We start from the raw sequence: 42,184 nt of genomic DNA on the forward strand, positions 1-42,184 counted from the left end.
TATATAATCGCTGATATAATTATTGAAGGGCCTGTAGTTCTCAACATAGAGCTAACATGATCCCTAACATCTACACCTGCACCCATAGCAGCCATAATAGTTGTATCTGATATTGGTGACTGTTTATCTCCAAAATAACAACCACTTATTATTGCTGAAGCTAGTATGGCTTGATTGGCATTTATAGCACTTCCGATTGCTATCAAAACTATTCCTATTGTTCCAGCAGAGCCCCATGAGGTTCCTGTCAGTATAGAGAATAACGCACATAGGAATAAAGCAATAACATAAATTAAATTTGGATTTATTATTTTCAATCCATAATAAACTAACATAGGTATTGTTCCAGAAAACACCCAAGCGCCAACTAATAAACCGATAGCTAAAAGCATGTGTATAGCAGGTAATGCTTCTAGAGTTTTTTCTCCTACACTTTTTTGAATCTCCTCCCAACTAATACCATTTATAAGCATAAAAAATATGGTTATAATGGAAGCAAATACGAATATCAATTCTAATGGCATAGAGGACTTATCTAGTGCTTGAGGTCTAATCACCATACCATAAAGTATTAGTAACATTAATACAAAAAAAGGAAAAAGCGATTTAGATTTACTATTTTTTGTCATTTTCTACCTCCAATTTTAATACATACGTTTCAAAATCTATATTTTTTAGTAACAAGTTTTTATAAACATCTTCGGATGGAATATCTATACCTAACTCTTTTCCATGTTGTTCGAATTTAATTTCTTTATCTAACCCTAAAATTTTAATGCTTTTAACTTTATAATCTTCTCCTAGTTTCACATTTATATGGTTATCAACATCAAATACGAACACATATATATTATTCTCTTTTACAGTTGAATCATAGTTTTTCACATAATCAAGACCTGATTTTGTTGAATATATACTCTCAGAATTTATATCCATCCATTTTCCAATTTGTTGTAATCTCTCTTCTTGAATCTCAGGAATACGCCCATCTGCAGTAGGTCCAACATTCAAAAGAAAATTTCCACCTTTACTTATAACATCTACTAATATCTTTATTAAAGATTCAAAAGTGTTGTAACTGCTAGCATCTTCAGCCCTATTGTAGCCATAAGATTGACCTATACCCCTACTTTCCTCCCATGGATGATTAATAAATCCATCTACATCGTTATACTCAGTAGAATAATAGTCCCCATGGTTGCCAGGCATACCTTTAAAAAATCTGTCGTTTACAACAACTTCATCTTTGACTGGACTTTCATTATAAAGCCACGCTAAAAAATCTTTTGTCTGTGTATATTCCTCACTTAAATCCCATTCTCCTCCATCAGAAAAAATTAAAGTCGGGTGATAATTGTTTACTAATTCTTTTAATTGAGGTATAAGAATTTCATTCGGATAATCACCTTCATTAATGCCGTATTTATCAACATCTTTCTGAGGTATGAAATGTTCTCCATTTACCCTATGACTTCTATTTGTTTCCCATTCAATTATTGAATAATAAAGACCCATCTTGAGATTCTCTTTATCAAAAGAATTTTTCAAACTACCTAATAAATCAATTTTAGGGCCAATGTCTGTTACTCTCCAATTTTTCTTATGTTGATTTTCTGTAGGCCACAAACAATAACCATCATGATGTTTACTAGTTACTACAACATATCTGGCTCCTGCTGAGCGGAATAACTTAGCCCATTTGTCTGAATCAAATAGTTCAGCATTGAAACTTTTAGCAAAATCTCTATACTCGAAGTCTTCACCATAATGCTCTTTATGGAAATTTTTGTCATGATTTCTATATTTCCCATATACACTTGCATAATACCATTCGGCATATGATCCAAACAACGCATTCTCTAATCCCCTCCAACTAGGCACAGAATACACGCCCCAGTGAATAAAGATACCAAACTTATCATCACCAAACCATTTGGGTATTGGCCTTGAATCTAAGCTTTTCCATGAATTTTCATACATAATTATTAACCTTTCTAATCATTTAGTTATACAACATTATTTAAAGTAAATGGATTTTATTTAAATAAAATCTCTCAATTATTAAAACTTTTATCAATCTCCTATAAAATATCCCTCCTTTATCTAGATATCGATTTCCTTGTATTTAAAATGATAACATACAAATGTAGATTTGTGAACATTGAATCCAATTTTGGTAATCATTCGTAAAAACCATTCAATTATTTCATTTGTGTTTAATATCGTTCATGTGTTATAATAAATTATACTTAAAAGGAGAAATTATGATTCCAGACGAAAGAATGTATGAAATTCTTGGGATACTTAAAAAAAAGAATTTGTTAGTATACAAGAAATCTCAGAAAAATTATTTATTTCAATATCTACAGTTAGAAGAGATTTAATAAACTTAGAAAAATCCGGTGCCATATGTAGAGTCAGAGGCGGGGCATCTATTGTTAAAGAAAAAACCAAATTCAACCCAGCCATGTCAGGAGTAAGATTAACACTGTTGAAAAAAGAATCATAGCTGATTTGGCTGTTGATTTTATCAAAGAAGACATGTCGATTTTTATGGATGCTTCGTCCACAGTTCAATCTTTGTGCCCAAAATTAGATAGGTTTAATAGACTTATAATCATTACAAACTCAGCCTTAATACCTTACACACTCAAGGATAACAAGAACATTAACTTATATTGTTCAGGTGGGTTTTTAAACCCTAATTCACTTTATTTTATAGGCAGTGCTTCATCTAGGTTTATATCAGAGTTTTCCACTGACCTTTATTTCCTATCATGTAAGTCTATTGATTTTGACAATATCTATGATGCTGACTATGAACAAATCCAGATAAAGAAAATTATGATAAAGAATTCAAAGAAGACTATTCTTTTGGTTGATTCTTCTAAGTTTGATGAAAGCTCGTTCATAAAGCTCTCTAGTTTGGGGGAAATTGATCATATTATTACCGATAAAAAACCTAATAATTTTGAAAAGTTTGATATGTATATTAGAGAAAAATTTATTTGGCCTGAAAATTAAAAATTGACAAAAACGATATCCTAAATTATAATGAACTAAAATAAACTATTTTAAAGGAGAAAATTATGGGTTACAAATTTGTTTTGAACGAAACTAGCTATCATGGATACGGAGCTCTTGATGGCATAATAGAAGTTATTAATGACAAGGGATTTAAAAAAATAGCAATTTTTGTTGATTCTTTCTTAAAAGAAAACAATATCGCTAAAAAAGTTACCGACAAAATTGATGCACTTGATGTAGAATATACTTTCTACACAGACATCAAACCAAATCCAACAATCAAAAATGTTCTTGGCGGACTTAAAGTTTTAAAAGATTTTGGTGCTGATGCAGTTATAGCTATTGGTGGCGGTTCTGTAATTGATTGTTCAAAAGCTGCTGCGATTATAAATACAAATCCTGAATTTGAAGATGTTAAAAGCCTTGAAGGTCTTGCTGAAACTAAAAATTCTGCAACTCCAATAATCGCTGTTCCTACTACAGCTGGTACAGCTGCTGAGGTTACAATTAATTATGTAATAACTGATGAAGAACTTGAAAGAAAAATGGTTTGCGTTGATCCTCATGACATTCCAATAGTTGCAGTAGTTGCTCCTGAAATGATGGAATCAATGCCAAAATCTCTTACAGCAGCAACAGGAATGGATGCATTAACTCACGCTATCGAAGGTTATATTACAAAAGGCGCAAATGATCTTTCAGATATGTTCCATATCAAAGCCATTGAATTAATAGCAAAATATCTTCCATTAGCTGTTAACAATGATAAAGAAGGAAGAGAAAAAATGGCTCTTGGTCAATACGTTGCTGGAATGGGATTCTCAAATGTTGGACTAGGTTTAGTTCACTCTATGGCTCACCCTCTTGGAGCAGTTTATGATACACCTCACGGAGTTGCAAATGCAATTATTCTTCCAAAAGTTATGGAATTTAATGCTGAAGCAACTGGAGAAAGATACAAAGAAATTGCAAAAGCTATGGGTGTTAATGATGTTGACTCAATGAGCCAAGATGAATATAGAAAAGCTGCTGTAAAAGCTGTAAAAGATCTTGCAAAAGAAGTTGGTATACCTGAAAATCTAAAAGAAATCGTTGATGAAAAAGATTTAGATTTCTTAGCAAAATCTGCTTTTGAAGATGCTTGCTTGCCAGGAAATCCAAGAGATACAAATCAAGAAGAAATCAAAAACCTTTATAAAGAATTATTATAAATCCACATTTAAATAGTGCAAAAAATACCAAATTTACGAAACTAAATTTGGTATTTTTATTACTTATTAAATTTCTATTAACATAACATATAAAATTTTTACAAAATTCCTTAAATCAAAAATCAAACTAAAAAACACCAAAAATTATTTTGGTGTTTTTAAATTTATTTTTCCCAAATATTATCTGGGTATAATCCTTGGTCGAACATTTTTTGGAAGGATTTTTGTGCTGGGACCAGGTCTTCTTTGTAAGTTATTCCTATCCACTTGTCATTTGTTGGAAGAATTGTTACATCTGCTTTATTTTCTTTTATTAGCTCTCCTATCATTTCTGGAAGAACGTATTCGCATGAATCTAAATTTTCTTTATTTTTTTCTAGATATTTTATAAAATAATCTTCACTCATATCAATAAATTCTGGGAATGATGCCCAAAGGTTCATTGATACTGTTGTTTCTAGATTAAGTATATCGCTATCTAAATTCTCTTTACTTGATATTTTTCCATCTTTTTCTAATTTTATTTCGTGAGTTTCTATTATGTCTACTAGTTTATTTTCTTCGTTTCCTATAGATACTCCTCTTGTAACAGCTCCCTTATCTGATAGGGTGTTTTTTAATTTATATCCTGCCATAGCTATTTGTAACTTGTCGTCGATTTTTTTATCGCTTGTTACAAGAAATTCGTGTAGGGAATCAAACACGCCTTTTCCATAATAATCGTCTGCGTTTATTATTAAAAATGGTTCTTTTACTATATTTTTTGTAGATAGTAAAGCATCAACTGTTCCCCATGGTTTTTTTCTGTCTTTTGGACTTTCAAATCCTTTTGGCAAATCCATATCTTGGTAAGCGTATTCTACTTCTACTATTTTTTCAATTCTATTTCCAATTATTTCTTTAAAGTCTTCTTCTATATCTTTTCTAATTATAAAAACAACCTTATTAAATCCAGCTTTTATTGCATCATAAATTGAATAATCTATTATGGTATAACCGTTGTCATCCATTTTTGCAAGCTGTTTTATTCCTTGTCCATATCTTGAGCCAATTCCTGCAGCAAGAACTACTAATGTTGTATTCATTATTACTCCTTTTCTTCGTAACCGTTTGGATTTTGTGATTGCCATCTCCATGAATCCTCGCACATCTCATCAATGCCTTTTTCTGCTTTCCATCCTAATACTTCGTAAGCTTTGCTTGCATCTGCAAAACATTTTGCTATATCTCCTTCTCGTCTTTCTACAATTTTATAGGAAATTTTCTTGCCACAGGCTTTTTCAAATGCTTTTAAAACTTCAAGTACAGAATAACCATTGCCTGTTGCAAGATTTATAATTGAAACTCCTTCTAGCTTATCAATTTTATCTACAGAAAGCACATGGCCTTTTGCAAGATCTACTACATGAATGTAATCTCTAACTCCTGTTCCATCAACTGTATCATAATCATCTCCAAAAACTCTCAAATAGTCAAGTTTTCCTACAGCAACTTGGGCGATGTATGGTAAAAGATTGTTTGGAATTCCTTGTGGATCTTCTCCAATTTTTCCTGATTCATGTGCTCCTATCGGATTAAAATATCTCAAAAGAACAACTTTCCATTCGGGATCTGATTTTTGTAAATCTGTCATAATTTGTTCCATCATGGATTTTGTCCAACCATACGGATTTGTGCAAATTCCTTTTGGAAAATCTTCAGTAATTGGAACTTTTTCTGGATCTCCATAAACTGTTGCAGATGATGAAAAAATTATATTTTTGCAAGAATATTTTCTCATAATCTTTAATAAGGATAAGGTTCCACTTATATTGTTATGATAATATTCTAGAGGTTTTTTCACTGATTCTCCTACAGCTTTCAAAGCTGCGCAGTGGATTACTACATCTATATTTTCTTTTTCAAAAACTTCGCTTAATTTTTTTTCATCAAGTATATCAGCTTCATAAAAAATTATATTTTTGCCAGTAATTTCCTCTACTCTTTTTACAGAAATTTTTGATGAGTTTGTTAAATTATCATATACTATAACCTTGTAATTTTTATTTAATAATTCAACTGCTACATGGCTTCCAATATAACCTGCTCCACCGGTTATCAATACATTTTTCATTTAAAATCTCCTTATAGAAGAATATTTTTTTGACTTTCTTTATCAAAGAAATGCATTTTTTCTTCGTCTAGGTATATTTTTATTTCCTTATTCTTTTCCAATAAATTTTCAACGCTCAAAGCGCAAGTAATTTTTTCTTCTTTGCACTTAATATAAGCATATTGTTGAGCTCCTAATAATTCTACAAAATCAACTTGTCCTATTAATGTTGAATTAGTTTTTCTAAATCCATCATATATATGCTCAGGTCTAATTCCACAAACAATATCTTTTGATAAATATCCTAAATCTTGAAGTTTTAATGCTTTTTCTTGACTAATATGGAATTTTACATTTTCATTTTCCATATAATAATCGTCATCTTCTTTTATTATTTTACCACTTATTAAATTCATTTGTGGAGAACCAATGAAAGTTGCTACAAATAGATTTTCTGGTTTTGAATAAACGTTTATAGGAGTATCTACTTGTTGGATAACTCCGTTATTCATAATAACAATTCTATCTGCCATAGTCATTGCTTCTGTTTGATCGTGGGTTACATATATAAATGTTGTTGCAAGTTGCTCGTGAAGTTTTGATATTTCTGCTCTAGTTTGCACTCTAAGTTTTGCATCCAAGTTACTAAGAGGCTCGTCCATCAAAAATACTTGAGGATTTCTTACAATCGCACGACCTAAGGCTACTCTTTGTCTTTGACCACCAGAAAGAGCTGCAGGCTTTCTATCAAGATATTGTTCTAGTCCCAAAACTTCTGCTGCCGCTTTTACTTTTCTATTTATATCTTCTTTTGGAACTTTTGCAATTTTTAAAGCGTAGCTCATATTATCTTTTACAGTCATTTGTGGATAAAGAGCATAATTTTGAAATACCATTGCTATATCTCTATCTTTTGGTTCAATATCATTTACTAACCTATCTCCAATATATAGCTTTCCTTTTGATATTTCTTCAAGTCCTGCAACCATTCTAAGAGTTGTAGATTTTCCACAACCAGATGGCCCAACAAAAACAATAAACTCTTCATCTTTTATTTCTAAATTAAAGTCATTTACAGCAGTAAATTTATTATCATATATTTTATAAATATGCTCGAATTTTAATCCAGCCATATCAAACCTCCTTAAACATGTCTTCTATTATATAAAAACAAAACTAAAAGCATAAGCGCTAGTGAAACAAATTGAATTAAAAGTGGGCCATAGCCTGCTTTTCTATGTCCTACAAATTGCAAAATAACTCCAAGAACAAATATTATAAAAAGTACAATATTATTTAATTTTTCTTTTTTGTAATAATCCATATTTACTCCTCAAACCAGATAATTTCGCCTGCATCAATTTCTATTTCGTGCGCATTTTTATCTCCATCATAAACAATAGATTTTACTTTTTCATTTGAATTGTTTATTACACAATATTTAGAAATTTCAGGATAAGCAGTTACTTCTAGCCTAATGTCTTTAGCAAAATATTTTTCTAAAATATCTTCCTTATGAGAAACATAGTGAATAGCTCTTTTTAACAATCTTGTATTTTCTAAACTATAGGAAAGGCCCATAGCATAAAAACTTCTTCCTTTACCATAATCATTTGCTGCCATATAGACTTCATTATTTTCATATTTTAATATTTGAGTCTTTTCATTTATCGCATAAACATTTGGTTTTTCTTCACCATATTTATATTCTTTTAAATCTTTTGTTATAAAATGATCTTTAGTTTCTTGTGTAAAATATCTATCAAATCCTTGTGAAAATCCTTTTTCAACATCAACTCCCAATACATCTGCAAGTTGGAAAAATCTTCCTTGATGTTGGTAAGCACTTGGCTCTCCTATTCCAATAAAACCTCCGCCTTCATAAACAAATTTTCTAATATTTGCAAGAACTTCTGGATCTAAGAAATTTTCTCCACCAGAAAATGCAGTATAAGCATCTCCAGCATTAATTATTACATCAATGTCCTTATCAATTCCTTTTTTTACATCTTCAAAATTAATAAATTTAACATCCATGTCCATACCAGAAAGTGCTTCAATTATTCCACTGTATGAATAAGCTAATTTAAACCATTTTCCATGAGCTACAACATAAGCTCCCCAAGTTCTTATAGAGCCCCAAGAATTTAAAATTGCAACTTTACAAGCCTTATAAGGTTTTGCCTTTGATGAAATATCATAAATTTCTCTAAATTCATCTGCAACTTTTGTTATATAATCAATAAATTTTGGAAATTTGTAAGCAAGAGATAAGTATCCGCCATATCCAATCCTATCAAGAGGATTTCTCAATAAAGCACGTCTTGCCTTTACCCAATTATCTTTTGCTTCAATTGATGGGTCATTTCCTTCATAAAATTCATCTGGGAAAAAGTATGGTAAAAATCTCCCCTCTGTCATAGGAACATCTATATCTGAAATTATTCTTAAAGTTGCTCCATCTCCAACTGAACCAACAACTCCATCAAGTCCTATATTTTTAAAATATTTTCCATAAGGCTCTGTTCCAATCCAATGATCTCCCAAAAACATTATTGCTTTTTTGCCATATTTATGAACAAGATCAACTAATTTTTTTGCCTTATTAGAAACAAATCTTTGTTGAAAATCAATGTAATCTAAATATTTTTTGCTTGGTATTCTGTAATTACTATTATAAAAACCTTGGTCAACAAAATCTTCACTTGTTAATCTATAACCATATTCTTTTTCAAAAGCAATCATAGCCTCTGGGGAAACGCTGTTTGAATATCCAAACCAATCTACATATTTTTCCTTAGCATCTTCATTAAAGAAAAGCGAAAATTGATAGAAGAAAGTTGTAAATCTTACTACATTTGTTTTTGGATTTTCTTGTAACCATTTTTCTAAATTTTTTTCTACAAATTCGCTAGATTTTTCATATCTAACATCAAAAGGAATATGATGAGCAACTTCATCTCCCCAATCATTTGTTATGTGATTGTACATTTGAACTGGATCCCAAATTCCATAAGCCAAAAAGTTTACTGTATAAACATGATAAGGAATTGTTTTTACACTAACTATATCTTTTTCTTTATCAATTTCCCAATTTGAAGGATCAACTACTTCGCCTGTGCTTCTATCATAAACTTGCCACCATTTTTTTGGATCATAATCATAATCAGCTATTAATTGTTTTTTGTAATAGCCTTTTAGAAAATCTATTTTTGTAATATTGCTAGTTGCTGTTACAAAATCACTTATCAAGAAAAATCTAGATCTTTCAAAAGGAACAGTTTCTGCAAATTCGTTGTGACCACGAGTTGGAAAGAAGTTTGTATATATGTCAACTCCTTCTATATCTTTAATCTCATCTGGAAGATATGTTCCATCAGAATCTCTTATTGCATCTGCTCCAAGCTTTTCAAGCATCTCGCAAGTTTCATCATAAAAATTAGCTTCACTTGGAAGAGTCAATCTTCCTCTTTTTTTATCTATCATCCCTTATCTCCTCCTACCATCATTCCTTCAGTAAGTTGTTTTTGAACTAAAATATAAATTATTAATGTTGGTATCATTACAATTACTAGACCTGCGTAAAGTCTTCCATAATTTGCTGCTCCTCTTGCTGCTTGTTGAAGATTTATTAATCCAACTGGCAAGGTTCTTTTTGATGGATCAGTCATAAGAGTTAGGGCTAAAATATATTCATTCCAAAACATCAAAAAATTAAACAAAATAACTGTAATAACTGCTGGTCTTGCCATAGGTATCATTATGTCCATCATAGTTCTATAATAACCAGCCCCATCAATATAAGCTGCCTCTTCATAAGATTTAGAAATTGATGAGAAAAAGTTTGTCAAAAGATAAACTGTAAATGGAACTGCTGTTGACGCATATATTAATGCAAGGACAAATCTATTATTTAATAAAGCTAATGGAATAGATTTTGAAACATCTCTTAACATCAAAAATATTGGTATAACGATGTATGACAAGTTTATAAATAAACCTGCTTTTATATATGAAGTTACGAATCTTCTTCCTTTAAATTGCATTCTTGCCAAAATATATGAAAATGGAAGTGATATAAGCAAAAGCAAAGCCAAAGCAATTGCTGTAACTATCAAAGAATTTAAAAAATAATCTCCCATATTAGCAGCGGCCCATGCATCTTTAAAGTTATTTAAGTAAAAACTCATAGGCAAGGCCCAAGGGTTGCCATAAAATTCTGGATTTGTTTTTATTGATGCCATAAAAACCCAAAAAACTGGGACTAAAATTGATAAGGCAAAAATAACCAAACACAAATAAATAAATATATTAAAAAGTTTTGATTTTTTCTTCATTTTTTTCTCCTAGTATTGCATGATATCTCTTTTTGTCAATCTATGAATTATTGCTGAAAGAATAAAAGAGAATAAGAACACGACAACACCAATAGCAAGTCCATAACCAAAAGATGAATTGGTGTAGGCTTGTTCATATTGATAATTTAATAGGGTAAGACTTGCACCATCAGGTCCTCCGCCTGTCAAAGCTTTTATAATTTGGAAAGCTATGTTGATATTTGAAATTACATAAAATGTTAATGTAGTTCTAATTGTTTGCCATGTAAGTGGTAAGGTAATATCAAAAAATTGGCGAATTTTTCCAGCTCCATCGAGATTTGCTGCCTCATATAAATGTTCAGGAATTTGACTCATAGTTGACATATACATTACCATATAATATCCAATCGCTTGCCAAATCATCGCAAAGCCAATTGAATAAACAACATACATCCTATCTCCTAAAAAAGGAATGTTTGTATGATTACTATTAAATAATCTCATAAATCCATTTATAAGACCTTGATCCATTCCATAAATTGCTGCAAAAATTGATGCAATAACTGCTATAGAAAGGATGTTTGGTATATAAAATATAATCCTAAAGAAATTTTGGCCTGCTATTTTTTCTCTTGATAAAATTGATGCGAAAATAATTGCCAAAAACATAGTCACGATTGTAACTATTACTATTAAAAATATTGTATTTTGAAAAGACCTAATAAAATTACTATCAGAAAATAATAATTTAAAATTAGCTAGACCAACAAAAGTTTTATTTCCAGATAAGCCCCCCGTTTTAAACAAAGACTCATAAAATACATTTATGGTAGGATAGACCATAAAGATAGTATAAAGTATCAATGAAGGTAATAATCCGAATACTATAAATCTTTTTTTCTCCTTACTATTTCTCATAATATCTCCTTATAAAAATTTAAGGCGGAATAGACCGCCTTAATTATTTTCAATTACTTTTCAGCTTTTACAGCTTCTGATATTTTTTGTGCAGCAGAAACTACATCTTTTTGCCAATCTTTTACAGATTTATCTTTATTTGCTACTGAGTTTATAGCATCAAATAATTCTTTTGACATATCTACACCTTCAACTGCTGGAGCTGCTGCCCATCCACCTAGAGCTGCTTTTACATCATCGCCATAGATTGAATAGAATAATTTTTGATTTTCATCTGTTATCATATTTTCAACATCGTTGATTGGTTGAACTGCTCCACCGTTTTCTATAAATGCTTTTGCTGCTTCGTCTGAATACAAGTAAGCAAGAAATTCTTTAGCAAGTTCTGGTTCTTTTGCAGTTTGTGTTACAAATATTTGTTCAAACCAAGAATATGCATATCTTTCGCCGTCTTTCATTGAAGGAAGTGGCATAAAGCCCCATTCAAATCCATCAGCAACGCCTTTTGCATCTTTCATTTCTTCAACTACCCAAGTTCCATTTGGCATAAATAATGCTTCGTTTTTCATAACTTGTAGTTGGTTTTGTGTAAATGATTCGTTGTTAGCTTGAGCTACTGTATTTGGATTTAAGTATTCCAAAATTTTTCCTACTGTTTCAAAATATGGTGTAGCTTCATTTTCCCAAGCTTTTGCATCGTAGTTCATCAACTTATCAAATAATTCATTTCCACCAATGTTGTAGAACATTGCAAATGAGAATGTGTCAAAATATCCTGTTGTAGGATATGTAAATAATGAAATTTTATCTTTTTTAGCTTCTTCACCAAGTGCTAAAAATTCATCCATTGTTTTTGGAAGTTCATATTTTCCGCCACCATCTTTAAACATTGCTTTGTTATACCAAAGTCCTGTTGGTGAATAGAATAATGGAGCAAGATATGTTTTGCCGTCGCCGTAAGGATTTGTTACAGCAGTATCTGTAAATCCTGGAATTATTTTTTCTCCTACAGTTTTTTCTTCTCCTGGAACTTTTTTGTCCAAAACATCGCTTATATCCATAAGCATTTTTTCTTTAATCATTGTTTCTGTAAGACCTGATTCTTGTCCAATATTATTATAAATTACGTCAGGAGCATTTCCTGCTTGAATTTCTGGTCTTATTACTTCGTGAATATTTTTTTCAAATTTTGCTTCTACTTTTGCGCCTGTCTTTTTTTCAAAGTTAGCTATAACTTTTTTCCAGCCTTTTGTTCCATATCCGCCGTCAAGACCTGCTAGTGTTAATGTCTTACCTTCGAAAGCCTTTTCAGAATTATCTGAACTTTTTTCAGTTTCTGAAGACTTGTTTGACGCTGCATTGTTACTAGTATCGTTTGCTTTATTATTTCCACAAGATGTAAGTGCAAATACTGCTAACAATGCCACCAAAGTTGTTTTCCATTTTTTCATATTTTCCTCCTCGTATATGGTAATTACCTATATTGTTATTATAATTAATAACTTTCAAAAAGTCAAGAATTTTTAGAAACATTTTCAAGGCTTAGAGTGTGAAAATACTTTCAATTTTTCCTTTTAAAAATACCGTTTTCTAGGAAATAATTTCAAAATTTATTTTTTATTTTGAATTTTAGTAAAAAAATAGAGTTCGATAAATAAACTAATCTTTTTTTATCAAACTCTTGTATTTTTTATAAATCATAAAATCCTTTTTGATATTTTTTCAAACATGATTTGTATAAAAAAATTATAGAAATTATTATTAAACTTATTACAAATAAAAATCCCAAGTAAACATTTGTAAAATTATAAATTAAATACGCAAAAACTCCAACTATTGTCATTATTATTCCACTAATTACATAATAACCTACGTTTTGTGATGAGCCTTTTGTAAGATCTCTTTCTTTTTGCCAATGAATGTTGACTGAATTTGCATCCATCAAAAGTCCCAAAAAAGATGAAACAAGACTTGCAAGTGTAAATCCCAAAAAAATTACAAAGCTTACAAGAATATTTATTTTAATTATAAATTTTAATACCATACAAAATGAAATATTTATAATTAAATTTACAAGATTTATTGATAGGGCTCTTCCCAAAATATTTTCTTTTGGGCTTATTGGCAAGGTTAGGGTTTGGTACAAGCTTTCTCCTTCTCTTGAAAGGGAAGAATTTATTGCCAAGTCGTTTGCTGTTATGAAAAATCTAAAGACAAATGCTCCAATAATTATAAATAAATATATTTCTACATTTGAAATATCAAGTTTTTTTATAAAATCAAACATTTCAATTGTCCCAAATCCCCATATACATGTAAAAATAATCATAGATGAAATAATTGGAAACAAATATACTGGACTTTTTATAATAGTTTTAAAGTCTTTTTTAAAAATCGCTATTATAGTTGATGATTTTTTGCTTGATATTTTTATATTTTTCTTGTGAATTTTTCTTTTTTCATTTCCTAATAGGGAATCAAAATATATTTTTGATGCAAGCTTTGCCAAAATGTATAGGATTAAAAAAGTGTATATATAAAGAAGGAAAGTATAAATAATAAAATCTATTCCACTTCCTCCTAAACTTTTTCCGTAAATTCTTGTATGGAAAAATATAAGTGACAGCTTATCTTTATGGTCAAGAAAAAATTTTGTTACTAGCTTGATTATACTTACATCTCCATTTTTCCTATAAGAATAAAAATATATAAAGCCCAAAAGCAAAAGCAAAAATCCATATCCAATAAATTTTAAACTGGTTTTGTAAAATCTTATGTTTGAATACCTCATAATTACCATTATAAAAATAGAAATTATGGCAACTGATGTTACAAATATTGGAAATGAATTTATTATCAAGCCAAAAAATTTAATAAAGGAAAATCCCATATTAAATATATAAACCAAAATCATCAAAATATAAAAATAAAATATTTCAAATTTGGATAAAACTATGGCAAGAAATTTTGACAAATAAATTTCTTCATCTTTTATTGGCATAGTCATCAAAATATTTGTGTCCTTGCTTTTTGAATAATCAGAAATCAAATCAACCGCCGATAAAATTATTGTAAAAATACTTATAAGTAAACTGGCAGATAAAAAATAGGAATATTCATCATTTTTACTTAAATACGAAAACGCCAACAAAGAAAATGTTGCAAGTCCCATAACAGTATAAAATCCATACATCAAAAGTATGTATAAAATCCTCAGTGTATAATCATTTGGAAGTCCATAAACTTTTGTTCCTGGCAAATATTGGGCGATTTCTTCCTTAAAATTTTTCCTAAAAAGAATTTTTAATCTTTTATTTTTCATCTGTAAGCTCCAAAAATAATTCTTCTAGGGATTTACTTTCATTAAGATTTGCTCTCATTTCTGAAAGCGAACCTACTGCTACAATTTTTCCTTTGGAAATTATAGCAAGTCTATCACAAATATTTTCAGCAACTTCCATAATATGAGTTGAAAAGAAAACCATCTTTCCTTCATCTTTTCTTTCTTTCATTATTTTTTTAAGATTAAAAGAAGATTTTGGATCAAGACCAACCATTGGCTCATCTAAAATCAAAAGATCTGGATTGTGGATAAGGGATGCAATTATTGCAAGTTTTTGTTTCATTCCATGAGAAAATGAAGAAATCAAATCAGCCATAGCCTCTCTTATATTAAAATAATCAAGATAAGTATTGAGCCTTTCATCTCTAGTTTTTTCATCAATTCCATAAATATCTGCCACAAAATTTATATATTCAACTCCTGTAAATTTATCAAATAAATCTGGATTATCGGCAAGATAGGAAAATTTATTTTTGTATGAAATAGGATCATCTTCTAATTTTAATCCATCAATACTGATCTCTCCTTTTGTTTTTTTGATAAGACCTACAATTGCCTTTATAGTTGTAGATTTTCCAGCACCATTTGGCCCCAAAAATCCAAAAATTTCTCCATTTTTCACTTCAAAAGAAATATCATCAACGGCAAGCTTGCCATTATTGTATTTTTTTGTAAAATTTTTAACTTCTAACATAAAATCTCCTTTATCTTAAACCCTAGAAAATATTTACCCAATATTTACACAAAAAAATCTCACAGAATTTTCCGTGAGATTTTTAAAAATTTATTTAATTTATGTCATCAATTTTAACAACTGGCTTTTCGTATTCGCCGTGAACCTTTACAGGATCAACTGTTAGACGAGCAATATTGAAGGCATGGTCTCCAATTCTTTCTACTGTTGATGCAATATCGACAAAAACTGAACTTGCAACTGTAGATAATTTTTCGCCTTCGGTAAGTCTTCTATAATGAGATCTTCTTAAATTTTGTTCTAATAAATCCAAGTTTGCCTCATCTTCTCTGAGAGTTTCGTACAAAGCTGAATCTTCAGATTCAAAAACTTCTATGGCATTTACATAGTTATTAATTACAAGCTCATAAATACTATTTAAATCAGCCAAGGCCTCATCATTATATTTTTCTCCTGCCTCATTTATTTCATCAAAATATTCTCCAAGATTTTGAGCAAGGTCTGAAACTCTTTCTACATTTATTTGTACTTGTAAATAATTGTGAATTTCTCCCTCAAGCTCACTTACCAAATTTGATTTAGAAATATCTAAGATATATTTTTGAATTTTTGTATCCATTTCATTTACCAAAGCCTCAGCTTGATTGGCAGTTGATAAATCATTTTTATCTCTTGAATTTAAATATTTTTGAGTTGATTTTATAGTTTCAAGAGCAATTTTACTTTCTTTTATAATGGCAGTTTTTGCTTGGTCAAGAGCTGCTGCTGGGAAAGTATTTATTAGACTTTCTTCAAGTTCAATGTCTGAAACGTCAGAGAAAATTGAATCTTTACCAGGAATAATTTTGTGAAGTATTGTTGATACTTGCTTAATAATTGGAACAAATAAAATCATACCCACAAAGTTAAATGAAAAATGTCCCAAGGCAATTGTCATCATAGGATTAAAGGAAAATTTATCAGAAACAAAAGAAATAAATCCTTCGTAAGGCACCAATAATAGCAAAAATATTGCTGAAATTAAAACATTAAACAATACATGAAATAAACTTGTTCTTTTTGCAGACAAAGAACCACCCAAAGATGCAAGAATTCCAGTTATACAAGTTCCGATATTTGCTCCAAATAAAAATCCTAAAGAAAGATTCAAGCCAATAGCTCCAGACGCATACAAAGATTGAACAATACCAATAAAAGCAGATGAAGATTGAATAATAGCAGTAAGAACTGCTCCAACCAAAACAGCAATTATAGGATTTTTGCCAAGATTTGTAACTATATCTTCAAAGCCTGGAATATTTTTAAGCTCAGCAAGGCTATCTCCCATCATTTTTAGACCAATAAATAAAAGTCCAAAACCAATTAAAATTTCTCCAATATATTTGCCCTTTCTCTTTTTTGAAAATAAAAAAACAATAACTCCAATAAGGCAAATAAAATAAGATAAATAATCTAAATTAAAACCAATCAAAACAGCTGTAACAGTTGTACCAATATTAGCACCCAAAATTACACCGATTGCTTGCTCAAGGCTCATCACACCTGCCCTAACAAAAGAAATAGCTATAACGGTGGTTGCTGATGATGATTGAATTAATCCTGTAATAACAATTCCAACTAGAATTCCCTTAATAGGATTTGACGTATACTTTTCTACATATCCCCTAAGTTTTGGTCCAGCAAAATTTGTAAGAGAATCCCCCATCAAATTAATACCGAACAAAAATATTGCAAGTCCCCCTGCAATAAGGTTCCATTGCAAAGACGATAAAGTCGATAATTGCATAATTCCTCCAAATAATTTTTTTAAGATAAAAGATTTTTCAAAAATCTCACCTAGTTATAATATTATCATAAAAAATATAAAACAACAATTGAAAAATAAATATTTCAAACAAAAAAACAAATTAAAATCAGACAAATATTTTCCCCTTTTAAAAATTTTTATCTGCTAAAAAATCTTTTAAAAAATAAACCAAATTATAATTAAAAATAAAAAAATCTTAAAAAATAAATATAATTGACAGCTAATGATTATTAGCCTATAATGGAATTAAGAAATATTTCTTAGGAGGTCTAATGAATACAAAAGAAAAAATTTTGTCAAAATCCTTGGATTTATTTTCCAAATATGGATATTCTGATATGTCTATGGAAAATCTTGCAAAAGAAGTTGGCATAAAAGCTCCTTCTATTTACAAACATTTCAAATCAAAAAAAGATATTTTTGATACTATCGTAAAAGATGCAATGATTAGAATAGACAATCAAATTGATGATGTGGATGATTACAAAATAATAAAAAATAATCAAAAAACACTAAATATAGAAAAATTATCTATAGATATTTTCAAATACTTACTCCACGATCCCTTTGTTTCAAAAGTTAGGAAAATGTTATCTATAGAAATGTACAAAAATCCACAAGCCATGCAATTTTATGTGGAAAAATTTATCGATAATCCAATGACAAAACAACAAGAAATTATAGATTATTACGGGCTAAGCAAATTTGCTGATTTGAAAGTTTTATCAACAATCTTTTATTCTCCAATTTTACTTGCAGTAAAATTATATGATGCAAATCCAGAAAAAGAAGATGAACTTATAGAACTATTAAAAAAATCCTACGAACAATTAGAAAAAATTATTATATGAAAATTTATTTTTATATTTCAAATAATAAAAAGGAGGAATTATGAATATAAACAATAAAGTCAAAACATACGGTGTAGAAAAAACTTTAAAATATGTTCACAAAGATCCAGAAAAAAATTTGAAAAAAGCAATTGATTTAGCAAAAAAAATTTCGCCAAATGATTATAGAACACAAATAGAAACAATAGATAAAGTAATAAAAGATCCAGAAGATGTTTACCATAAATACATATTAAATATGCTAAACACAATAGATCCTGAAGTGTTCGACAAAACAATTATAAATTTTCTATTAAATTCAGTCTTATTTAGTGAAGATTTAAAAAAAGAAAGTAGAAAAAAATATAAGTGTAATATTCCTTGGACAATTCTTCTAGATCCTACAACAGCCTGCAATTTAAAATGTAAGGGTTGCTGGGCAGCAGAATATGGAAATAGCCTAAATTTATCCTACGAACAAATTGATGATATAATTTGTCAAGGAAAAGAAGTAGGAATCTATTTTTACATTTTTACAGGCGGAGAACCACTTGTAAGAAAAAAAGATATAATAAAAATTTGCGAAAAACACAATGACTGTGAATTTTTGATTTTTACAAATTCAACCCTAATCGATGAAGAATTTATTGGCGAAATGCTTAGACTTAAAAATATAGTTCCAGCCATATCAGTCGAAGGAGAAGAATTTACAACCGATTCAAGAAGAGGCGATGGAGTTTATAATAAAGTTATAGAAAAAATGAATTTATTAAAAGAAAACAAACTTCCATTTGGAATATCATGTTGCTACACTTCCCAAAACTATAAGTCAATAATTAGCGAAGAATTTGTAGACGAAATGATAGAAAGAGGAGCCTTGTTTGCTTGGTACTTCCACTTTATGCCAGTAGGAAAAGGTACAGGCAAAGAACTATTACCAAAACCAGACCAAAGAAAACACGTTTACCATCAATTAAGGAAATTTAGGAAAACAAAACCATTATTTTTCTTAGATTTTCAAAATGATGCAGAATATATCGGAGGTTGCATTGCAGGAGGAAGAAATTACCTTCACATAAATGCAAATGGCGATTTAGAACCATGCGTATTTATCCATTATTCAGACTCAAATATAAAAGAAAAAACCCTAGTAGAAACTCTACAATCACCATTATTTATGGCATACCACGACGGACAACCATTTAACGAAAATATGCTAAGACCATGTCCAATGCTAGAAAATCCAAATTTATTAAGAGATATGGTGAAAAAATCAATGGCAAAATCCACAGATATACTAGAAAAAGAAAACGTAGACGATTTGTGCGACAAATGCGAAGACTACGCCAAAGATTGGAAGCCAGTCGCAGAAGAATTGTGGAATAAATAAACTCTAAAAATAAATCGAATTAGCAAAAATCCCTTTTATTAAAAGGCAATTAAAAAGTGCCTTAAAGGCACTTACAACTAAAAAATAAACAAATCCTCATGCAAAAATTTTAAAAGCCTAAAATTTGTATTTGAGGATTTGTTTTTATTTAAAACACATTCAAGAAAAAACTTAATCACTTTTTCCATCTTTCGAATAAATTGTCTCAAGTCTTTCATCTTCATTTACCACTTCCATTTTAATTATTTCATCTCCCGAAACATAGCAGATTACATAAGTTTTTTCACTTACCCCTTGCCTTATTTCAAAAACATTTTCATCTTCTAAGACCTCTCCATTAGCTTTTCCTATTTCTTTTAAAAGTTTTTTATAGTCAGTACTTTCTCTTATAAAATTTCTAAAAAAATCAACAGAAAGCTTCCTATCAACGGGCTCATATTCTCTTCTATTTCCATACAAAATCATAGTTTTGTAATCTTCACAAGCTTCTTTTTGCACATATATTCCATCTTTAGAATGCCAAAGGAAATATCCATCTTCGTAAGCATTTTTTGTCGACAAATCAATAATGTGAATCCCTTGATTTTTTGGATTATTTTTATCCGAAGTTACAACTTTCATATAAATAAAAAATTCTTCCTTACCCTTTTTCAACATCAAATCAGCATCCAGACACCAATAACTCTTATCTTGAATGCCTTGTGTACGAGTCAAAATATCATTCCTATCAAAATCGCTGGATCTAGCATTTACTTTATAAAATTTCAAAAAATCATTTAATTTCTTATCAAACTTATCCTTATTTCTTACATTTTCTGCAAACATCTTCTTTATAGCTTCCTTATCATTTTCATCAGCCGCACTAAGAAAATCCGTAAGAATGTTAGAAAAATCCTCATCATCAGAAGAAAATAAATAATCAGCCATAAAAGCTCTCCCACATCCAGATAAAAATATAGTAATAAATAAAAAAATTCCTATTATCCTTTTTTTAATCATTAAATTTCCCCAAATTATTCCTATAAAATTATATATCAATTGTTAAAAATTTCACTTAAAATAAAATTCAAGAAAAAATTTCATCAAACAAATCATTTTGGCAATCCAAATGTCCAACAAAGCCAACAGGAATTTTCCCGCAAGTTGCATCAATAATCTCCCTTGCACCACTTTCCCCAAAAGCCCCACAAAGCTCAATCACATCAGCAATCCCAATTAAAGATTTAGCAACCACTTTAGCCTCATCCAAATTTCTAACACCAATAATTTCAGCATTATCGTTTTTTCCAATGGCTTTCCTATCAACCTTTGAATCAAAAGGCCCTATAATTATATAAATAAATTTCATAATCCCTCTCTTACTGCAGTGTTTCTTTTGCAAACTTCCTAATATCTAAATTTATCATACATTTTCTAATGAAATATTCGTTAAAACTAATTATATTTTTCGAATATTTTTACTACCCAATTCTTATAAATTTTTCAATAAAGATCATTTTACTATAGTAGTTACAACAGAGATTAGAATTATCCCTATAATAGAAATTATCGGCCAATGATTTTTAAAAATATTATTTCCAGTATAAATTTTTCCTACTGATCTATAACCACTGATTATGTCTTTACTATTCATAGCTGAAATCATATCATCTGTAACTCCAGGAGTTACTTTTGTTATAGAATTTAATACATTTCTACTTGCAGCCGCTTCTTCTATGTCCAGCATATTCTGTAAAATCCATTCTTCAAATTCTGTACGTTCTCTGTTACAAAAATTAATGTATCTTGTCATCATTCCCACCTGAATTCTTCCAACAAAAAATACAATAAGCCCAATAACTAATGTAGCAACTGTAACAACAAGCATAAAAACCTCATCAACGTCACAAAACATTATTATAAAAGAAAGGATCCCCCCAAATAATAAGTCAATCCCCCAATTCGACAAATAGAATCCTCTTCGAAGTCTTTTAGTAACTTCTTCCGGAGAATAAACAATCTTATTTTCATCGAATTTCTTAAAAATACGAAAAATCAAATATGAAGGAATTCCTATAATAGCCAATGCTATAAGTAATAAAACAATGATTTCCATACAACTACTACCCCTTGTTAAAAATTATATTTATAATTATATTATATCATTCATTATAAAAATTCACATTTGTATTTTTTCAATATACAATACAAAAATTATTGTAAAACTGATATTTCCACCATTCCCCAACTTATTTTCTCTCTGTTGTTTTTACTTATAAAATGCTTATCTATTAAAAGTAAGACTATATTTATACAATAAAAAATTATATTTCAAACAAAAAAATGCAAGATGAATAATTCAATCTTGCATTTAATATCCGAAATACTGTAAGCTTTTGAAAAGAAACTAGGTTAATTTTAATGATTTTTAATCATCTTTCACCACGATAAACGTATATTTTTAGGTATTTCAATTTATCTTGTATCTTATTCCCGCTAGATATGCCTATTGATATTGTTTTGTATAAACGGTACAAAATAAGTGTTATTATTATATGTTTTAGTCTCATCATCCAGTTAATTACTGTTTATCTGATTTTTTTCAAGCATAAATTGATTTTTTCAGATCAAGATTTATATTTGTTTAAAATATTCATTTAATTTTGAGTATACTTTTTTCTTTGTCCTTACTCTATTAAAAATATATTCACTAAACTCCATTGCTGAAATTATTGCTATATCCGCTTCATAGAAAGTTGGGAAATAGCCACCATGAACAATTCTATTCCTCAATTTATAAGTATTATTATACCAATTATAAATTGGTGTTTCTTCTCTAGTTATATCCCATATCCCCCCCAATATATCTTGCTAATTGTTTTTTTACTATACTCATAAAGCTCTCATCCTCAATTTTATTTTCTATATCTAATTCACTCACACCTGAACAAATTAAAACTTCTCTATAAATGATTCTAATTAAAATCTCAATATTCGTCTGAATACTTATAACAGCCTCATCGTAGCATCCCTCTCTGAATTTCCTCCTAGCTTTTAAAACATACATTTCCGAATATATCAAAGGATTTGATTTTTCATTATAAATATTATAAATTCTGAGACACTCATAAATTTTTTCTTGCTTTAAACTTTCTTTTTTATATGGCACATTCATATTAAGCATAAATATACTTTTCTCATTTTTTATTTCCTCTAGATTTACTAAATTCATAAGTATTACAGGAAAGAGCATCTCTTTGGTCACTCTGAAGCAACTATCATCTTTTGTACAAACACCATAAGCTATAATTTGTTTGTTAAGCTCTTCTAATGAATAATCAAATAATTTATTATTTATTTCTTCATAAGTTTCTTCCTTGTATGTCTCAAAATTATAACTTATCGCAACAATAACAGAAGTATAATACTTTTTTACAGGTAAATCCTTATGTTCCACAATAATCTCTTCACGTTCATGTGTTTTATAAAAATAATGCAATATACAGTTTTCTTTTGTAAAATTAAATAAACTCTTATCTTCCAATGCTAATTGAAATGGCAAAGATATCTCAAATTCTAAAAATCTATTTATATCAAATTTAACATTTTTATAATGTGGCTTAATTTGGCTATAAAAAAAATCTTCTCCAATAAGAAAAGTTTTCTCATTTCCCAAACAACATTTTTTATATTTTTTCCCACTTCCACATGGGCAAGGATTATTTCTACCAATTTTCATAATTATTCCTCACATAATCACAATCCAACTTCCATAACGCTTTGATCCAATTCTTTATATCATTTTCTTTAAATGTAAAGATTTCAATGTCCTGTCGATAGCTCTCTTTGCTGCACCTATTTTTTTGAAAGTTGAATTGATTTAAATCTTGGATTTTCTATAAAAATTTCTATCACTTTCTTTTCAGTCTTATTCAATACGACACTAAAACCGACATTTTTATTGCCGATATAGCCAATTACTTTTTTCTCAAAAGGAATAGTACATCTAATATAGTTACTTCTAATTTCAAAAACGTCTTCCCCATATTTCTCTAAAAACTTCAACAATTTTGTAAATTCCAACCACAAGTCCATTATCTTTTATACCAATTAGAATTGTTCCTCATGTACCATTAGGGAAGATACTATTTCCTTTGTATTGTATCTTTATTTTTTCTTTTAGTTCCAATGTTTCTGAATCAATTTATCGGTTTATCGAAATCCTCATCTAATATAATTATTATATCAGATTTGCGATAAAGCTAGAATTCTAAACTAACAATTTATTGTCGTATTATATAATTATTTGCTAAATTAATTAATAATCTAATTTTACCAATTAATTTTAATCATTTTTTTATAAAGGCTATTTATGTTAGATATATCTATGAAATTATGTTAAACTTTTGCCATATACTCTTATTATAAAAACAAATGTAGGCTTAAAATTCAAAAATGAAAAATATTCTAATTTAGAATAATCTATAAAATAATATAAAACTAAGATTCTTAAAATAAAAACATGTACACAAAAAGACCGCAACTTTAAACTACGGTCTAATTTTTTGCCCTCAAGTAAAGTACTTGGAAGAATTATTTAGTTTATTCTTTTTTACAAATGTTCCCATTTTAATCCCAGTTACAGTTTTCGATTTTCTATAACCGTTGATTTAAGAGGCTCTATAATTTTTTTCTACTAACGAAAATCTCAGTTTCACTGCTTGCCGCGTACTGCGCTATTTTTCGGGTAAAACTCCCATTCTTCTTTTCCAAACGTACGATATATCCCAAACTATTCAAAATACTATATTCTATTTTTTAGAGTATCACCAAATCCATCTAATTATAGGACATTTTCAAATTTTTAGACCTATCCCAGTATCACTCAATCTATATATAATTAATATTTTCTATTTACAAAATTATACTTTCTAATTAACTTTTAAAATCATATATTATTTTACACATCCATAAGATATATAAAATTTATAAATATCTTTTGTAGTTTCTATTAAATATTTTATCCAGTATTTATTGTTTTCATTTCTTATTAACATATTTATAATTAAGTTAAACTTCTATTGAATAAAGCTGTAGGACAAGTAAATCTAATTTCTTTTCCAAACTCTCAATTATATTATATTTTGAAATTTGATTTTGTCTGTCAAGATGTAATTCACGTGATATATTAGAAATTTGAGCATGTACAAGATTATTACTATCAAATCTAGGTACTTTTATATTTTGTAATACATCTATCCCCCTATTAGTAGCTATTGCATATGCATCAATTATTCTAGAAATAACAGGTGAATTTAATATTCCTGATACATAATAAGCTTCTTCCATAGAATTACATTCAAGCATCAAAACTTTTGAATCTACCACAAAAGGACGGTCATAATCAAAATATAAATTTGTAACACTAGGTAAAGTATTATTAAATGTATCCACCGCTACCGCTGCAAAGTTTTTCGTTTGTTCTTTCCACAAGACTTTATATCTTGCAAAAGTATAAGAGCCAATATTGTCCAACCTATAAAAAGGTTGAATATCTGGATTAAAGAATTTACCGTTTTGTAAACGCGAAGCAAACAGAGGCTTTTCATAGACCTTTAAATATCTTAATGTTTTTGGTGCTCTTCGAGCTAAATCTTCTTCTTGAATTCCATATAAGTTTTCTAAGTCATGAGGTATCAGCATAAATTCAAATGATTTTACACGCCATTTTTCAATGTTCCTTCCACCAAGCATTGGATATATAAATTCTTGTTCAACTTTCGCTCTTCTTTCTCCGATATCTTTGATATCTTTTCTTCTTTGCCTTGAAAAATCACCAGATACAATTATTTTTTCGTTGTCTTGTTTAACAACATCTTTTAACACATACACACCTTTTGCACCTGCGGGTTCTACTCCTTTTCTGCCTCGATAAGGAGAAACTATATTAGAATTAGTAATAGTGTTTGCAATGCTATAAAAATCTTTTTCTACTGTTAACCATGCTGAAGTTTTATCACTTAGATCTATTGGCTGAGCAATTTGTTTACTGGAGAAAAACTTTGATTTCACCATACTCCATGTCGAGTGCGAATCTAATCGTTTCTTTCCATTTATCTGTATCCACCTTTTATAATTTTTAAACGGATAAGTCATTTCTGTGCCTTTTTTAAACACAGATAAAATTGTCGGTATCGTAAACAAATGCACATCTGAAAAGTCATTAACTATTTCGACTGAAAACGGAATGTTTTGATTATTCCTTGTAATTTCAAATTTTCTAAATCCTTGTCCTCCCTTAGCAGACTTTAAAAATGATGCTGGAAGAAGAAACGCTAATTTTCCACTATCTTTTAAATACTGGTCTATTGCAACATATACTACAGCCATCCCAAAATCATCATGAGTTGTTTTTTTATCATATGCATTTTTTTCAAATATCCCATAAGATAACCATACATCTAAAGTTCCTTTTCTATAAGCGTTTGACATAGATTTCCAAGCAATCCAAGGTGGATTTCCTACAACATAATCAAATTTATCATTTATGATTAACGGTGCAAAACTATTCTTCAAGATAATGGGCCAAAAACTATCATGTCCTTGCATATGAAGCATATATAGTTGTTCATATAATATGTAGACCATATCTTTGTATCTTTCTTCAAGTATATCATTACCAATTATTAAACCCCAGAAGACTTCGAATTTTCCGTGAGACTTTTCATGGATACACTCAGATAAGTATCCTAAAAATTGATTTGCTTTATTAATACTTTTAAACTTAGGTATCTTAAAATCTCCTACAGTTGTTTTAGTTAAAAGAGCTTCTCCATTATCTTCAGAATAGACTATAGGAGCTAAAACTGAATCGGCAATATAAATCGGAATATCAATTTCCTCTCCAATCCAATCATCGGGATTATAATTATATCCCGTAGAAAAATAAGCAGAAAAAATTGCTATAATGTAATTTGCTCTTGCAGCTACAACAGAGATAGGATTAATATCAAAACCAACTATATTTTCACATATTGTATTAATTTGAGATTTAGTAAAATATCCATTTTTATGATTAATTGCACGTTTTAGTGCTTGAATTATAAAATTCCCACTACCACATGTAGGGTCAACTATCTTCTTACTAATATCCATTCCTGTATAACCTACTTCATTCAATGTATGTTCAACAATCCAATCCGGCGAAAAGTATTCTCCCATTATATGTCGCATTTCATCAGGGATTAATCCCATATATAATTCTTCAAAAATATCTTGTAGATTTTCTGGTTTAAGAACAAAAGAAGTAAGATCGAACTTTTCAATTACTTTTAAAGTATCATTAACGACTTTTACATCATTATTCCCTTTAGAGAATACAAACCATTCGAGATAATGTGTTTCAAAAAAATTTCTAACTAATCTATTTTGTTCTTTATCTTCACCCATAAATAACCCCATAATTTCAGGTTTAGTCATAGTTTTGAAAGAATTAAAAGATGGATTTATCAAATCTGACAAAAATCTATTTATTAGTAATTTCAAGAAAATATTCATAAATGTTTGTAAAGAAAATAAAAACCATTTAGAGTTTATATCTTTTTCACTATCTATATTGTATAACTTCTTTATAGATGGAATAACTTCAGTAAATTCTGTTTCTTCAGATTCCTCTCCATATATCTTACCAAAAACATGATTCCATTCTTCATATAATGTTCTTGAACGAGGTGACAATTTAAAGGTATCATTGCTAAATACATATTCTTCTAAGTCAGAGTATAAATATTTAATACTTCTTTGTACAAATTTTTTATTAGGATTTATTTTATCTAGTAAATTATTTTTGGTTAAAGCAATTTTTTGATCTTGCTTGAAAAGTAAGATAAGGTAATACAACCCATCTTTAAAATTCATTCTGTCGTATTTAAAAGACAACTTATTTGATGTATAATCAAAAGCATAACGAGCAAATAAAAAAGTCTTTCCATCAAAACCTATCCCATAAACAGAGCTTAACTTTTTATCCTGAATTACTCTAGCATCAGATTCTTTCCATCCAGAAATTGATTTAATGTAGTGTTCTAATCCGTGATCTTCTTTTCCTGGTCTACCATAAAGTGCTTCGTCTACCCCAGATTGTTTATCAAATACTTCATATTTTTTAAACTCAAAAACCAAGTTTTCAAAACTTGCATCTGCTCTTCCACCCTTATAACAAGAAGTATTCAAATTTGGCTCACTATAATAATTATTTATAGCATCAGGATTAACCTCTTGAATAATCGGCTTAATAATATCCGAATAAGTTCTTATTTTAATATCATCTTCATTTTTTGCTGAACGAGGATTAAATCCATTTATTATTCTTTCTAATAAAATATCAGTCCTTAATTTTTGATTAGATTCCATTAGAATATTCCTTTCATATAAATTATATATTTATTATATAATATCTAACAAAACTAGTCAATAAATTTTATTGGTCATGTAAATAATAAAACCGTTAACGCTTATATTAAGCCATTTATAAATTAATTGATTTATAATTATTTTATTGGTCATTGAGTTCTGTGAAAGAATTATATTTGTCATTATGATTTTATCAAAGCAATTATTATTTTTACAAAAAATGTTGCGACATAAAGAATAAATTAATTAATATAGTATATTATATAACAAAATAAATTCAAAATTGAGTATTACGTTAATCTCAGCCCATTATTTTATATATTTATTCGTATACTTACTTATCTTTCTGGCGATAACATCTCCTTACTATGATTAAAAATATTTTTTATTAAATTGCTAATGAGTTCGAATATAATTTTTAAAAACATTCTATAATTAGACAATTTAATTTTAATAGTTTTTGATAATATGTAATAGTATTTAAAAGAGTAATAATAGATTGCAGATTAAACGGTTACATAAGTATTTTAAATTGCTTTCTGTATTTATTAATATTTTCTCTTAATACCCTCTTCTTCCAAAAACATACTATAATCTATTGTGCAGTAATCTTAGTTTTCTTATATCTTTTATCATATAGTTTTAACGGAATATATACATAATATGATTTATTCTATAGATATTTAATGAAGTATTCTTTCTTGCAGTAATTATCTATAATTTCTGAAGAATAAATCAACTTTTGACCATAATTATTGTAAAGAAACGTTACAAGCTTAGTACCGTAACACATGATATAATCTTAAATAATTCATCTTTGTATTAGAAATATAACTATAATTACAACTGTGAGGTAGCTTACTAGGATTTTAAAGATCCGAAATTGTCTTTTCATAAAGTAAATATTTTTAAAATAAAAGTATGTACATAAAAAGACCGTATCCTAAAACTACGGTCTAATTATTTTATCCAAATGTAAAGTCCTTGGAAGAATTATTTAGTTTATTCTTTTTTACTTCCAGTACCATTTGAGTACCAGTAGCCATTTTTCATTCTCTCCCTTTGAGCAAGTCACTATCATACTTGAAAATTACTAAGTAATTTTCAATCCCATTAGCGAATCAGAAGGGCAGCCATCTATCTATCTTTGCACTTCCTGCCAGATATCTGGAGCTTAAATAAATATTTATTAGATTAAGATCTTTTATACCAAGCCTAATTCTATAGACTTTTATAAGTTATTTTCTCACATCCACTTCAACCAGGATATGTAATAGTTAGTAGAAATACTCATATCAATCACATTAAAGATATTTTCAGGACACTTGATCTTTGATTTTATTTCTCAAAAAATACCTGTAGTGGATTCTAAGGATTTCGAGAATCTGACTACCATCCTCCTTCATCTACATATTTAAGTATCAAGAAACATAGTTTGCTTGATGATTCTCTATTTTTTCTAATATTATTTTACTTGCTATACTTGTTAAAGGCAGATTTGCTTAATCCTATTATCGCTAAATGCAAATAATCAAAATGATTACTTGACTCTTTTTAGCCCATGAGGACCTAGTTCATAGACCTTATCAAAAACTTCATCTATAAAATCCCTATAATGAGAAACGGCAATTATTGCTCCCTTATAATCTCTTAGAGCTTTGTTTATCTCAGGTTTAGATAGGGGTGATAGGTTTCTAGTTGGTTCATCTAGGATCAGAACTTCTGCCTTATCTAAATTCATTTTAGAGAAAAATAGTTTTGCTTTTTGCACTCCAGATAGGTCTGATATATTTCTATACATTTCTTCTCTTTTAAAGTTTAGGCTAGCTAGAAGATTTGAAGCTTTGGTATGATTATCTTTTATAAATGAATCAGATATATATTCTATAGCATTTATATCTTTTTTCTCATATTCAAAGTAAGACTGCGGCATATATCCTACTTTAAGATTTAAACTTTGGCATTGATCTTTTAATTTTTTCAAAAGTGTAGTCTTGCCAGCTCCATTTTTGCCAATGATACATATCTTTTCAGGACCTATTATTTTTAAGCTTATATCCTTAGCTAAGACCTTATCCCCTGCCCTTAGACTATCTAATTTGTAGTTTAGGATTTGCTTGCTATTAGCTATTTTTATACTATTATCAAAGAAAATATCTATAGGAGCTTCATAATCAGGTTTTTTTGTAAGCTTTGCTTCCTCTTTTTCTAGTCTTCTTCCAATAGATTTTACAGTATGCATTTTCTCCTTTGGCAACCTACCTTCCACATCATTTTTTGTATCTCTAATGTCATGCTGGACTGCATCGTGGACTCTCTATACCTGAATATTTTTTTATCAAATTCTTCTCTTTCTTTGCAAGCTCTATTTGTTTCCGAATCTATAAAGTTTTGTCTTTTTCTTATATATTCATCGTAAGTATTATTAGATACTGTATGTTTGGCCTCACTCCTTCTTCTAACTTGTTCTAGGTGTATTATCCTATTTGATATATTTGAAAGTAAATTTGTATCATGTGATACAAAGATATAGGGAATTTCTAAATCTTTCATAAAACTTTCAAGCCAAGATAACGATTCATAATCAAGATCATTGCTAGGCTCATCAAATAGGAAAATAGTTGGATTTTTTAATAGTTCAACTACTAAAATAAACTTTATTTTCTCACCACCAGAAAGCTCTCTCATTTTTATATCATTTGACAAAATATCAGCTGATAAGTTAAATTCTGCTAGGTATTTATAAAGTTTATTATTGTCTACCGGCTCTACATCTACTTTGCTAAAGAGATATTCATTAGCTGTCAAATCAAAATATTCTTCATCTAAACTTTGCGGTAAATACCCCACTATTTCATTTCCCAGATATATTTTTCCACTAACATCACAGTAATTCTTTACATCATCTATATTAACAATTGATTCTAAGAGTATAGACTTCCCATTACCTTCTTCACCTATAAGACCTACCTTATCACCCTCATTTAAGGTAAAATCAAAATCCTTTAGAATTATCCTATCATCTTCTATTAATTTTATAGTTAAATCTCTTATCTCTAACATAAATCCTCCTTAGGAGAAGCATGCCAGATCATAAATAAAATACAAAAAAGGCCTATCCACAAATAAGTGAATAGACCTTCTCCTCGTGTAAACAAAGCAATCTTATTCACAATATGGCATACTAAAACTAGCCTCAATAGGCTAAAAATAGTATCAAAATTTCCATATTGCTTATAAAATCACTATAAATTTACCTCCGTATGTATTTGTTGATGATAATATACTGGTATTATTTTATTGGTCAAATATTTGTTTTTAGCTTAGTTATCTTTCGATATTTTTTATAATAAAGTCTTTATCTTGTAAGTCACATATTTGACTATAAGTTTTGCCATGCGGCCTTATTGTCAATTATAAGTCATTATTTTTATTTGACGTAATACCAACACCCTTTATCCTATCAAAACTTACAAATTTTAAAATTGGACTTGATCCTAAGAAAATATTGAATCCATCTTTTCTGATACCCGAAAAAAACATTACGGTATAGATCAATAATACTGCCGAGATAACAATGGCATATCCCAAGACTGTATTATCTAGTCTATATCAGAAGCCACTAGCAAGTAAAGCAAATATAGCCGATATAAATCCAAATATCGGTTTCTTTTTTGTGTTTATTATATTATTTCTATGGATTATGAAATTATAGATTGTTGGGACTAGTAACATTAGAAAGACAATATATTCTATAATCATTTTCTACTTATCCATATTAGTATAGTATTGTGATTTTTACACATATATTTTATAGTTTTTCTTAGCACTCTCTAAAAACATTAAAGCTATCTGCTGGAGAACAGATGTTATTTATACTAAAAGTTGTAGATTAGAACGATTAATACCCATTATAGTAAGGACTTCCTCAAACGGAACTGTCTTAAATTCATTATCATAGCGATTTAAAATTCTTATTAACTCTGAATGAAATTTTTTAAAATATTTTTTATTTAATAAAATCTTTAGATATAGAATTGCTACTATGATTTTCCTATTATCATAATTATTATATCCCAAATAATTGGCAACGTTTGATACTCTTATATTTCCAAAGTCAGAATTGTAAAGTCTTTCATCATGAGCACACTTATTTCTTACTAAATTTACAATCTTTAATGCTGCGCTTATATCCTTACTATCAATTCTTAGTGTTGGTGCTGATTTATATTGTTTGTTAAATTTTTCAGAATAATATTTTGCAATAGTATTCTTATCTGAATCTTTTAATATACTATACAAATAAGATAAATTACCTACGGTAAGATAATTTACCAAAACCCAAAAAGGTACAGAGCCATGATTTTCTATGTAATGTTTTATAGCTCCGTCCTTACCAACTTTATTATGAATTGTTTTTGTTAAAATTGATATTTGTTGCAATACTTTTTTAGGGTTATCATCAACATAGTTTTTTATTTCTAAATAAGAATTCGGCTTACTATACTTTTTTGAAAACTCATGTGATAAAACTGTTTTGAATGAATTTTCAAAAATCAATATATATTTTAAGAACAGTATTCTTAATTCTCTATCAAATAAAAATAGTGCTTTCAATTCATTAAAATGGGTATTTTGTATATACTGTTCAGGAATTAAAGGTTCATTATTAGAATCTTTTTGTAGGAATAAGTCTTTATATCCATTTATAACATTATAATAATTTTCTTGCTCTAAAAATCTTTTTGGCTTACCGTCTGTAGGGACAGAAAGCCCTCTTTCTCTCAATATTTTTAATTGTTGATTATAAGTCTTATATTCTTTCACTCGCTCTCCTCATAAAAAAATGGCCAGGGCATCGTATGCTTCCTGACCTAATCTTATATTTATAATATATGACCAATAAATCTAATTGTCAAGTATCACAGTAAACTTTTAGGATAGTATATCTGCCTATCTTTATTAAACTCTTATCAAAACTTTTAAATCTTAAGGTTGTGCGCTCTCACTTAGTTCTCTGGATGCGCTTAAACCTTCGATTATTCACTTATATCAGAGATGAAAAATGCTTCGCATTTTCCACCCAAGATGGTGGGACTAACGAAAATCCCGTTTGCTACGCAAACTCTTTAGCTGCTACCGCAGCTGATTTTCGGATAAGTCGACCGAAATCAACAGTCGATTTACTTCCATTCTTCTTTTCCAAACGTACGATATATCCCAAACCATTCAAAATACTGCATTCTATTTTTTCTAATACCACTAAATCCATCTAATTATAGGACATTTTCAAATTTTTAGTCCCGTCCCAGTCCCAGTACCGGAGAATATAATGTATTATAAGAATCGACTTATTTAATGTACTTAGATTAAATCACTTATAAACATGGTATAATATTATAGAAATACTGTACAAAGTAGAAGATTAATTTGAGGTGAGTTATGGGATTTTCCTATGATAAATTATGGAAAAAATTAATAGATGAAAAGATGAATAAACTAGACTTACAAAAAGCCATAAAAACAACTCCTCATACCATAGCTAAAATGGGACGAGATGAGAATGTTAGTATGGAAATACTGAGTAGAATTTGTAGGTACTTTAAATGTGATATATCGGATATATTGGAGTATAGAATTGAAAATACTAATGATTGAAGATGACAGCACAATTGCTTTTGCTGTTAAAACTTACTTAAACAAACATAATATTGAAACTATTATTTATAACAAGCTTTCTCTGACAGAAAATCTTAATTTTAATGATTTTGATTTAATTCTTCTTGATGCTAATCTTCCAGATGGATCAGGCTTTAATTTTTTAAAATGGCTGAGAGGATTTTCTGACATTCCTGTAATAATGCTTACTGTAAAAAATGAAGATGAATATGTTATAAAAGGTCTTTCCCAAGGAGCAGATGACTATATTACAAAACCTTTTTCTCTCCCTGTCCTAAAGGCGAGAATAGACAATGTATTTAGCAGAAGAATAAAAAAGGTTGATGAGCTGACTTTTGAAAATTTATCTTTAGATCTTATATCAAAACAAGCTTCGATAGATGGAAAAGATTTAGACCTTAACTTAAAAGAGTTTGCTATATTGGAAATGCTTTTAGAAAATCAAAATATAAATTTACTAAGAGAACGAATTTTAGATTATGTTTGGGGTTATGATTTTTATGAAGTTAATGACAATACCCTAACTGTCACCATAAAAAGACTCAGATCTAAACTTGAAGATTATGGTAATCATATAAAAACAATAAGAGGAATAGGATATAGGTGGGACAATGAGTAAAAACAAAAATATTTTACTTGTATTAATTTTAAATTTATTGATGTCTTTGTTTGTAATTTATCTCAATCCAAGATTCGATATTCTAACACTTATTGGCTTTCTAGGTATAAATATAATTCTGTTTATAGTTATTTCAAAAATTGGAAAGGAAAAAGAGAAAGCTCTTGAGGATAAGATTAATAATATATTTAGCCTCCTCCATTCACTTGATATAGACTCGGATAATTATGAAATTATAGACGATGAATTTGGCAAACTCAGAGATGAGATTATTAAAATTATTATAGAAAACAAGAGAATAGCTGAAAATGCAGAGAAAAATAAGGAAACTTTAAGAGAATATACTGAAGACATTGCCCATCAAATAAAAACTCCGTTGACTGGATCACTATTATTGTTAGACCTATTAGAAGACGAAATTGATAATGTTTCAGAAGAATATATAGAAAGACTTATAGATAATTTACTTAGACTCCATAACTTATCTGACATTTTATTAAAATTGGCAGCCCTTGATTCTGGGACAATAGAAATGGCAAAAGATAGTATATCAGCTAGAGAGTTAGTTGAAGATATCATACGAAACCTAAAAGATTATTTTATAAAAGATAATATTGAAATTCCTCTTTATGGAGATGATTTTGATCTTATATGCGATAAGAAATGGACCTATGAAGCACTTTTCAATGTGATGAAAAATGGTATAGAAGCTACAGAAGGTAGACAGATAGAAATCCAACTTAAAGAAACAAATCTATATAAAAGTATTTTTGTAGAAGATTTTTCTAAAGGTTTGGATCGTGAAATGTTAGAAAAAGTTTTTAAACGTTTTTATAAGCTGGATCCAAATTCGAAAGGCTATGGAATCGGGCTTCCTATGGCAAAATCTGTAATGGAAAGACAAAATGGAGAGCTTTTATATCATAAGGGGAAAAAATCAAATGCCTTTGAACTGAGATTTTATAACTGATTAATTATGGCTGTGTAAATAAAGCACAGTCATTTTTTCTAGTCACTTTCCAGTCACTTAAGTCTAATATCATCTAAGAAAGATAAGGAGGACTAAATATGAATATTGTAAAAACAGTAGATTTAACAAAAACTTACAATAGTGGAGTAGAAGTACACGCTCTATCAAATGTGAATTTTGAAATGGAGAAAGGAGATCTTGTCGCCATTATTGGAGATAGCGGGTCAGGAAAGTCTACCTTGCTTCATCTATTAGCAGGAGTAGATACACCAACAAGTGGGGATATATTTATTCAAGATAAAAATATTACCAAGTTTAACAAAGACGAAATGACAGTATTTCGCAGAAGAAATATTGGAGTTGTCTACCAATTTTTTAATTTGATTCCAAATATCAACGTTCGAAAAAATATCCTACTTCCTCTTTTATTGGACAATAAAAAAGTAGATGAAGAATATTTAAAGGAAATTTTGTCAATATTAGGAATAGAAGGAAAACTTGATAGGTATCCAAAGCAGTTATCAGGCGGAGAACAACAAAGGGTTGCTATTGCTAGAAGTCTTATTACAAGACCTGCCATCATTCTAGCAGATGAGCCTACAGGAAATCTTGATAGAAAAAACTCAGAAGAAATCACAGGACTTTTCAGACTTATAAATAAAAGATTAAATTCTACAATTATGATCATTACTCATGATGAAAAAGTAGCAAATTCTTGTGATAAGGTCTATAGAATGGTAGATGGTAGGTTAAATTTCTTAGGAGATGGAACTTATGAAAATTATTAATGACCTAGCTGATGGAGCTGTAAAAGATAATAAGAAAGACAGTTTTGCTATTAAAATTTCCATACTTTTAGCAGTTATATTGCTAGGTACAGTTGTATTTATTGTAGGATCCTTAAAATATGACAAGTATAACTACGTAAGAAAAACTATTGGAGACTACCATGTAGCAATTACTGAAGTTGATGAAAAACTATATGATAAATTAATAAATGATACGGATATAGAAAAAATTTCTTTTAATAAAATCATAGAGACAGATTTAAATGCAAATATTTATGAAAATGGAAAATATAGCAACCTATTAACTGGCTATGAAATTAAAAAAGGAAGAAAACCTAATAACTCAAGCGAACTATTAGTGCCAGAAAGATTTTTAACAAAGAATAAAAATTATGATATAGGCTCTAAAATTACTGCAAGTGATAAAACTTATATTATAGTTGGAGTCTATGATGATTATGGATATTCTTTTGAAAAGTCTATGTTTCTTACTTTGGCTGATAGTGATAAAAAGATAGACTTATTAAAAAACAATGGAGGTTTAGAAGCCTTAATTTGGTATAAGCATCCAAGAGATACTTATACAAAGACTAGGGAAATTTTATCTACTATGAATATAGACGAGAAGTCTTCAATAGACATAGGAAGACTATCTTATAATACAGATATTTTAGAGTATAAGTTGATTTATCCTCAAGGAATATTTCCGCCTAAGTCAGTGATAAAATCTGCTGTAGAAGAGTATAGTGCGTATTTTTTTCTAGTTCTTCTATTTGCTTTTATTATCTATGGTGCATTTAACGTATGGAACAATAGGGATTTAAAAGAAATTGCCCTATTAAAAAGCACAGGTATGACTGCAAAACAAGTTAAAAAAATGATAAAAAAGAAAGCCTTTAAGCTATCTGCATTGCCAGTAGCCTTAGGTACACTTCTATCCTGGGTTTTCGCAAACTTATTAATGTATTTAATGTGGCTTAATAACTCAGTATCCTATAAGAATATGTCTGAGATAATTGGAGAAAGTTTTAAGGCACCAGATTTTCACCTAGTTTATTTAGATCCTACTTCTATTTTAATAATTATTTTATTATCGCTTTTGACAGTATATTTATCTGCGACAATCCCTGCTAGGAAAAGTGCAAAATTAAAGATAATAGAAGGTTTAAATGGGATTACAGAAAAAAATATAAAATTAGGAAAATCAAAAATAAATGGACCAATAGAAAAGACTTTAGCAAAAGATTATTACAGGTCTTATCGTTCAACCTATAGAATTATTGTAATTTCCATGGCTCTGTCTGCCTTTGTACTGACCACAGTCTTAGTTAGCCAGTCCTATAGAGCTTTGAATGAAAAATATAACTCTTATAAAAGTCCTTACAATTTTAATTCAAGTATTTACACTGATAAGAGTTTAGATGAACACTTATTATATGACTTGGAAAAAATTGAAGGAGCAAAAGACCTTCATTTATATCAAAGAAATGATACTAAGTTTTACCTTGACGAAAATAAAAATTTTATTTCTAAAGACTTAAAAGATTCTTTAGCTAGTGGAAAAATAGCAGAAGATAGACTATATGCTAGTATATACGCTTTAACAGATGAAGATTTTGAAAAGCTTTTAAAAGAAAATAACATCTCTCATGCATCTTATTTATTGCTTAATAAGATAAGAAAAGATAACAAAACTCCGTATGCCTTTAGTGAGTATATAAAAATTTCTGATAAGGGATCCGTAGATATTACTTTAAAATATAATGCAAATGGTAAGTCCATGCCTATAAAAATAGATTCAAGTATCGATGAAATGCCTTATAATATAGAAGCTTATAATGACAATCAAATATCTATCTTTACAAGTGAAAGTGCTATGAAAAAATTTATTGATGAATATGGAATAGATGAAGGCAACCCAGTTTATTATTACTTTGTAAAAATCAAAGCCGATAAAAACAAAGAAAAAGTTTTTGATGATGCTGAAAAAGTGATTTCAAATTATGTTCCAAAATCAGATCATGGAACTTCTACAGAAATTATAAAAGCTGCTATGAATAAAGAACAAATGAGAAATGAAAAACTATTAAATCTTGGCATACAAATCATTCTTATAACAATTGCTCTTTCCAACGCCTACAATAGTTTTAAAGGAAACCTTAGAGCAAGAGCCAATGATTTTAAACTTCTATCCACTACAGGTATGACAGAAAAACAAATGGAAAAGATGGTCTTTGGAGAAGGAAAAATATTGTTTAAAAATATTTTCTTAGCCTATATCTTTATGTTCATTATGGGAATTGCATTGAGAGCATATAGAAGCAACTATGAATTAGTATTTGCGGTAAAAGGTCTGATAACAAATATGAATTATATCCCTCTAATAGTAGTATTTGTATTTATGATTGTAGGAGTTTTACTAGCAATAAAAAGTGGATTTAAAACAATAAACGAAAACTCAGATAATACTTTCAAGAGTATATAAGAAAAAGGCTGTGAGCATTAAACTCATAGCCTTTTTTCTAGCACCAAACTTCCCTATAATAAAAAATCGTATTAGAATCCCATACAAAACTGAACTATTACTATCATTGTCTTCTCGCGTTTTCATAAACTGAATATGTACAGTAGATAGATAACATTTGAATGAAGATACCAAGATTTTTTCATCAGTTTTTTCAATCTTAGTAATGTAATCTATTGCCAAATTTAAAGTTGATTTTATTGGATGTGTTTTTATAATTACCATACTAATCACCAGAACTTTCTTTTGATTTATTAAGAAGTAGGGAATGGATCTGCCATATTTCTTTTGATAATTTTTCTATCTGATTATTCATAGATTCAATTTCATTTTTGTAAATAACACCAGTTGTATTAGTTGCTTTTGCAATCTGGTTTATGTTATTTGTTGCATTTGAAAGTAACAATTACAGGTTTCTAAATGGTTCTAAATCTACAACATAAATTTCTTTTTCTAATACACATTTTCTAAGAAAGTGAGACATAGTTTTGCAATTTGCAAGTTTCATTTTCTTTTCAAAAATTTCTTTTTCTTCATCTGTTAAATATATTTTTAGTTGATTTTTAAATTTATTTTATACTATATGTCGCTTTTAAGTGTACAACCTATCAAATAAAAAAGAGAGTGTATCAGAATTTAATCATTCTGACACACCCTCTTCATTTATATAGCTAACAATATCTCCCTCATCACATTTAAGACTTTCACAAATTCTTGCTAAAACATCCATGCTAACAATCTCATTCTTACCTAACTTATGAAGAGTTGCTGAGGACATCCCTGTATCTAGTCTTAAGTCTTCTTTATACATTTTCTTCTCGTCAAGCAACTTTCAAAGTTTGCTGTAATAAAATGCCATATTTTTCTCTTTCATTGCTATATTATTATTCACGCTTTTTAACTCACAGTCTCTCTTTTATCTCATGAGTTCCTTCTTGTAAAAATTTAATATCATTAAGCCTGTTCATCTCTTCTACTGTTTTCTTCCTTAATTCGTCAGTAGAAAAACCTAGAATCTTTAGAATATGGAACTGTAGTAATATCCTTAGTTCAGCATTTACTAAAGGCAATTCTTCTCTTGAAAGTGCCTTCTCTTCTTTTTCGATATTATAATGAGTATAGTAATTTCTCGTATCTACTACCTTACTGATATATTCTACTTTATTGTAAGAACTAGGCCAGAAGGGTAATATTCCTTCAGCAAAAATTAAATCAGCCAAGCGACTTCTTAGATGTATCTTTTTACTATTTTGCTGATGCTCATCAAGTAAAAAATCGTGCCATTGATTCTGATTCTCATTACCCCTACCAAAATTATAAGTAATTTTTTCAACTCTAGTAATGTAATCTTTTACATCATCAGTGATAAATCTTGCATGAAAAGTCTCTAAAGCTTGAACCAAGTTTAAAAACAAGACTTCTGGTGCTGTAATTTTATTAGAAAAAACAGTAAAGTAAAGATCCAAGACTGGTTTAAGTTTAGAATATCTATTATTCCAATTTAAAAAAATATTTTGATCATTTATATCTCTTAAAGTAAAGATAAATTTGAACGGTCTAATACTTGCAGTAGATTTTTTCTCTCCCTTTCCAAACAACAAATCAGCTTTTAAAAAATGTTTAGTAACAGATCCATCTTTGTTTTCAAATTCTGAATATATTGTTGGGTGTTGATATTTAATATTCTCAATAACTACCTCATTATCAATACCAAGGCCTATAAGATACTGAATAGATAAAATATCATCTAGTATTTCATCAATCTCTTTAGGTTGATTATAAACAAAGTCTACAAGAACACTTTGACGTGCAATAATCTCCTTACTATATGAATTGCTTTCCATACTTCCCTGTACAGGATAAAATTTTATAAGTAAACCATCTCCAAATTTAAAATTAACAGGATCTTCATGTTCCCAAATCAAATTCACACCATAATTTGAGGAATAGTCCCAGTTATATTTGCACAATCTAGACCAATTTATTATCTCCCCAAAGTCAACGGTAACATTTGAAAACATTACCTCATCTTCAGACTTTATTTCTAGCCCCCAGAAAGCAAAATCAGAGTAAATAATTTGTTGTGTATATGATAATAGATATGTGTGCTCTTTACCCGTTTCACATTTATATAACAAAACTTTTGCTCCAGAAAATAAAGTGCCACATATATATGGAATCTTTCCTTTATAAGGTGGTCTAGGCATTGGATTACTATCACTGGCTGGAATAATTAATTCAAGAACAATAAAATTTTTATCCGAATCAATATGCAGTTCTCCTTGAAAAGTTTTCTCACTATCAAAAAATTTCCATGTTCCGCCATATTTTTGTATATTTCTCATCTAAGCCTCCTAAATATGATTCTCTGTATTAGAGCAAAAATAAGGTCCTAATTCTTCTTCATGCGTTTTTATATTTGTCCATGACCAATCGGAAGCGACAAGATATACCTCGTCATATCTATCGAGCATGTCTGCAGTAATTTCTTCAATGTTATTTTCAAAAACTTTATTTTCATCCCAAGGGAAAAAATAAATTGGACCTACTTTATTTACCTTGTCAAAAGTTTTTCTCGCTTCATTTCCGACCAAGTAACTTCCCTTATCAATTAAATCCAAAAAAGCATGCCATATAAAATTACCTGAATCTCTAACTCTAAAATCTAAATCTTTTTTAGAGACATCTTTTGTAAAATGTTTTATCCATTCTTTCTCAAAATTCATAGAGATACTCCGTAGCGTTTTCATCTTCAACTTACTAAAGATTATTATACCAGATAAAATCAAATTTCTCATTTAAAAAGGTGCCGTGTTTCTACGACACCTCGGTTTATTTATTCGATTTTATCAATCAAAGTTTCATTATTTCTAACAAAACTTTGATTAAACTTGAATAGTTCCTCTAACATATTTTTCATATCTGAGTGATAAACTTTCTCAAAATTCTCGTAACGATCTTGTACTTCCTGGAAGGTATCTCTCATGGCGTCTAGTTCCTTAATAAAATCCTCAATGCCTCCTAAACCTAAACATAATTCTCTTTCTTTTTCCAATAATCCTTGTTCATTCATATAAATTTTCATTCTTTCTTACTCCTGATATTCTTGTATTTTTTGAATTCTTTTTAATAATAAGCTGTGAATATCCCAGATTTCTTTGGATAACTTGTCTACGTCTTGCCTGATAGCCTGTATGTCATTTTTGTAAATAACACCAGTCATATTAGTAGCTTTTGCAATCTGGTTTATATTATTTGTTACATTTGAAAGTAACCATTGAAGATCTCTAAATGGTTCTAGGTCTACAATATAAATTTCTTTTTCTAATACACATTTTCTAAGAAAGTGGGACATTGTTTTGCAATTTGCAAGTTTCATTTTCTTTTCAAATATTTCTTTTTCGTCGTCTGTTAAATATATTTTAAGTTGATTTTTTCTTGTTCTATTATCCATAATTTTCTCCTTTGCTTATATCTTTTGGGGTCTTAGGGTTCTCCCTAACAAGGTAAAAATCATAAAATTAGATAGCCTTAAAAGCTATTGATTTTTTGATTTTTTCGTAAGTGGGTACTCACTTACTG

General features: G+C 28.9%; 38 protein-coding genes and 3 pseudogenes (1 of these 41 running past the window's edge). 10 read left to right on the top strand and 31 right to left on the bottom strand.

What is annotated here, in order from left to right; all coding sequences use genetic code 11:
• Both nhaC and HGAG_RS06635 read right to left on the bottom strand, forming a co-directional pair.
• Positions 1-629, bottom strand: partial view of a Na+/H+ antiporter NhaC gene (nhaC, locus tag HGAG_RS06630; protein ID WP_019118430.1) — the start only. It extends 793 nt beyond the left edge of the window; 629 of the gene's 1,422 nt are visible here — the first part of the coding sequence; the start codon lies at positions 627-629; its stop codon lies off the left edge, out of view.
• Positions 616-1,980 (bottom strand): alpha-L-fucosidase, encoded by a 1,365-nt coding sequence (locus HGAG_RS06635; protein WP_019118431.1) that lies wholly within the window; start codon positions 1,978-1,980, stop codon positions 616-618. The genes nhaC and HGAG_RS06635 overlap by 14 nt, the downstream gene beginning before the upstream one ends.
• A gap of 343 nt (positions 1,981-2,323) precedes the next feature.
• Here HGAG_RS06635 and HGAG_RS12510 point away from each other — a divergent pair.
• The 3 genes and pseudogenes from HGAG_RS12510 to fucO form a co-directional block, all read left to right on the top strand.
• Positions 2,324-2,509 (top strand): annotated as a pseudogene (locus HGAG_RS12510) (DeoR family transcriptional regulator); the annotation flags it as partial.
• Complete coding sequence (locus HGAG_RS06645) at positions 2,482-3,024, top strand: DeoR/GlpR family DNA-binding transcription regulator (protein ID WP_280101270.1); 543 nt, start codon at positions 2,482-2,484, stop codon at positions 3,022-3,024. The pseudogene HGAG_RS12510 and the gene HGAG_RS06645, both read left to right, overlap by 28 nt.
• A 65-nt stretch (positions 3,025-3,089) precedes the next feature.
• Positions 3,090-4,238: a lactaldehyde reductase gene (fucO, locus tag HGAG_RS06650; RefSeq protein ID WP_019118434.1), complete on the top strand. Its 1,149-nt coding sequence runs from the start codon at positions 3,090-3,092 to the stop codon at positions 4,236-4,238.
• 164 nt (positions 4,239-4,402) lie between these two features.
• On the opposite strand, the gene HGAG_RS06655 is transcribed toward fucO, so the two are convergent.
• The 11 genes from HGAG_RS06655 to HGAG_RS06705 form a co-directional block, all read right to left on the bottom strand.
• Positions 4,403-5,323: a nucleotidyltransferase family protein gene (locus tag HGAG_RS06655; protein WP_019118435.1), complete on the bottom strand. Its 921-nt coding sequence runs from the start codon at positions 5,321-5,323 to the stop codon at positions 4,403-4,405.
• A gap of 2 nt (positions 5,324-5,325) precedes the next feature.
• Positions 5,326-6,351 carry a UDP-glucose 4-epimerase GalE gene (gene galE, locus HGAG_RS06660; protein WP_004839236.1) on the bottom strand — a complete coding sequence of 342 codons (1,026 nt, stop codon included), beginning with the start codon at positions 6,349-6,351 and terminating at the stop codon, positions 5,326-5,328.
• 11 nt (positions 6,352-6,362) lie between these two features.
• Complete coding sequence (locus HGAG_RS06665) at positions 6,363-7,463, bottom strand: ABC transporter ATP-binding protein (RefSeq protein WP_019118436.1); 1,101 nt, start codon at positions 7,461-7,463, stop codon at positions 6,363-6,365.
• An 11-nt stretch (positions 7,464-7,474) separates the two neighbouring features.
• Positions 7,475-7,654: a DUF6903 family protein gene (locus HGAG_RS06670; RefSeq protein WP_004839238.1), complete on the bottom strand. Its 180-nt coding sequence runs from the start codon at positions 7,652-7,654 to the stop codon at positions 7,475-7,477.
• A gap of 2 nt (positions 7,655-7,656) precedes the next feature.
• Complete coding sequence (gene gnpA, locus HGAG_RS06675; RefSeq protein ID WP_019118437.1) at positions 7,657-9,816, bottom strand: 1,3-beta-galactosyl-N-acetylhexosamine phosphorylase; 2,160 nt, start codon at positions 9,814-9,816, stop codon at positions 7,657-7,659.
• Positions 9,813-10,667, bottom strand: a complete 855-nt coding sequence (locus HGAG_RS06680) for a carbohydrate ABC transporter permease (protein ID WP_019118438.1) — start codon at positions 10,665-10,667, stop codon at positions 9,813-9,815. The genes gnpA and HGAG_RS06680 overlap by 4 nt, the downstream gene beginning before the upstream one ends.
• 9 nt (positions 10,668-10,676) lie before the next feature.
• Positions 10,677-11,567, bottom strand: a complete 891-nt coding sequence (locus HGAG_RS06685; protein ID WP_019118439.1) for a carbohydrate ABC transporter permease — start codon at positions 11,565-11,567, stop codon at positions 10,677-10,679.
• A 53-nt stretch (positions 11,568-11,620) separates the two neighbouring features.
• Positions 11,621-13,018 carry a carbohydrate ABC transporter substrate-binding protein gene (locus HGAG_RS06690; RefSeq protein ID WP_019118440.1) on the bottom strand — a complete coding sequence of 466 codons (1,398 nt, stop codon included), beginning with the start codon at positions 13,016-13,018 and terminating at the stop codon, positions 11,621-11,623.
• Between the two features lie 239 nt (positions 13,019-13,257).
• A complete protein-coding gene (locus tag HGAG_RS06695; protein ID WP_019118441.1) occupies positions 13,258-14,889 on the bottom strand; it encodes a hypothetical protein in 1,632 nt (543 codons plus the stop codon).
• Positions 14,879-15,604 carry an ABC transporter ATP-binding protein gene (locus HGAG_RS06700; RefSeq protein WP_019118442.1) on the bottom strand — a complete coding sequence of 242 codons (726 nt, stop codon included), beginning with the start codon at positions 15,602-15,604 and terminating at the stop codon, positions 14,879-14,881. The genes HGAG_RS06695 and HGAG_RS06700 overlap by 11 nt, the downstream gene beginning before the upstream one ends.
• A gap of 94 nt (positions 15,605-15,698) precedes the next feature.
• Positions 15,699-17,390, bottom strand: coding sequence for a Na/Pi cotransporter family protein (locus HGAG_RS06705; protein ID WP_019118443.1), 1,692 nt, complete (start codon positions 17,388-17,390; stop codon positions 15,699-15,701).
• Positions 17,391-17,683: 293 nt separating this feature from the next.
• On the opposite strand from HGAG_RS06705, the gene HGAG_RS06710 reads away from it, so the two are divergent.
• Both HGAG_RS06710 and HGAG_RS06715 read left to right on the top strand, forming a co-directional pair.
• Positions 17,684-18,262 (top strand): TetR/AcrR family transcriptional regulator, encoded by a 579-nt coding sequence (locus tag HGAG_RS06710; protein WP_019118444.1) that lies wholly within the window; start codon positions 17,684-17,686, stop codon positions 18,260-18,262.
• Between the two features lie 40 nt (positions 18,263-18,302).
• On the top strand, positions 18,303-19,631 hold the full coding sequence (locus HGAG_RS06715) for a radical SAM/SPASM domain-containing protein (protein WP_019118445.1): 1,329 nt from the start codon (positions 18,303-18,305) through the stop codon (positions 19,629-19,631).
• A 171-nt stretch (positions 19,632-19,802) separates the two neighbouring features.
• Here HGAG_RS06715 and HGAG_RS06720 read toward each other — a convergent pair whose 3' ends face one another.
• The 11 genes from HGAG_RS06720 to HGAG_RS11645 form a co-directional block, all read right to left on the bottom strand.
• The gene (locus HGAG_RS06720) at positions 19,803-20,558 is read right to left on the bottom strand and encodes a DUF5104 domain-containing protein (RefSeq protein WP_234287372.1); all 756 of its coding nucleotides are present in this window, start codon (positions 20,556-20,558) and stop codon (positions 19,803-19,805) included.
• A gap of 139 nt (positions 20,559-20,697) precedes the next feature.
• Positions 20,698-20,979, bottom strand: a complete 282-nt coding sequence (locus HGAG_RS06725; RefSeq protein ID WP_019118447.1) for a DUF6506 family protein — start codon at positions 20,977-20,979, stop codon at positions 20,698-20,700.
• A 144-nt stretch (positions 20,980-21,123) separates the two neighbouring features.
• A complete protein-coding gene (locus HGAG_RS06730; RefSeq protein WP_019118448.1) occupies positions 21,124-21,726 on the bottom strand; it encodes a hypothetical protein in 603 nt (200 codons plus the stop codon).
• 518 nt (positions 21,727-22,244) lie between these two features.
• Entirely contained in the window at positions 22,245-22,472 is a 228-nt protein-coding gene (locus tag HGAG_RS06735) for a S1 family serine peptidase (RefSeq protein WP_026074064.1), read from the bottom strand.
• Entirely contained in the window at positions 22,447-23,349 is a 903-nt protein-coding gene (locus HGAG_RS11755) for a YecA family protein (protein WP_019118449.1), read from the bottom strand. Before HGAG_RS11755 ends, HGAG_RS06735 begins: the two co-directional genes overlap by 26 nt.
• A gap of 116 nt (positions 23,350-23,465) precedes the next feature.
• Positions 23,466-23,693, bottom strand: a complete 228-nt coding sequence (locus HGAG_RS06745; protein WP_208853646.1) for a hypothetical protein — start codon at positions 23,691-23,693, stop codon at positions 23,466-23,468.
• A 987-nt stretch (positions 23,694-24,680) separates the two neighbouring features.
• Positions 24,681-28,022: an Eco57I restriction-modification methylase domain-containing protein gene (locus tag HGAG_RS06750; RefSeq protein ID WP_019118451.1), complete on the bottom strand. Its 3,342-nt coding sequence runs from the start codon at positions 28,020-28,022 to the stop codon at positions 24,681-24,683.
• Positions 28,023-29,562: 1,540 nt separating this feature from the next.
• Positions 29,563-30,264, bottom strand: coding sequence for an ATP-binding cassette domain-containing protein (locus tag HGAG_RS12110; protein ID WP_051008249.1), 702 nt, complete (start codon positions 30,262-30,264; stop codon positions 29,563-29,565).
• A complete protein-coding gene (locus HGAG_RS12115) occupies positions 30,252-31,085 on the bottom strand; it encodes an ATP-binding cassette domain-containing protein (protein ID WP_051008250.1) in 834 nt (277 codons plus the stop codon). Before HGAG_RS12115 ends, HGAG_RS12110 begins: the two co-directional genes overlap by 13 nt.
• Before the next feature lie 810 nt (positions 31,086-31,895).
• A complete protein-coding gene (locus tag HGAG_RS06765; protein WP_019118452.1) occupies positions 31,896-32,849 on the bottom strand; it encodes an Abi family protein in 954 nt (317 codons plus the stop codon).
• Positions 32,850-33,138: 289 nt separating this feature from the next.
• Positions 33,139-33,294 carry a hypothetical protein gene (locus HGAG_RS11645; RefSeq protein WP_019118453.1) on the bottom strand — a complete coding sequence of 52 codons (156 nt, stop codon included), beginning with the start codon at positions 33,292-33,294 and terminating at the stop codon, positions 33,139-33,141.
• Positions 33,295-33,464: 170 nt separating this feature from the next.
• Between HGAG_RS11645 and HGAG_RS06775 the strand changes: the two genes are divergently transcribed.
• The 5 genes from HGAG_RS06775 to HGAG_RS06795 all read left to right on the top strand — a co-directional run bounded on the left by HGAG_RS06775 (position 33,465) and on the right by HGAG_RS06795 (position 38,563).
• The gene (locus HGAG_RS06775) at positions 33,465-33,680 is read left to right on the top strand and encodes a helix-turn-helix domain-containing protein (protein WP_019118454.1); all 216 of its coding nucleotides are present in this window, start codon (positions 33,465-33,467) and stop codon (positions 33,678-33,680) included.
• Entirely contained in the window at positions 33,661-34,320 is a 660-nt protein-coding gene (locus HGAG_RS06780; RefSeq protein ID WP_019118455.1) for a response regulator transcription factor, read from the top strand. The genes HGAG_RS06775 and HGAG_RS06780 overlap by 20 nt, the downstream gene beginning before the upstream one ends.
• A complete protein-coding gene (locus HGAG_RS06785) occupies positions 34,313-35,290 on the top strand; it encodes a sensor histidine kinase (protein ID WP_019118456.1) in 978 nt (325 codons plus the stop codon). Before HGAG_RS06780 ends, HGAG_RS06785 begins: the two co-directional genes overlap by 8 nt.
• Before the next feature lie 98 nt (positions 35,291-35,388).
• Positions 35,389-36,078 carry an ABC transporter ATP-binding protein gene (locus tag HGAG_RS06790; protein ID WP_019118457.1) on the top strand — a complete coding sequence of 230 codons (690 nt, stop codon included), beginning with the start codon at positions 35,389-35,391 and terminating at the stop codon, positions 36,076-36,078.
• On the top strand, positions 36,065-38,563 hold the full coding sequence (locus tag HGAG_RS06795) for an FtsX-like permease family protein (protein ID WP_019118458.1): 2,499 nt from the start codon (positions 36,065-36,067) through the stop codon (positions 38,561-38,563). Before HGAG_RS06790 ends, HGAG_RS06795 begins: the two co-directional genes overlap by 14 nt.
• Positions 38,564-38,611: 48 nt before the next feature.
• Here the strand turns inward: HGAG_RS06795 and HGAG_RS12120 are convergent.
• From HGAG_RS12120 to HGAG_RS06830, 7 genes and pseudogenes are all read right to left on the bottom strand, one after another.
• A pseudogene (locus HGAG_RS12120) lies at positions 38,612-38,827 on the bottom strand (hypothetical protein); the annotation flags it as partial.
• 1 nt (position 38,828) lies between these two features.
• Positions 38,829-39,167, bottom strand: a pseudogene (locus HGAG_RS10790) (plasmid mobilization protein); the annotation flags it as partial.
• Between the two features lie 75 nt (positions 39,168-39,242).
• Complete coding sequence (locus HGAG_RS11360; RefSeq protein ID WP_257877040.1) at positions 39,243-39,431, bottom strand: helix-turn-helix domain-containing protein; 189 nt, start codon at positions 39,429-39,431, stop codon at positions 39,243-39,245.
• Between the two features lie 73 nt (positions 39,432-39,504).
• The gene (locus tag HGAG_RS06815; RefSeq protein WP_019118461.1) at positions 39,505-40,947 is read right to left on the bottom strand and encodes an ApeA N-terminal domain 1-containing protein; all 1,443 of its coding nucleotides are present in this window, start codon (positions 40,945-40,947) and stop codon (positions 39,505-39,507) included.
• Between the two features lie 9 nt (positions 40,948-40,956).
• Positions 40,957-41,400 carry a DUF4275 family protein gene (locus tag HGAG_RS06820; protein WP_280101259.1) on the bottom strand — a complete coding sequence of 148 codons (444 nt, stop codon included), beginning with the start codon at positions 41,398-41,400 and terminating at the stop codon, positions 40,957-40,959.
• A 38-nt stretch (positions 41,401-41,438) separates the two neighbouring features.
• Positions 41,439-41,687 carry a hypothetical protein gene (locus tag HGAG_RS06825; RefSeq protein ID WP_019034268.1) on the bottom strand — a complete coding sequence of 83 codons (249 nt, stop codon included), beginning with the start codon at positions 41,685-41,687 and terminating at the stop codon, positions 41,439-41,441.
• Positions 41,688-41,693: 6 nt separating this feature from the next.
• Complete coding sequence (locus HGAG_RS06830) at positions 41,694-42,056, bottom strand: plasmid mobilization protein (protein WP_019118463.1); 363 nt, start codon at positions 42,054-42,056, stop codon at positions 41,694-41,696.
• Between the last annotated feature and the right edge of the window lie 128 nt (positions 42,057-42,184).

Source organism: Anaerococcus obesiensis ph10 (assembly GCF_000311745.1).
Classification (GTDB): Bacteria; Bacillota; Clostridia; order Tissierellales; family Peptoniphilaceae; genus Anaerococcus; species Anaerococcus vaginalis.

What these genes read in the sequence shown, in the direction of transcription:
- HGAG_RS06635 (WP_019118431.1), bottom strand. Translation starts at nt 1,980, where the DNA reads ATGTATGAAAATTCATGGAAAAGCTTAGATTCAAGGCCAATACCCAAA.
- fucO (WP_019118434.1), top strand. Translation starts at nt 3,090, where the DNA reads ATGGGTTACAAATTTGTTTTGAACGAAACTAGCTATCATGGATACGGA.
- HGAG_RS06655 (WP_019118435.1), bottom strand. Translation starts at nt 5,323, where the DNA reads ATGAATACAACATTAGTAGTTCTTGCTGCAGGAATTGGCTCAAGATAT.
- galE (WP_004839236.1), bottom strand. Translation starts at nt 6,351, where the DNA reads ATGAAAAATGTATTGATAACCGGTGGAGCAGGTTATATTGGAAGCCAT.
- HGAG_RS06665 (WP_019118436.1), bottom strand. Translation starts at nt 7,463, where the DNA reads ATGGCTGGATTAAAATTCGAGCATATTTATAAAATATATGATAATAAA.
- HGAG_RS06670 (WP_004839238.1), bottom strand. Translation starts at nt 7,654, where the DNA reads ATGGATTATTACAAAAAAGAAAAATTAAATAATATTGTACTTTTTATA.
- gnpA (WP_019118437.1), bottom strand. Translation starts at nt 9,816, where the DNA reads ATGATAGATAAAAAAAGAGGAAGATTGACTCTTCCAAGTGAAGCTAAT.
- HGAG_RS06680 (WP_019118438.1), bottom strand. Translation starts at nt 10,667, where the DNA reads ATGAAGAAAAAATCAAAACTTTTTAATATATTTATTTATTTGTGTTTG.
- HGAG_RS06685 (WP_019118439.1), bottom strand. Translation starts at nt 11,567, where the DNA reads ATGAGAAATAGTAAGGAGAAAAAAAGATTTATAGTATTCGGATTATTA.
- HGAG_RS06690 (WP_019118440.1), bottom strand. Translation starts at nt 13,018, where the DNA reads ATGAAAAAATGGAAAACAACTTTGGTGGCATTGTTAGCAGTATTTGCA.
- HGAG_RS06695 (WP_019118441.1), bottom strand. Translation starts at nt 14,889, where the DNA reads ATGAAAAATAAAAGATTAAAAATTCTTTTTAGGAAAAATTTTAAGGAA.
- HGAG_RS06700 (WP_019118442.1), bottom strand. Translation starts at nt 15,604, where the DNA reads ATGTTAGAAGTTAAAAATTTTACAAAAAAATACAATAATGGCAAGCTT.
- HGAG_RS06705 (WP_019118443.1), bottom strand. Translation starts at nt 17,390, where the DNA reads ATGCAATTATCGACTTTATCGTCTTTGCAATGGAACCTTATTGCAGGG.
- HGAG_RS06710 (WP_019118444.1), top strand. Translation starts at nt 17,684, where the DNA reads ATGAATACAAAAGAAAAAATTTTGTCAAAATCCTTGGATTTATTTTCC.
- HGAG_RS06715 (WP_019118445.1), top strand. Translation starts at nt 18,303, where the DNA reads ATGAATATAAACAATAAAGTCAAAACATACGGTGTAGAAAAAACTTTA.
- HGAG_RS06720 (WP_234287372.1), bottom strand. Translation starts at nt 20,558, where the DNA reads ATGGCTGATTATTTATTTTCTTCTGATGATGAGGATTTTTCTAACATT.
- HGAG_RS06725 (WP_019118447.1), bottom strand. Translation starts at nt 20,979, where the DNA reads ATGAAATTTATTTATATAATTATAGGGCCTTTTGATTCAAAGGTTGAT.
- HGAG_RS06730 (WP_019118448.1), bottom strand. Translation starts at nt 21,726, where the DNA reads ATGGAAATCATTGTTTTATTACTTATAGCATTGGCTATTATAGGAATT.
- HGAG_RS11755 (WP_019118449.1), bottom strand. Translation starts at nt 23,349, where the DNA reads ATGAAAATTGGTAGAAATAATCCTTGCCCATGTGGAAGTGGGAAAAAA.
- HGAG_RS06750 (WP_019118451.1), bottom strand. Translation starts at nt 28,022, where the DNA reads ATGGAATCTAATCAAAAATTAAGGACTGATATTTTATTAGAAAGAATA.
- HGAG_RS12110 (WP_051008249.1), bottom strand. Translation starts at nt 30,264, where the DNA reads ATGCATACTGTAAAATCTATTGGAAGAAGACTAGAAAAAGAGGAAGCA.
- HGAG_RS12115 (WP_051008250.1), bottom strand. Translation starts at nt 31,085, where the DNA reads ATGTTAGAGATAAGAGATTTAACTATAAAATTAATAGAAGATGATAGG.
- HGAG_RS11645 (WP_019118453.1), bottom strand. Translation starts at nt 33,294, where the DNA reads ATGGATTTAGTGGTATTAGAAAAAATAGAATGCAGTATTTTGAATGGT.
- HGAG_RS06775 (WP_019118454.1), top strand. Translation starts at nt 33,465, where the DNA reads ATGGGATTTTCCTATGATAAATTATGGAAAAAATTAATAGATGAAAAG.
- HGAG_RS06785 (WP_019118456.1), top strand. Translation starts at nt 34,313, where the DNA reads ATGAGTAAAAACAAAAATATTTTACTTGTATTAATTTTAAATTTATTG.
- HGAG_RS06790 (WP_019118457.1), top strand. Translation starts at nt 35,389, where the DNA reads ATGAATATTGTAAAAACAGTAGATTTAACAAAAACTTACAATAGTGGA.
- HGAG_RS06795 (WP_019118458.1), top strand. Translation starts at nt 36,065, where the DNA reads ATGAAAATTATTAATGACCTAGCTGATGGAGCTGTAAAAGATAATAAG.
- HGAG_RS06815 (WP_019118461.1), bottom strand. Translation starts at nt 40,947, where the DNA reads ATGAGAAATATACAAAAATATGGCGGAACATGGAAATTTTTTGATAGT.
- HGAG_RS06820 (WP_280101259.1), bottom strand. Translation starts at nt 41,400, where the DNA reads ATGAGAAATTTGATTTTATCTGGTATAATAATCTTTAGTAAGTTGAAG.
- HGAG_RS06825 (WP_019034268.1), bottom strand. Translation starts at nt 41,687, where the DNA reads ATGAAAATTTATATGAATGAACAAGGATTATTGGAAAAAGAAAGAGAA.
- HGAG_RS06830 (WP_019118463.1), bottom strand. Translation starts at nt 42,056, where the DNA reads ATGGATAATAGAACAAGAAAAAATCAACTTAAAATATATTTAACAGAC.